Annotated in this window: 54 protein-coding genes, 1 other RNA gene, 1 pseudogene and 1 other annotated feature (2 of these 57 running past the window's edge); of the genes and pseudogenes, 17 read left to right on the forward strand and 39 right to left on the reverse strand. The window is 56.0% G+C overall.

Translation table 11 applies throughout. The features are described from left to right. The 9 genes from HBA26_RS04580 to HBA26_RS04620 form a co-directional block, all read right to left on the reverse strand. On the reverse strand, nt 1-499 hold the start of the coding sequence (locus tag HBA26_RS04580) for an inosine/guanosine kinase (protein WP_045260696.1). 806 nt of this gene lie to the left of the window's left edge; only the first 499 of its 1305 coding nucleotides appear in the window; it begins with the start codon at nt 497-499; its stop codon lies off the left edge, out of view. A 62-nt stretch (nt 500-561) separates the two neighbouring features. Then, entirely contained in the window at nt 562-1524 is a 963-nt protein-coding gene (hemH, locus tag HBA26_RS04585; protein WP_126345091.1) for a ferrochelatase, read from the reverse strand. Nucleotides 1525-1648: 124 nt separating this feature from the next. Continuing rightward, the gene (gene adk, locus HBA26_RS04590; protein WP_006809841.1) at nt 1649-2293 is read right to left on the reverse strand and encodes an adenylate kinase; all 645 of its coding nucleotides are present in this window, start codon (nt 2291-2293) and stop codon (nt 1649-1651) included. Between the two features lie 195 nt (nt 2294-2488). Next, on the reverse strand, nt 2489-4363 hold the full coding sequence (gene htpG / locus HBA26_RS04595; protein WP_063155346.1) for a molecular chaperone HtpG: 1875 nt from the start codon (nt 4361-4363) through the stop codon (nt 2489-2491). 110 nt (nt 4364-4473) lie between these two features. Beyond that, on the reverse strand, nt 4474-5079 hold the full coding sequence (gene recR / locus HBA26_RS04600) for a recombination mediator RecR (RefSeq protein WP_006809843.1): 606 nt from the start codon (nt 5077-5079) through the stop codon (nt 4474-4476). Next, a complete protein-coding gene (locus tag HBA26_RS04605; RefSeq protein WP_003858972.1) occupies nt 5079-5411 on the reverse strand; it encodes a YbaB/EbfC family nucleoid-associated protein in 333 nt (110 codons plus the stop codon). Before HBA26_RS04605 ends, recR begins: the two co-directional genes overlap by 1 nt. Before the next feature lie 54 nt (nt 5412-5465). Beyond that, nucleotides 5466-7394, reverse strand: coding sequence for a DNA polymerase III subunit gamma/tau (dnaX, locus tag HBA26_RS04610; protein ID WP_047367624.1), 1929 nt, complete (start codon nt 7392-7394; stop codon nt 5466-5468). Further along, nucleotides 6072-6136, reverse strand: a sequence feature (DnaX frameshifting element). Its footprint overlaps the gene before it by 65 nt. 88 nt (nt 7395-7482) lie before the next feature. Then, the gene (gene apt, locus HBA26_RS04615) at nt 7483-8034 is read right to left on the reverse strand and encodes an adenine phosphoribosyltransferase (protein ID WP_000127359.1); all 552 of its coding nucleotides are present in this window, start codon (nt 8032-8034) and stop codon (nt 7483-7485) included. 151 nt (nt 8035-8185) lie between these two features. Continuing rightward, a complete protein-coding gene (locus tag HBA26_RS04620; protein WP_126345092.1) occupies nt 8186-8563 on the reverse strand; it encodes a DUF454 family protein in 378 nt (125 codons plus the stop codon). Nucleotides 8564-8613: 50 nt separating this feature from the next. Here HBA26_RS04620 and priC point away from each other — a divergent pair, with 50 nt between their 5' ends. Both priC and rsmS read left to right on the forward strand, forming a co-directional pair. Further along, nucleotides 8614-9141, forward strand: a complete 528-nt coding sequence (gene priC / locus HBA26_RS04625; protein ID WP_063438293.1) for a primosomal replication protein N'' — start codon at nt 8614-8616, stop codon at nt 9139-9141. A gap of 14 nt (nt 9142-9155) precedes the next feature. Then, nucleotides 9156-9332: a pleiotropic regulatory protein RsmS gene (gene rsmS / locus HBA26_RS04630; RefSeq protein ID WP_045631461.1), complete on the forward strand. Its 177-nt coding sequence runs from the start codon at nt 9156-9158 to the stop codon at nt 9330-9332. Between the two features lies 1 nt (nt 9333). On the opposite strand, the gene mscK is transcribed toward rsmS, so the two are convergent. After that, nucleotides 9334-12681 (reverse strand): mechanosensitive channel MscK, encoded by a 3348-nt coding sequence (gene mscK / locus HBA26_RS04635; RefSeq protein WP_126345094.1) that lies wholly within the window; start codon nt 12679-12681, stop codon nt 9334-9336. Between the two features lie 112 nt (nt 12682-12793). Next, nucleotides 12794-13447, reverse strand: a complete 654-nt coding sequence (acrR, locus tag HBA26_RS04640) for a multidrug efflux transporter transcriptional repressor AcrR (RefSeq protein ID WP_023310602.1) — start codon at nt 13445-13447, stop codon at nt 12794-12796. 141 nt (nt 13448-13588) lie between these two features. Between acrR and acrA the strand changes: the two genes are divergently transcribed. The 6 genes from acrA to HBA26_RS04670 all read left to right on the forward strand — a co-directional run bounded on the left by acrA (nt 13589) and on the right by HBA26_RS04670 (nt 20426). Beyond that, nucleotides 13589-14782, forward strand: coding sequence for a multidrug efflux RND transporter periplasmic adaptor subunit AcrA (gene acrA, locus HBA26_RS04645; RefSeq protein WP_028012190.1), 1194 nt, complete (start codon nt 13589-13591; stop codon nt 14780-14782). Nucleotides 14783-14804: 22 nt separating this feature from the next. Then, nucleotides 14805-17951, forward strand: coding sequence for a multidrug efflux RND transporter permease subunit AcrB (gene acrB, locus HBA26_RS04650; protein WP_126345095.1), 3147 nt, complete (start codon nt 14805-14807; stop codon nt 17949-17951). Nucleotides 17952-18460: 509 nt separating this feature from the next. After that, nucleotides 18461-18835 carry an Hha toxicity modulator TomB gene (gene tomB, locus HBA26_RS04655; protein WP_028012188.1) on the forward strand — a complete coding sequence of 125 codons (375 nt, stop codon included), beginning with the start codon at nt 18461-18463 and terminating at the stop codon, nt 18833-18835. A 27-nt stretch (nt 18836-18862) separates the two neighbouring features. Beyond that, nucleotides 18863-19081 (forward strand): HHA domain-containing protein, encoded by a 219-nt coding sequence (locus HBA26_RS04660; RefSeq protein WP_008499287.1) that lies wholly within the window; start codon nt 18863-18865, stop codon nt 19079-19081. 209 nt (nt 19082-19290) lie between these two features. Continuing rightward, nucleotides 19291-19842, forward strand: coding sequence for a maltose O-acetyltransferase (gene maa, locus HBA26_RS04665; protein WP_028012187.1), 552 nt, complete (start codon nt 19291-19293; stop codon nt 19840-19842). A gap of 116 nt (nt 19843-19958) precedes the next feature. Beyond that, nucleotides 19959-20426 carry a YlaC family protein gene (locus HBA26_RS04670; RefSeq protein WP_028012186.1) on the forward strand — a complete coding sequence of 156 codons (468 nt, stop codon included), beginning with the start codon at nt 19959-19961 and terminating at the stop codon, nt 20424-20426. Here the strand turns inward: HBA26_RS04670 and HBA26_RS04675 are convergent. Further along, on the reverse strand, nt 20398-21858 hold the full coding sequence (locus tag HBA26_RS04675) for a PLP-dependent aminotransferase family protein (RefSeq protein ID WP_126345097.1): 1461 nt from the start codon (nt 21856-21858) through the stop codon (nt 20398-20400). The genes HBA26_RS04670 and HBA26_RS04675 overlap by 29 nt on opposite strands. A gap of 101 nt (nt 21859-21959) precedes the next feature. Between HBA26_RS04675 and HBA26_RS04680 the strand changes: the two genes are divergently transcribed. Next, on the forward strand, nt 21960-22670 hold the full coding sequence (locus tag HBA26_RS04680; protein ID WP_063155351.1) for a GNAT family protein: 711 nt from the start codon (nt 21960-21962) through the stop codon (nt 22668-22670). Here HBA26_RS04680 and ykgO read toward each other — a convergent pair. Both ykgO and HBA26_RS04690 read right to left on the reverse strand, forming a co-directional pair. Beyond that, a complete protein-coding gene (gene ykgO, locus HBA26_RS04685; RefSeq protein WP_003859006.1) occupies nt 22667-22807 on the reverse strand; it encodes a type B 50S ribosomal protein L36 in 141 nt (46 codons plus the stop codon). The two genes, HBA26_RS04680 and ykgO, sit on opposite strands and share 4 nt — an antisense overlap. A 2-nt stretch (nt 22808-22809) precedes the next feature. Beyond that, complete coding sequence (locus HBA26_RS04690; protein WP_006176933.1) at nt 22810-23070, reverse strand: type B 50S ribosomal protein L31; 261 nt, start codon at nt 23068-23070, stop codon at nt 22810-22812. Between the two features lie 219 nt (nt 23071-23289). Here HBA26_RS04690 and HBA26_RS04695 point away from each other — a divergent pair, with 219 nt between their 5' ends. Beyond that, nucleotides 23290-24855 carry an EAL domain-containing protein gene (locus HBA26_RS04695; protein WP_045259911.1) on the forward strand — a complete coding sequence of 522 codons (1566 nt, stop codon included), beginning with the start codon at nt 23290-23292 and terminating at the stop codon, nt 24853-24855. Here the strand turns inward: HBA26_RS04695 and HBA26_RS04700 are convergent. Beyond that, the gene (locus HBA26_RS04700; RefSeq protein WP_028012182.1) at nt 24848-25120 is read right to left on the reverse strand and encodes a metal/formaldehyde-sensitive transcriptional repressor; all 273 of its coding nucleotides are present in this window, start codon (nt 25118-25120) and stop codon (nt 24848-24850) included. The genes HBA26_RS04695 and HBA26_RS04700 overlap by 8 nt on opposite strands. Nucleotides 25121-25253: 133 nt before the next feature. On the opposite strand from HBA26_RS04700, the gene HBA26_RS04705 reads away from it, so the two are divergent. Further along, on the forward strand, nt 25254-26090 hold the full coding sequence (locus tag HBA26_RS04705; RefSeq protein ID WP_166720815.1) for a nickel/cobalt efflux protein RcnA: 837 nt from the start codon (nt 25254-25256) through the stop codon (nt 26088-26090). A gap of 33 nt (nt 26091-26123) precedes the next feature. Here HBA26_RS04705 and HBA26_RS04710 read toward each other — a convergent pair whose 3' ends face one another. The 3 genes from HBA26_RS04710 to HBA26_RS04720 form a co-directional block, all read right to left on the reverse strand. Next, nucleotides 26124-29216 (reverse strand): beta-galactosidase, encoded by a 3093-nt coding sequence (locus HBA26_RS04710; RefSeq protein WP_063155353.1) that lies wholly within the window; start codon nt 29214-29216, stop codon nt 26124-26126. Between the two features lie 102 nt (nt 29217-29318). After that, nucleotides 29319-30389 carry a LacI family DNA-binding transcriptional regulator gene (locus HBA26_RS04715; protein WP_063155418.1) on the reverse strand — a complete coding sequence of 357 codons (1071 nt, stop codon included), beginning with the start codon at nt 30387-30389 and terminating at the stop codon, nt 29319-29321. 76 nt (nt 30390-30465) lie between these two features. After that, the gene (locus HBA26_RS04720) at nt 30466-31077 is read right to left on the reverse strand and encodes a membrane protein (RefSeq protein WP_028012178.1); all 612 of its coding nucleotides are present in this window, start codon (nt 31075-31077) and stop codon (nt 30466-30468) included. A gap of 86 nt (nt 31078-31163) precedes the next feature. On the opposite strand from HBA26_RS04720, the gene HBA26_RS04725 reads away from it, so the two are divergent. After that, entirely contained in the window at nt 31164-32585 is a 1422-nt protein-coding gene (locus HBA26_RS04725; protein WP_100170677.1) for a PLP-dependent aminotransferase family protein, read from the forward strand. A gap of 81 nt (nt 32586-32666) precedes the next feature. On the opposite strand, the gene HBA26_RS04730 is transcribed toward HBA26_RS04725, so the two are convergent. The 3 genes from HBA26_RS04730 to ffs form a co-directional block, all read right to left on the reverse strand. Next, a complete protein-coding gene (locus HBA26_RS04730) occupies nt 32667-32882 on the reverse strand; it encodes a hypothetical protein (protein WP_028012176.1) in 216 nt (71 codons plus the stop codon). Continuing rightward, nucleotides 32879-33130 (reverse strand): hypothetical protein, encoded by a 252-nt coding sequence (locus tag HBA26_RS04735; protein WP_048961231.1) that lies wholly within the window; start codon nt 33128-33130, stop codon nt 32879-32881. The genes HBA26_RS04730 and HBA26_RS04735 overlap by 4 nt, the downstream gene beginning before the upstream one ends. Nucleotides 33131-33388: 258 nt before the next feature. After that, nucleotides 33389-33485, reverse strand: an RNA gene (ffs, locus tag HBA26_RS04740) — signal recognition particle sRNA small type. Between the two features lie 84 nt (nt 33486-33569). Here ffs and HBA26_RS04745 point away from each other — a divergent pair. Further along, a pseudogene (locus tag HBA26_RS04745) lies at nt 33570-33966 on the forward strand (MGMT family protein). Between the two features lie 33 nt (nt 33967-33999). Here HBA26_RS04745 and HBA26_RS04750 read toward each other — a convergent pair. Next, nucleotides 34000-34527 (reverse strand): YbaY family lipoprotein, encoded by a 528-nt coding sequence (locus HBA26_RS04750; RefSeq protein ID WP_028012173.1) that lies wholly within the window; start codon nt 34525-34527, stop codon nt 34000-34002. Between the two features lie 203 nt (nt 34528-34730). On the opposite strand from HBA26_RS04750, the gene tesB reads away from it, so the two are divergent. Next, complete coding sequence (gene tesB / locus HBA26_RS04755) at nt 34731-35591, forward strand: acyl-CoA thioesterase II (RefSeq protein WP_028012172.1); 861 nt, start codon at nt 34731-34733, stop codon at nt 35589-35591. Nucleotides 35592-35685: 94 nt separating this feature from the next. Here the strand turns inward: tesB and amtB are convergent, their stop codons facing one another. The 5 genes from amtB to HBA26_RS04780 all read right to left on the reverse strand — a co-directional run bounded on the left by amtB (nt 35686) and on the right by HBA26_RS04780 (nt 41602). Beyond that, on the reverse strand, nt 35686-36972 hold the full coding sequence (amtB, locus tag HBA26_RS04760) for an ammonium transporter AmtB (protein WP_126345101.1): 1287 nt from the start codon (nt 36970-36972) through the stop codon (nt 35686-35688). Nucleotides 36973-37007: 35 nt separating this feature from the next. Further along, a complete protein-coding gene (gene glnK, locus HBA26_RS04765; protein ID WP_008503304.1) occupies nt 37008-37346 on the reverse strand; it encodes a P-II family nitrogen regulator in 339 nt (112 codons plus the stop codon). A gap of 220 nt (nt 37347-37566) precedes the next feature. Continuing rightward, nucleotides 37567-39348, reverse strand: a complete 1782-nt coding sequence (locus HBA26_RS04770) for a SmdB family multidrug efflux ABC transporter permease/ATP-binding protein (RefSeq protein ID WP_126345103.1) — start codon at nt 39346-39348, stop codon at nt 37567-37569. Continuing rightward, the gene (locus HBA26_RS04775; RefSeq protein WP_045259904.1) at nt 39341-41113 is read right to left on the reverse strand and encodes a SmdA family multidrug ABC transporter permease/ATP-binding protein; all 1773 of its coding nucleotides are present in this window, start codon (nt 41111-41113) and stop codon (nt 39341-39343) included. The genes HBA26_RS04770 and HBA26_RS04775 overlap by 8 nt, the downstream gene beginning before the upstream one ends. A 30-nt stretch (nt 41114-41143) precedes the next feature. Next, nucleotides 41144-41602, reverse strand: coding sequence for an Lrp/AsnC family transcriptional regulator (locus tag HBA26_RS04780; RefSeq protein WP_008503307.1), 459 nt, complete (start codon nt 41600-41602; stop codon nt 41144-41146). A gap of 115 nt (nt 41603-41717) precedes the next feature. Here HBA26_RS04780 and HBA26_RS04785 point away from each other — a divergent pair, with 115 nt between their 5' ends. Continuing rightward, entirely contained in the window at nt 41718-42764 is a 1047-nt protein-coding gene (locus HBA26_RS04785; RefSeq protein WP_049137517.1) for a PLP-dependent cysteine synthase family protein, read from the forward strand. A 39-nt stretch (nt 42765-42803) separates the two neighbouring features. Here HBA26_RS04785 and cof read toward each other — a convergent pair whose 3' ends face one another. After that, a complete protein-coding gene (gene cof / locus HBA26_RS04790) occupies nt 42804-43625 on the reverse strand; it encodes an HMP-PP phosphatase (protein ID WP_048961227.1) in 822 nt (273 codons plus the stop codon). A 101-nt stretch (nt 43626-43726) separates the two neighbouring features. Here cof and HBA26_RS04795 point away from each other — a divergent pair, with 101 nt between their 5' ends. Together HBA26_RS04795 and queC are read left to right on the forward strand one after the other, a co-directional pair. Next, nucleotides 43727-45427, forward strand: a complete 1701-nt coding sequence (locus HBA26_RS04795) for an SgrR family transcriptional regulator (protein WP_047367610.1) — start codon at nt 43727-43729, stop codon at nt 45425-45427. Nucleotides 45428-45493: 66 nt separating this feature from the next. Next, a complete protein-coding gene (gene queC, locus HBA26_RS04800) occupies nt 45494-46189 on the forward strand; it encodes a 7-cyano-7-deazaguanine synthase QueC (RefSeq protein ID WP_008503311.1) in 696 nt (231 codons plus the stop codon). A 2-nt stretch (nt 46190-46191) separates the two neighbouring features. On the opposite strand, the gene HBA26_RS04805 is transcribed toward queC, so the two are convergent. From HBA26_RS04805 to bolA, 11 genes are all read right to left on the reverse strand, one after another. Then, nucleotides 46192-46521, reverse strand: coding sequence for an addiction module antidote protein (locus HBA26_RS04805; RefSeq protein WP_028012165.1), 330 nt, complete (start codon nt 46519-46521; stop codon nt 46192-46194). Then, nucleotides 46508-46861, reverse strand: a complete 354-nt coding sequence (locus HBA26_RS04810) for a type II toxin-antitoxin system RelE/ParE family toxin (RefSeq protein WP_028012164.1) — start codon at nt 46859-46861, stop codon at nt 46508-46510. Before HBA26_RS04810 ends, HBA26_RS04805 begins: the two co-directional genes overlap by 14 nt. 47 nt (nt 46862-46908) lie before the next feature. After that, the gene (locus tag HBA26_RS04815) at nt 46909-47307 is read right to left on the reverse strand and encodes a YbgC/FadM family acyl-CoA thioesterase (RefSeq protein WP_025756175.1); all 399 of its coding nucleotides are present in this window, start codon (nt 47305-47307) and stop codon (nt 46909-46911) included. A gap of 97 nt (nt 47308-47404) precedes the next feature. Next, nucleotides 47405-47785 (reverse strand): helix-hairpin-helix domain-containing protein, encoded by a 381-nt coding sequence (locus HBA26_RS04820; protein ID WP_126345104.1) that lies wholly within the window; start codon nt 47783-47785, stop codon nt 47405-47407. A 148-nt stretch (nt 47786-47933) separates the two neighbouring features. Then, on the reverse strand, nt 47934-49805 hold the full coding sequence (gene ppiD / locus HBA26_RS04825) for a peptidylprolyl isomerase (RefSeq protein ID WP_126345106.1): 1872 nt from the start codon (nt 49803-49805) through the stop codon (nt 47934-47936). 212 nt (nt 49806-50017) lie between these two features. Then, nucleotides 50018-50290 (reverse strand): nucleoid-associated protein HU-beta, encoded by a 273-nt coding sequence (hupB, locus tag HBA26_RS04830; protein WP_002444653.1) that lies wholly within the window; start codon nt 50288-50290, stop codon nt 50018-50020. A 210-nt stretch (nt 50291-50500) separates the two neighbouring features. After that, complete coding sequence (lon, locus tag HBA26_RS04835; protein WP_023334706.1) at nt 50501-52855, reverse strand: endopeptidase La; 2355 nt, start codon at nt 52853-52855, stop codon at nt 50501-50503. A 183-nt stretch (nt 52856-53038) separates the two neighbouring features. Beyond that, nucleotides 53039-54313, reverse strand: a complete 1275-nt coding sequence (clpX, locus tag HBA26_RS04840; protein WP_028012161.1) for an ATP-dependent protease ATP-binding subunit ClpX — start codon at nt 54311-54313, stop codon at nt 53039-53041. A 125-nt stretch (nt 54314-54438) separates the two neighbouring features. Beyond that, a complete protein-coding gene (gene clpP, locus HBA26_RS04845; RefSeq protein ID WP_010428105.1) occupies nt 54439-55062 on the reverse strand; it encodes an ATP-dependent Clp endopeptidase proteolytic subunit ClpP in 624 nt (207 codons plus the stop codon). Nucleotides 55063-55322: 260 nt separating this feature from the next. After that, complete coding sequence (tig, locus tag HBA26_RS04850; RefSeq protein ID WP_008503318.1) at nt 55323-56621, reverse strand: trigger factor; 1299 nt, start codon at nt 56619-56621, stop codon at nt 55323-55325. A gap of 330 nt (nt 56622-56951) precedes the next feature. Further along, on the reverse strand, nt 56952-56972 hold the 3' end of the coding sequence (gene bolA, locus HBA26_RS04855; protein ID WP_003859051.1) for a transcriptional regulator BolA. The gene runs 297 nt beyond the window's last position; only the last 21 of its 318 coding nucleotides appear in the window; the start codon falls outside the window, past its right edge; its stop codon occupies nt 56952-56954.

Below are 56972 nucleotides of genomic sequence, written 5' to 3' on the forward strand. Positions count from 1 at the left end.
TGATGGCAAAGGTACGCTCGCCGGATTCGCCGATCAGCGTAAAGCAGCGGCCAATCGGCCCGTCTACGCCCTGGAGATAGTTAAGATCGGTGCGGCTGGAGGTGTTGCACAGGTAGCGGTAGGCGTAGCCACCGATTTCGATATTGCTGCACATCACGCCGAGCAGCACCGAGCGGTCATCTGCCAGCACCGAGTAATTATGCATGGTGTTGCCGATGGTGCCGCCAGCGAACTGATGGGTAATCAGATTTTCGCGCACCAGCTCCTGATACAGCGCTTCGGCAACGTCGTCCTCAATCACCAGCGAGTGACCGGCGCTCAGACCGTAACGGGCGACAAACTCATCATCCACTTTCGCTTCAATGTCCACCAGCGTCTGGTCGATACCGACAACCCAGGCCGCGCTGGTTTCATTTTCAGGCTGGATTTGCTGCAGGAGCGGATCGCGGGCATCGACGGGAAAGTAGTGTTTGGATTTGCGTTTACCGGGAAATTTCATGGTCTGAACTGTACGAAGAATATGGGCCGGGAATGGTAGCACAAACCCGGCCCGGAGTGCGATCAGCGGCTGTTCGTCACCAGCGAGACCATCATGTCGATATGCTCAGGTGAGTCGTTAAGCGCCGGAATGTACTCATACTTTTCGCCGCCGGCCTCAAGGAAAAATTCCCGGTTTTGCACCGCGATCTCCTCCAGCGTTTCAAGGCAGTCCGCCGAGAAGCCCGGCGACATCACCTGAATGTGCTTCACGCCCTTCTCGCCGAGCATTTTGAGGGTTTCATCGGTGTACGGCGTCAGCCACGGCTCGCGGCCAAAGCGCGACTGGAAGGTCATCATCACCTTCTCCGGCGGCAGGCCAAGGGCGGAGACCAGCTCGCGGGTGGTATCGCGGCAGCGCTGGGGGTAATCATCCCCTTCGTTGGCGAAACGCTGCGGAATACCGTGATAGGAGAGCAGCAGCAGATCCGGTTCGCCGTGCTTTTCAAACGACGCACGAGCGCTGTTGGCAAGCGCCTTAATGTAGAGCTCGTTATCCGCATAATCGCGAATAAAGGTCACGCCCGGAATGCGGCGGCGCGTCTTCAGAATACGCGCCAGCTCGTCCCAGACGGCGGCCACCGTCGAGCAGGAGTACTGCGGATACAAGGCCAGCACGACGATATGCTCCACGCCCTGTGCCATCAGCGCATCGACGGCGCTTTCCAGAGAAGGTTTACCGTAGCTCATGCCGAGTGCGACGGGCATATCCGGCAGACGGGCGGCCAGCGCTTTTTCCTGGCGACGGCTGTACACCATCAGTGGCGAGCCCTCTTCCATCCAGACGGACTGATAAAGTTTGGCGACGCGCGGAGAGCGAATCGGCAGAATGACGCCACGCAGCAGCGGCCACCACAGCAGTCTCGGAAAATCCACGACGCGGGTGTCGCTTAAAAATTGTCGCAGGTAGCGTTTTACCGCCGCTGGAGTGGGTGCTTCTGGGGTGCCCAGATTGGCAAGCAGGATGCCGGTTTTCGCCTGACTCATTCACGCCTCTTAACCATTTGATAGGTTGTCAATTGTAGCGGAAATGCGTTTAAACGAAACCCATTGCTGTAATAGGTAAGATGAGAATATTTCTCACCCGGAAACCCGGGTGAGAGGCGCGTGATTAGCCGAGGATTTTTTCCAGCTCTGCACGTACGTCAGCCACGGCTTTGGTGCCATCAACTTTGGCGTATTTGGTGTTACCCGCCTGCGCTTCTTTGGTGTAGTAGCCAATCAGCGGTGCGGTCATCTGATGGTATTCCACCAGGCGTTTACGCACGGTCTCTTCCTGATCGTCTTTACGGGTGGTCAGCTCTTCGCCGGTCACGTCGTCTTTGCCTTCAACCTTAGGCGGGTTGAATTTGATGTGGTAAACGCGGCCAGAGGCAGCGTGCACGCGACGGCCAACGATACGGTCAACGATCAGCTCGTCCGGTACGTCGAACTCCAGAACGTAGTCCACGTTGATGCCCGCTTCTTTCATGGCGTCAGCCTGAGGAATGGTGCGCGGGAAGCCGTCCAGCAGGAAACCGTTGCGGCAGTCTTCCTGCGCAATGCGCTCTTTAACCAGCGCGATAACCAGCTCGTCGGTTACCAGCTTGCCTGCGTCCATGATGTCTTTCGCTTGTTTACCCAGCTCGGAGCCAGATTTTACAGCGGCGCGCAGCATGTCACCGGTGGAGATTTGCGGAATACCGTATTTCTCCATGATGAACTGAGCCTGAGTTCCTTTACCCGCGCCCGGAGCGCCAAGCAGAATAATACGCATTGCGAAAATCCCCTCAAATGTCGTTTCAATTTTTCAAAAGCGCTAAACAATACCACCAGAACGGGCGTGGCTCAAGGAAGGCGGGAAGGCTGAAACGGTTAATGGGGGGAGATAATTTGGGAGAGTGCGGTCTGGTGCCCTCACCCCGGCCCTCTCCCACGGTGGGAGGGAGAAGACCAGGGGAGACGTGGTCAGTTACGCCAGCAGCAGCGCATTCACACGTTTAATGAACAGGTTAGGATCTTCCAGGGTGCCGCGCTCGGCCAGCAGGGACTGATCCAGCAGGAGTTCAACCCACTCGGCAAAGCGAGCTTCATCCTGGGTATCCGCCGCGCGTTTCACCAGCGGATGATCCGGATTAAGCTCAAAGATATATTTCACTTCCGGCACAGCCTGGCCCGCCGCGGCGAACAGCTTCGCCATCTGGGTGCTCATTTCGTCCGCATCGGTGGTGACAATCGCCGGAGTATCGGTCAGACGGTGCGTGAAGCGCACCTCTTTCACGCGGTCGCCCAGCAGGGTTTTGACACGCTCAACGAACGGCTCCAGCGCCTTCTCGGCTTCTTTCGCGTTTTCGTCCACTTCATCCGCCAGCTTGTCGATGGACTCGTCGGCTTTGGCAACAGACTGGAACGCCTTACCGTCGAACTCGGTCAGGTAGTTCATCATCCACTCGTCGATGCGGTCAGACAGCAGCAGCACTTCGATGCCTTTCTTACGCAGCAGCTCCAGGTGCGGGCTGCTCTTCGCTGCCGCATAGCTGTCGGCGGTGATGTAGTAGATCTTCTCCTGCCCTTCCTTCATGCGGGAGACGTACTCTTCCAGCGACACGGTCTGGGCGGAGGAGTCAGTGTGCGTAGAGGCGAAGCGCAGCAGTTTGGCGATGGTTTCAACGTTCGCCATGTCTTCCGCCGGGCCTTCTTTCAACACCAGGCCGAACTGTTTCCAGAAGGTCTGGTATTTTTCCGCGTCGTCTTTCGCCAGTTTTTCCAGCATCTGCAACGCACGTTTGGTCAGGGCGTTACGCAGATTACGGGTGACGGTGCTATCCTGGAGGATTTCGCGGGAGACGTTCAGCGGCAGATCGTTGGAGTCTATCAGGCCACGAACAAAGCGCAGGTAGTTCGGCATGAACTGCTCGGCGTCGTCCATGATGAAGACGCGCTGCACGTACAGCTTCAGGCCGTGCTTGTGATCGCGGTTCCACATGTCCCACGGCGCCTGCGCCGGAATGTACAGCAGGCTGGTGTACTCCTGCTTCCCTTCCACACGGTTGTGGCTCCAGGTCAGCGGGTCGGTAAAGTCGTGGGCGATATGCTTGTAGAATTCGTTGTACTCGTCGTCTTTGATTTCAGCCTTGTTACGCGTCCACAGCGCCTGCGCCTTGTTGATTTTCTCCCAGGAAACCACGGTTTCACCGTCTTTCTCTTCCTGTTTTTCAATCTCTACCGGCAGCGCGATGTGGTCGGAATATTTGCTGATGATGGAGCGTACGCGCCAGTCGTTCAGGAAATCATCTTCGCCTTCGCGCAGGTGGAGGGTGATTTCGGTGCCGCGATCCGCTTTGGTGATGTCATCAACGGTGTATTCGCCTTCCCCTTTGGATTCCCACAGCACGCCGTTCTCGGCGCTGTCGCCCGCGGCACGGGTGCGCACGGTGACTTTGTCCGCCACGATGAACGCCGAGTAGAAGCCTACGCCGAACTGGCCAATCAGCTGGCTGTCTTTCGCCTGGTCAGAGCCCATGGACTCCAGGAACGCTTTGGTGCCGGATTTAGCGATGGTGCCAAGGTGGTCGATCACCTCGTCGCGGTTCATCCCGATGCCGTTATCAGCGATGGTCAGGGTGCGGTTCTCTTTGTTGAAAGAGACGCGCACGCGCAGTTCGCCGTCGCCTTCATACAGATCCGGGTTGGACAGCGCGCGGAAGCGCAGCTTGTCCGCCGCATCGGAGGCGTTGGAAATCAGCTCACGCAGGAAAATTTCTTTGTTGGAATACAGGGAATGGATCATCAGGTGCAGAAGCTGTTTTACTTCTGACTGGAAACCACGGGTTTCTTGTCCTTTCATCTAAGTCGACCTCAACAATGCCATTTAATGGGGTTGTAAAACGTTGAGTGAGAGATGGGGATAAGGGGGGAAATTTTCAAGCGGAGGCCGCGCGCGCAGCCTCCGTTTGGTCAGAAAATAATCTTGTGTCGTCCGGCCAGCGAGTGCGACAGCGTGGTGCCGTCGACCATCTCCAGCTCGCCGCCGACCGGCACGCCGTGGGCGATGCGGCTGGCGTCAACACCGTACTGCGCGCACAGCTCGGCGATATAGTTGGCGGTTGCCTCCCCTTCCACCGTCGGGTTGGTGGCGAGGATCACCTCTTTGATGGTTTCGGACTCAAGACGCTGTTCAAGGCGATCGAGACCGATATCGTCCGGGCCAATGCCGTCCAGCGGGGAGAGATGCCCCATCAGCACAAAGTAGCGGCCGGAAAACTGCCCGGTTTGTTCGATGGCGTAGATGTCCGCCGGACTCTCCACCACGCAAATCTGACCGTTTTCCTGACGACGCGGGTTCGTACAGATGTTACACACGTCCTGCTCGGTAAAGGTCCGGCAATCCGCACAGTGACCAATTTCTGACATGGCGCGGGTTAAAGCCTGCGCCAGGCGCATCCCGCCGCTGCGGTCGCGCTGCAATAGCGTAAACGCCATGCGCTGCGCCGACTTCGGGCCAACGCCCGGCAGGCAGCGCAGTGCTTCCATTAACTGCGTGAGCAGCGGACTGGTTTGCATCAGAACGGCATCTTAAAGCCCGGCGGCAGCTGCATACCGCTGGAAACAGAGGCCATTTTCTCTTTCTGGGTTTCGTCGATACGGCGAGCGGCATCGTTAAACGCGGCTGCAACCAGATCTTCCAGCATTTCTTTGTCGTCTTCGAGCAGGCTCGGGTCGATTTCAACGCGACGGCAGTTGTGCGCACCGTTGATGGTCACCTTGACCAGACCGGCACCAGACTCACCCGTGACTTCCAGCTGAGCGATCTCTTCCTGCATTTTCTGCATTTTTTCCTGCATCTGCTGAGCCTGCTTCATCAGGCCACCCAGACCGCCTTTTCCACCAAACATAGGCTTCTCTCTTCTTTCACGTTTAAGGATTACAACCGTAAGTCAGACTCACGATCAAATGGGGCGAATACTCTCTTCATCCAGATCGGCGTCGAAGAACCGGCGCAGGGTCTGGATGTTGTTATCCGCAATAATTGCCTCGCGCGCCTGCGCGAGCTTCTCTTCATAAATGGCCTGGCGCCACTCGAGCGGCGTTTTCACTGCCGGATTATCATCTTCAATGATAGTCAATTCAACCGGTGAACCCTGTAAAGCAGCAAGCGCCTCGGCCAGCGCCTTTTGCGCGCCAGGGGAATTGAGGTGCCGCTGGCCCGGACGCAGGTGCAGACGCACCTGATTGCCGTCCTGCTCTTTCCAGGCGTTCAGCGCGACCTGCTCCACCAGCTTCGGCAGCTGGAGTTGGCTGACCTCAGCGGCCCAGGCGTCGCGCGCGATGGACTCTTCGGCGAGCTTAGCGGAAAGCTCCGGCGTTTTTTCATGCTCCAGCGCCTTTTTCAGCGCTTTCGGCGTGGCGACCACTTCCTTGACCGTTTCAACAACGGTGGTCGCCTTCCAGCGGTAAGCCTCTTCTTTCACCGGGGCTTTCTGCTCGAGCGCGGACGGTGCCGGACGCGACTGTACGCGCTCCGTTACCGAGGCCAGTCGTTCAAGCGCGGCGTTGTTCACCGGCCGCGCTCTTCCTGGCGCTGCCGGTTCACTCTTTTTTGGTTTGGTTACTCCCTGCGCACGCTGCAGCTGGCTGCGTGCGGCAAGCACCGAACTGGTGGCATCCGACAGCGGCACGTTTTGCTGTGGCGGCGGCGTCGGCTGCGGTGGCACCTGCTGCGGTGACATTACCGCCGTAGGGGCGACCGGGGCAAAAGACTGCCGCGGCGCTTCCGGTTCCGGCAACGGCATGCGCGGATGGAACGCCAGCGCGCGCAGCAGCGTCATTTCGACGCCCATCCTGGGGTCCGGCGCGAACGGTAACTCTTTGCGGCCAATCAGCAGCGTCTGGTAATACAGCTGCACGTCGGCAGGCGGCACGGTGCGGGCAAGTTCACGCATCCGCTGTTCAATAGCGGCCATATCCGCACCGATGGCCGACGGAGACAGCTGCAGCATCGCCACGCGGTGCAGCAGGCTGAGCATCTCAACCAGCAGCGCTTCCCACTCAATACCGCGGGCAGCGGCCGCGTTCACCAGCGACATCACGCGCTCGCCGTTGGCGGCAATCATCGCTTCGATGAGCGACAGCGCCTGATCGTCATCCAGCGTGCCGAGCATGGTGCTGACCGCTTCGGTCGAGAGCTTGCCGTCACCGCTGGCAATCGCCTGGTCGGTCAGGCTTAGCGCATCACGCAGGCTGCCGTCAGCCGCGCGGGCCAGCAGCTGCAGGGCGCGCGGCTCGTGAACGATCTTCTCTTCATCAAGGATGTGCTCAAGCTGAGCGCGGATCTGCTCAACGTCCAGCGCCTTCAGGTGGAACTGCAGGCAGCGCGACAGGATGGTGACCGGCAGCTTTTGCGGATCGGTGGTCGCCAGCAGGAATTTAACGTGCGCGGGCGGCTCTTCCAGCGTTTTCAGCAGGGCGTTAAAGCTGTGGCGCGACAGCATGTGCACTTCATCGATCAGGTAGACCTTGAAGCGGCCGCGCGCCGGGGCGTACTGCACGTTGTCGAGCAGATCGCGGGTGTCTTCCACCTTGGTACGCGAGGCGGCGTCGATCTCGATCAGATCGACAAAACGCCCCTGCTCGATCTCGCGACAATTGTCACACACGCCGCACGGGGTGGCGGTGATCCCGGTTTCGCAGTTCAGACCTTTCGCCAGCAGACGGGCAATAGAAGTCTTACCGACGCCGCGGGTGCCGGAAAAAAGATAAGCGTGATGGATGCGACCTAGCGACAAGCCGTTCGCCAGGGCCGTCAGCACATGTTCCTGACCGACAACGTCAGCAAAGGTTTGTGGTCGCCATTTACGGGCTAACACCTGATAACTCATGGGCAGGCTCTGCAACGCTGGAAGGTGAATTTATGGAGGGGAATGCTATCACAACCTCACCCATTGAGCGAGGTTGTGAAAACCGGGATTAATGACCCGGGAAAGGCACCAGGCTGTAGCTGGTAATGCCCTGTTTTTCCAGGCGCTGTTCACCGCCAAGATCGAACAGGTTGATGATGAAGGCCGCGTCGGTCACTTCACCACCCAGACGGCGGATCAGCTTCACGGTCGCTTCGATAGTGCCGCCGGTTGCCAGCAGATCGTCCACCACCAGCACTTTGTCGCCAGGCTTGATCGCGTCAACGTGGATCTCCAGCTGATCGGTGCCGTACTCCAGCTCGTAGCTCTCCGCGATGGTTTCACGCGGCAGTTTGCGCGGCTTACGCACCGGCACAAAACCCACGCCCATCGCCAGCGCAACCGGTGCGCCAAACAGGAAGCCGCGGGCTTCGGTACCTACTACTTTGGTGATCCCGGCGTTTTTATAACGCTCCACCAGCAGTTCAATGCTGAGCGCGTACGCTTTCGGGTCTTCCAGCAAGCTGGTGACATCACGGAAAAGAATGCCAGGCTTTGGATAGTCCTGGATGCTTTTGATGCTATTTTTCAGATATTCAAGCTGCTGTGCAGTTGCGGTCATCGGTTTGTGCCTAAATGAAACAGTGTTACTCACGGCGCGCGACGAGTCGGTCAAAGTAACAGTTGTTTAACCTTTGACCAGGCGCACCTGTGCTCGAAAACGGTCGAATTTACTGGCTGCGCGCCATAATTGCAACCGCCATGATGAGGCTTCAGTGCTTTTGTTGCTTTTCATCAACCACGGGGATCCGCCACATGAAGATCAGCAGGCAGGCCAGGATCGCCAGCAGCAGAATACGCACCCACATCATGTTCACCAGCCATAACGAAACGGCGAAGGTGATCAGGATAAAGGCAATGGCGCGCGGCTTGGCCCCGGGCGGCATGGCCCGGTGTTTTTGCCAGTACCGCAGGTAGCCGCCAAACCACGAGCGGTACAGGAGCCAGTGGTGAAAACGCGGCGACGAGCGGGCGAAGCACCAGGCGGCCAGCAGGATAAACGGGGTGGTCGGCAGCAAGGGCAAAACCACACCTAGCGTACCCAGCACTACCGCGAGCCAGCCAATGATGATTAAAATAGTACGCTGCATAATGCGAATCGTTATCAAACTGAACGGCTACTTTACCACTGGAGAGCGCATTGAAAACAGCACTGCTTCTTGAGAAGCTGCAAAATCAGCTGATCGCTCTGCGGGCGCAGGCCACGCCGCTGATGGGACACGCCACGCTGAAACCGCGCTTTGACCGGCAGCTTTTCCGCACCCGCAGCACCGTCATTCAGGATTACCTTGCTGAGATGCAGACCAACCTCGATGAGCTTCGCCACGCGGTTGAGAGTGAACAACAGGAACAGGTGGTGTGGCTTGCGGAGCATCTTACCGAGCAGATCACTGCCCTGCACCGCGAAATCGCCGCCTGGCCGCTACGGGCGTGGGACAGCGCCTCGCCTGGTCTGGGCAAATGGCAGCGCAAGCGGCTGGAGAACCAGGAGTTTGAGCGGCGTCTGTTTGAGATGAAGCGCGAGCGCGAAACCCGCCTGAACAACAGCGAAACGCTGGAAGAGCAGCAGCTATTGATGCGCGAGATTAGCGCGCTGGAAGGCCGCATCGTCCGCTGCCGTCAGGCGCTGGATGAGATTGAACGCGTGATTGAACGCCTGACCCGTTAACTGGAGCCACATCTATGTCACTGGAAAATGCACCCGACGAGGTCAAGCTGGCCGTCGATTTGATTATGCTGCTGGAGAATCATGAGATCCCGGCCGAGACGGTGCTTAAAGCGCTGGAGATTGTGCGGCGGGATTTTGAGGGGAAACTTCCCCCTCACCCTAACCCTCTCCCTGTGGGAGAGGGAAAATAGATTAAGCCGGAGTCGGGTCGTCGCCCTTAATGTCGCGCTTCACTTCCGTGTGCTCGTCACCTTTCTCATTATGCAGGTGAACCTCAAGCTGGTTGAAGGCGATGTTAATGTTGTTTTCACGGCACAGGCGGTCGATCGCGCGGTTCAGTTCATCAACGGTGTAGCTGCGATCGCGCAGTTCACGCACGTATAAACGCAGCTCGTGATCCAGCGTGCTTGGCCCGAAGGTGGTGAAGAAGACATCTGGCGCAGGATCGTGCATGACTTTTGGATGCGATTTAGCGGCTTTAAGCAATACCTCTTTCACTTTATCCAGATCGGAACCGTAGGCCACGCCGAGGCGAATCACCACGCGCGTGGTGGTATCCGAGAGCGACCAGTTGATCAGACGCTCGGTCACGAACGCTTTGTTCGGGATGATCACCTCTTTACGATCGAAGTCAGTGATGGTGGTCGCACGAATTCGGATCTTGCTGACCGTACCGGAGAACGTACCGATGGTGACGGTATCGCCGATACGCACCGGACGTTCGAAGAGGATAATCAGGCCGGAGACAAAGTTACCGAAGATCTCCTGCAGGCCAAAACCAAGACCGACCGAGAGGGCCGCCGCCAGCCACTGCAGTTTATCCCACGAGACGCCCAGCGAGCCGAATACCGTCATCGCCCCGACGATAATGATGACGTAATTCAGGATGGTGGTGATGGCGTAAGACGCCCCCTGGCGCAGGTTCAGCCTTGAGAGCACCAGCACTTCCAGCAGACCCGGCAGGTTACGAATCAGCGCCCAGGCCACCACCGACGACACCAGCGCAAACAGCAGGCTGCCCATGGTGACGCTTTTCATCACCGCCGCGCCGGCTTCGGTACCGTTGTACTGCCAGAGGGTAATACTGTCGAGATAGGCGAAGACGGTAATTAAATCAGACCAGATCGCCCAGAACATCACCGCAAACAGCGCGATCATCACCAGCATGGTGATACGCAGCGTCTGCTGGTTAACCTGCTCCAGCGCGATGGTCGGCTCTTCCTGCGGCTCCGCGCCTTCAGCCCCCTCTTTCACCTGATGCTGACGACGCGCAATGGCACGACGGTAAGCAATGCGGCGGGCCGCGACGCTTAAGCCGCGCAGCACGGTCTGATAGAGCAGGTTCCAGACGATCACCAGATAGACCGTCTCGATCCAGCGCCCGGACAGGCGCAGCGTGGTGTAGAAGTAGCCCGTTGCCGTAAGCACCATCAGCGCCAGCGGAATGATCGCCAACACCGTCACGGTGGCCAGACGGATATTGTGGGACTCTTTATCACGCCAGCTGTCGCGGCACATCGGCCACATCAGGATCCCAATCAGCAGCAGGTTGAGCAGAATGACCAGTTGACCCAGCACATCATCCATCAGATGCAGCGGGGAAAGCTCGGAGACTACCGACCAGAAGTGCAGCGGCAGGAGCGCCAGGCTGACGCGCACAATCTGGCGACGCCAGTGGCTGGTCAGCTGAGCCGGCATGTTGAAGTGACGCACCGCCACGCCGTCTTTTTCGAGCACCTTCCAGCACACGCCAAATACCAGCCAGAACAGCGCCAGTTTTTTACTGAACGCCCAGAGCAGATCGCTGACGTTAAGCTGCATCGTGAGCAGGATCAGACCCACGGCCAGAATAATCAGGCACACCGGCAGCGCGCGAATGAGATCGATCAGAATCGCTTTTGGCGTATGGAGCTGGCTGTCGTTACGCAGTTGCCCCACTTCCGAGGCCAGCTTCGCCTGGTACTGTTTCAGCCATTTCAAACGCCAGCGGATCAGACCGGCAATCAGCAGCAGCGGTAAGCCCGCCAGGAAAGCAATCATTACCGCAGGCCAGGCTTTCTCCCAGTTCACGGTGATTTTCATGCTCTTAATCTGCGTTTTCAGCGTCTCCGGGAAGGACTTAATCCAGTCCCAGTCCATCGGCTTGTTGCTGTTCACCCAGAAAATCTGCTGCGTCAAAATCTCCTGCAGGCTTTTTGACACGCTGACCAGCTGCTGCTGGTTGATCTGCAGGTTAATTGCCATCATCAACTGGTTGCCCAGCTGTTTATTGAGCTGGTCCAGCAGTTCACGGCGCATATCCACCACCTGGAGCAGCGCGTCATGCACTTCCGGGTTTACGTCACTGGAGTGCCCCTCTTCAATTTTGGCGACGAAAGCATCACTCTGGAAAAGGGCATCGCGCTGCTGGTTGACGTCAAACTGCTCCAGACGTAAATCCGCAATGCGGTTGGTCATGTCCTCCAGCTCGTCGGCAGACGGCAGCGTCTGCTGCTGCTGGTAGAGAATACGCGACAGCAGGAGGCTGCCCTTCAAGACCGCGATCTGCTCTTTGATGTTGCGTTCCGCCTGCAGCGCGCGATCCAGCCAGTTCTTCACTTTGATATTTTGCTGAACCAGCGAGTTGCCGCTTTCCGTCGCAAGTATCAGGCGCTGGCTGAGCTGGTGGTTAGCCTCAAGCTCCTGCTTCACCAGCGGGTTGGCCTGAATGCGGGCAGTTTCGTCCGGCGATACGGCTTCCTGAGCGGTTTTTTCCGTCAGGGTCAGGCGTTTGCTGTTTACCGCCTCCTGCAACAGCTGAAGCTGATGCTCCAGACGATTAATATTCGCCGTCACGTAATCACGCTGTTTCTGGAGCGTGTCCTGCAGCACCGTATTCCCTTCCAGGCTTTTACGCTGCTGTTCGATTTGCGCATTGAGCAGCGACTGCTGAACCAGCAGCAGGGTTTGCTGGGTCGGGCGCAGCGTGCCCTCCCCTACCGTCGTGCCGTTCAGGCGGTTGCGGATCTGCTGCAGCTGCTGAGACGCGGCGTACATCGCGTTTTGCACGCGCTCGGGCTGGGTTTGCAGGGAGACGAGCTGACTGTTGTAAGTCGCGAGGTCAGACTGTGCGGTTTGCAGATCGTCGAGCAATTGCGCGACGCGCGATTCCAGCTGGCGTAAGGAGAGCGTGGAGAGCGTTTTGCGCGTTTCATCGTCGTTATCGACGTCGCTCAGCGCGCTCAGTGCTTCCGTGGCCTTACGCATGTTCTCAGGCGCCTGCGCCACCTTCTGACGAAGCTGGGTGGTTTCAGCTTTAACGCGCTCAATCTTATCAATGTTTTCCAGCGTTTCCGTCAGATCCTGCTGGGTGAGTTTCTCCTGAGGAGAGAGCTCTTTTTGTTTGTTCAGGGTGTCGAGCTGCGACTGAATTTCACTGCGCGAGGGAATATCAGTGCTGTTGTCTGCGCGGGCCCAGGAAAGCGGCGCGGTGGAGAAGAAAAACAGCATAGCAAAGAGCAATGCAAATACAGGATGTTGCGAGCGATTGATGGGCAGCATAGTTGTGAATGATGTCAGCAGATGACCGAAAATAGTCCGGCGTGAAGAATATCACGCTCGTCGGAAGCAGAATAGCGAGAACGTAAGCCTCTGAGATAAATCCTGGAAGGGCTCAGGCCGTGAGCGAAGGCGCGTCGCTGCGCAGCGTCGGGCAGAGCTGTAGCATTTCCAGTAAAATCGCCACGTAGCTGCGGGCTTCCTCTTTGAGGTCAAAGGATTGCGGCGCAAAAAGCCAGTTTTCCATCAGACCTGAAATGTAGCTGCGCATCAGGATGGCCGCCCGGCGGGTGAGTAAATTGGCCGGTAACAGCTTTGCCTGCATACACAGGTTCAGGTTCTGTTCGATACGATCGTAGCTCTCGAGGCTGAGGCTGCGCTGCGCCTGTTGCACCACCGCCATTTCGCCCACGAACTCACATTTATGAAAGATAATTTCCATCATTAATCTGCGACGCTCTTCAACTACCGTTGCTTCAAGGATATATACTAATATTTCTCTTAATACTGAGAGTGGATCGTCAGGGAATTTTGCCCGATACTCACTCTCGAGATCGCTAATGCTGGACTCTGAAAGCTCCCATATTTCACTGAACAGATCTGACTTGTCTTTAAAATGCCAGTAAATAGCTCCCCGCGTCACACCGGCAGCCTGAGCAATTTGCGCCAGCGAGGTAGAAGAAACACCCTGCTGAGAGAACAAACGTATTGCCACATCCAGAATGTGTTGTCGGGTTTCCAGCGCTTGTTGTTTAGTTTTTCGTGCCATAGGTGGGTGAATTTACAGGAGTCAGATTTACATACATTTGTGAATGTATGTACCATAGCATGACGATAATATAAACGCAGCAATGGGTTTTTAGACTCAGGACCCTTGATCAATTTGAAATCGGACACTCGAGGTTTACATATGAACAAAAACAGAGGGTTAACGCCTCTGGCGGTCGTTCTGATGCTCTCAGGCAGCTTAGCGCTTACAGGATGTGACGACAAACCGGCTCAACAAGGAGCTCAGCAGGCGCCAGAAGTCGGCGTTGTGACACTCAAATCTGAACCTCTGCAGATCACCACAGAATTACCAGGCCGTACAAACGCTTACCGCATTGCGGAAGTGCGTCCTCAGGTTAGCGGCATTATCCTGAAACGTAACTTTACCGAAGGCGGCGATGTGAAGGCCGGTGAGTCTCTGTATCAGATTGATCCCGCAACCTATCAGGCTTCTTATGAAAGCGCGAAAGGTGACCTGGCTAAAGCACAAGCGGCGGCAAAAATCGCTCAGCTGACGCTGAACCGCTATCAGAAACTGCTCGGCACGAAGTACATCAGCCAACAGGATTACGATACCGCGCTGGCAGATGCCCAGCAGGCTAACGCGGCCGTGGTAGCAGCCAAAGCGGCTGTCGAAACTGCACGCATTAACCTGGCCTATACCAAAGTGACCTCCCCTATCAGCGGTCGTATTGGTAAATCTGCCGTGACGGAAGGGGCGCTGGTGCAGAACGGGCAGACCACTGCGCTGGCTACCGTGCAGCAGCTTGATCCGATCTACGTTGACGTGACGCAGTCCAGCAACGATTTCCTGCGCCTGAAACAGGAGCTGGCTAACGGCACCCTGAAACAGGAAAACGGCAAAGCCAAAGTGGAGCTGGTTACCAACGACGGTATCAAGTTCCCGCAGGAAGGTACTCTGGAATTCTCTGATGTGACGGTCGACCAGACCACCGGTTCCATCACCTTACGTGCGATTTTCCCGAACCCTGACAAAAATCTGCTGCCAGGTATGTTCGTTCGCGCGCGTCTGGAAGAAGGAACGAATCCAACCGCACTTCTTGTTCCACAGCAGGGTGTGACCCGTACGCCACGCGGCGATGCGAGCGCACTGGTTGTTGGGGCAGATAACAAAGTCGAAACGCGCAATATCACCGCCACGCAGGCGATTGGCGATAAATGGCTGGTGACGGAAGGTCTGAAAGATGGCGATCGCGTGATTGTTACTGGTTTGCAAAAAGTACGTCCTGGCGCGCAGGTAAAAGCACAGGAAGTGACATCTGACGATAAACAACAAGCTTCGGCCGCTGGCCAGTCAGAACAAACCAAGTCTTAACTTAAACAGGAGCCGTTAAGACATGCCTAATTTCTTTATCGATCGCCCCATATTTGCGTGGGTGATCGCCATTATCATCATGCTGGCCGGGGGACTTGCGATCCTGAAGCTGCCTGTTGCGCAATATCCAACGATTGCGCCACCGGCGGTAACGATCTCCGCAACCTACCCGGGGGCTGATGCGAAAACGGTGCAGGATACCGTGACTCAGGTTATCGAACAGAACATGAATGGTATCGATAACCTGATGTACATGTCCTCAAACAGTGACTCCACCGGTACGGTTCAGATCACCCTGACCTTTGAATCCGGTACGGATGCGGACATTGCGCAGGTTCAGGTGCAGAACAAACTGCAGCTGGCAATGCCTCTTCTGCCGCAGGAAGTGCAACAGCAGGGTGTGAGCGTCGAGAAATCGTCCAGCAGCTTCCTGATGGTTGTCGGCGTTATTAACACCAACGGCACCATGACGCAGGAGGATATTTCCGACTACGTGGGCGCCAACATGAAGGACGCCATCAGCCGTACGTCCGGTGTGGGTGACGTCCAGCTGTTCGGTTCCCAGTACGCGATGCGTATCTGGATGGATCCGAACAAACTGAACAACTTCCAGCTGACGCCGGTTGACGTGATTAACGCGATTAAAGCGCAGAACGCCCAGGTGGCAGCCGGTCAGTTAGGCGGTACGCCGCCGGTGAAAGGCCAGCAGCTTAACGCGTCCATTATCGCGCAAACCCGTCTGACCTCCGCCGATGAGTTCAGCAAAATTCTGCTGAAGGTGAACCAGGACGGTTCGCAGGTTCGTCTGCGCGACGTGGCCAGGGTTGAGCTGGGTGGTGAGAACTACGACATCATCGCGAAGTTTAACGGTAAACCGGCGTCCGGTCTGGGTATCAAACTGGCGACAGGCGCGAACGCCCTGGACACCGCGACGGCGATCCGTGCGGAACTGAAGAAGATGGAACCATTCTTCCCGTCAGGCCTGAAAATCGTTTATCCGTATGACACTACGCCGTTCGTTAAAATTTCGATTCACGAAGTGGTTAAAACGCTGGTAGAAGCGATCATCCTGGTGTTCCTGGTGATGTATCTGTTCCTGCAAAACTTCCGCGCGACGCTGATCCCAACCATCGCCGTGCCGGTCGTTCTGCTGGGGACCTTTGCCATCCTTGCAGCCTTTGGGTTCTCGATAAACACCCTGACGATGTTCGGGATGGTGCTCGCCATCGGCCTGCTGGTGGATGACGCCATCGTGGTAGTAGAGAACGTCGAGCGCGTGATGGCGGAAGAAGGTTTACCGCCGAAGGAAGCCACCCGTAAATCTATGGGCCAGATCCAGGGCGCGCTGGTCGGTATTGCGATGGTGCTGTCCGCGGTATTTATCCCGATGGCCTTCTTCGGGGGCTCTACGGGTGCGATTTACCGCCAGTTCTCCATTACCATCGTCTCCGCGATGGCGCTGTCGGTACTGGTAGCGTTAATCCTGACGCCAGCGCTGTGTGCCAGCATGCTGAAGCCGGTTCAGAAAGGCGGTCACGGCGAGCATAAAGGGTTCTTCGGCTGGTTTAACCGCATGTTTGATAAGAGCGCGCACCACTACACCGACAGCGTGGGCAATATCCTGCGCAGCACCGGTCGTTATCTGCTGCTCTATATCATCATCGTAGTGGGGATGGCGTTCCTGTTCGTTCGTCTGCCAAGCTCGTTCCTGCCAGATGAAGACCAGGGCGTGTTCCTGACGATGGCACAGCTTCCGGCAGGGGCGTCGCAAGAGCGTACCCAGAAGGTGCTGGACGAAGTGACGGACTACTATCTCACCAAAGAGAAAGCGAACGTTGAATCCGTGTTTGCGGTTAACGGCTTTGGCTTTGCGGGTCGTGGTCAGAACACCGGTATCGCCTTCGTTTCTCTGAAAGACTGGGCGGATCGTCCGGGCGATGAGAATAAAGTTGAAGCGATCACGGGCCGTGCCATGGGCACCTTCTCGCAGATTAAAGATGCGATGGTCTTCGCCTTTAACCTGCCAGCGATTGTTGAACTGGGTACGGCGACCGGCTTCGACTTCCAGCTGATCGACCAGGGCGGTCTGGGTCACGAGAAACTGACGCAGGCGCGTAACCAGCTGTTCGGCGAAGTGGCTAAACACCCTGACCTGCTGGTCGGCGTACGTCCAAACGGACTGGAAGATACGCCGCAGTATAAGATCAACATCGATCAGGAAAAAGCGCAGGCGCTGGGCGTGTCCATCAGCGACATCAATACCACGCTGGGCGCGGCCTGGGGCGGTAGCTACGTCAACGACTTCATCGACCGTGGTCGCGTGAAGAAAGTGTACGTCATGTCCGAAGCGCAGTACCGTATGTTGCCGAACGATATTAACAACTGGTACGTTCGCGGCAGCAACGGTCAGATGGTGCCGTTCTCATCCTTCTCAACGTCACACTGGGAATACGGCTCTCCGCGTCTGGAACGTTACAACGGTCTGCCGTCGATGGAAATCCTGGGTCAGGCCGCACCGGGCCGAAGCACCGGTGAAGCCATGAACCTGATGGAAGAGCTGGCCAGCAAACTGCCTGCGGGTATCGGCTATGACTGGACTGGTATGTCCTATCAGGAACGTCTGTCCGGTAACCAGGCCCCTGCCCTGTACGCCATTTCACTGATTGTGGTCTTCCTGTGTCTGGCGGCGCTGTACGAGAGCTGGTCAATTCCGTTCTCCGTTATGCTGGTGGTTCCACTCGGGGTTATTGGTGCGCTGCTTGCGGCAACGTTCCGTGGATTGACCAACGACGTGTACTTCCAGGTAGGCCTGTTGACAACCATTGGCTTGTCGGCGAAGAACGCGATACTTATCGTTGAATTCGCCAAAGATCTGATGGAGAAAGAGGGTAAAGGCCTTATTGAGGCGACGCTGGAAGCGGTGCGTATGCGTCTGCGTCCAATCCTGATGACCTCTCTGGCGTTCATCCTCGGCGTAATGCCGCTGGTTATTAGCTCCGGTGCAGGCTCCGGTGCGCAGAACGCGGTCGGTACAGGTGTAATGGGCGGTATGATCACCGCGACCGTACTGGCTATCTTCTTCGTCCCGGTGTTCTTCGTGGTGGTGCGCCGCCGCTTCAGCCGGAAGAATGAAGATGTTGAGCACAGTCATTCGGTAGAACCTCACTGATACCGGTTTCATATAATAAAAAGGCCGCATTTGCGGCCTTTTTCATTTTCAGAAAAAATCATAAAATAAGCTTATTGAGGTCCTATTTATTTTCTGTCATCTTAAACAGACATATCATATTTAACTGATAACTTAATAGGTGAACTCAGGATTTTTTTAAATCTATTTCCCTGCTTAAGTTGTTAGGAATATTCCTAATTAAAAGTTAAGACAAACGGAACTCCGGATGTGAACTTTTCTTATGGCTGTAAGCTAAGCCAATGAAATGTAAGGAAGCGAAAAAACTATCGTTAATCCTGATAAAAAAGTTCAGTTTCGGATGAACATTTGCGTAGACGCTCGCAGCCTGCGGTTTTATTTGTAATTTTTCGTAATAGCGCGGTGAAATCCAGGAAGGAGTGGCTTATAGTTAGGTTATCAGGAACACAGCGCTCATGTAGCTAAGTCAGATGTATCCATCCCGACAATGATGTTCGGTGAGTAAGAAATCACTCAGAAGGGGATGCGCTATGGACGAGTACTCGCCAAAAAGGCATGATATCGCGCAGTTGAAATTTCTCTGCGAATCCTTGTACCATGACTGCCTTGCCAATCTTGATGAAAGCAACCATGGCTGGGTAAATGACCCAACGTCTGCCATCAATTTACAGTTGAATGAGCTGATAGAGCATATCGCTACCTTCGCACTTAATTATAAAATTAAGTACAATGAAGATAATAAGCTCATTGAGCAAATTGATGAATACCTGGACGACACCTTTATGTTGTTCAGCAGTTACGGCATTAACACACAGGATTTGCAAAAATGGCGTAAATCGGGAAACCGGCTATTCCGCTGTTTCGTCAACGTGAGCAGAGCTAACCCGGTTAGTCTTTCCTGTTAAAATTATTACAATTACTAAGGTGAATTTATGTCTGATAAACCACTCACAAAAATCGATTATTTGATGCGCTTACGACGTTGTCAGTCAATTGACACCCTTGAACGCGTCATTGAAAAGAATAAATACGAGCTTTCTGATAATGAACTGGCGGTATTTTATTCAGCCGCTGACCATCGCCTTGCAGAGCTAACGATGAATAAGCTGTATGACAAAATCCCTACTTCTGTATGGAAATTTGTCCGTTAATCTTTGAAGTGTGTCTGTAGAGGTTCTACGCCACGTTATAAGCTGTATTCACCTGTCCCGTTATGCTCCCTGCGCGAAAGCCAGGTCTCCGTGTTAAACGCGCTCATCAGCAACAATGTTGTGACTGTGGTCACATCGGCCTTCCGGGAACGTTCCCCTTAACGCCTGTTGCGATTACCCTTCAGGAATAACATCCAGAGAGGTTTCCGATGAGCATAGAAAAACAGAAGATGATTTCAGGTGAACATTACCGCCCTGGTGATGAGACGTTACGCGCCGACCGGCTGCGGGCGCGCCATCTGCTTCACCGCTATAACCACACCGCGCCTGACGAAAAAACAGAACGCCAGAACATTCTGGCGGAACTGCTGGGACAAAGCGAAGGGGCGTATATTGAGCCGAGCTTCCGCTGTGACTATGGATATAACATTTATCTGGGCAAAGACTTTTACGCCAACTTCGATTGCGTAATGCTGGATGTCTGCCCTGTACATATTGGCGACAACTGCATGCTCGCGCCGGGCGTTCATATTTATACGGCCACCCATCCGCTGGATGCGCAAGAACGTAACAGCGGAGTGGAGTTTGGTAAGCCCGTCACCATTGGCAATAATGTCTGGATTGGTGGACGTGCGGTCATTAACCCAGGCGTCACCATCGGGGATAATGTGGTTGTGGCTTCCGGTGCCGTCGTGACGAAAGACGTGCCGGCTAACGTCGTCGTGGGCGGCAACCCGGCGAAAATCATCAAAACGCTGTAACGCTCCGGGGAGCCAACTGTTATGGTCTTTTAGCGCCCGACTGTTACTTTTTTCAGCCGGATGGCTCCCCTAAAATTGGCAGATACCCTGTATTGTCAACTCTCAAAAGGCCAAAAATGACCGAGATACAGCGCCTGCTTACCGCCACCATCGACGATCTTAACCACCGCGAAAAGCGAGACAATCGCCCGCGCTTTAGCATTAGCTTTATCCGCAAACATCCCGGGCTGTTTGTTGCCATGTATGCCGCCTGGCTGGCGACGCTGATTGTCATGCTGAAGTCCGAAACGCTGGTGGACTCCGTCTGGCTGCTGGTGGTGCTGTTTGTCGTGTTTAACGCCTTTTTCTTTTTCGACGTGAATCCCCGCTACCGTTACGAAGATATCGACGTCCTCGATTTCCGGGTCTGCTACAACGGCGAATGGTACAACACGCGTTTTGTGCCAAATGAGCTTATCGACAGCATCCTGCACTCTCCGGCTGTCGAAACCGTGCACAAAGAGAAGCTGCAGAAAATGGTCGCAACGAAAGGCCAGCTCTCTTTTTATGATGTTTTTACCCTTTCCCGCCCTGCTGCTGCGTAATTAACGCCTGCAGGCGTCGGATACCCGGCGCAAACTGCGAAGCAGAGGTGTTGCCGTAACCTAAAACCAGGCCGGTTTGCCCCTGCTTCGTCTCCAGGTAATAGCCGCTCAGCGCAGCGGGTGCCAGCTGAAATGCCCTCGCTTTCTCCACCAGCCGCTGGTCGTCAATACCGTCAATCGCCAATGTCAGGTGCATTCCCCCTTCACCGGCAAGAACACGGTGCGGAGTATAAAGCTCTGCGCTCAGCACCTCCCGTAGCTGGCGGTAACGCTTACGATACAGGCGACGCATGGCGGCAAGATGACGGGCATAGTGCCCCTCCTCGATAAACAGCGCCAGGGTGCACTGTTCTGCGCGATGCCCGCCGCGCAGCAGCGAGCCGATGGCCGGACGCGCTGCTTTCGCCAGCGCTGGCGGTAACACCATGAACCCCATTCGGAGCGACGGAAACAGCGTTTTACTGAACGTCCCCAGATACACAACGGGCGCGTTGTTGACCATGCCCAGCATCGCCGGTACGGGCTCGCCGACATAGCGGAATTCGCTGTCGTAATCGTCCTCAATGATCCACGCCTTGTGCTGGCGGGCCAGTTCCAGCAGCGCCAGACGCCGCCGCGCACTGAGCACGCTCCCGTAAGGAAACTGATGCGACGGCGAAGTGAAAACGAGCGCAGGTGAAGGCGCATGCAGCCCTTCCCAGCACATTCCCTCGTCATCCACCGGTATGCCGATCATCGCAAGGCCGGTTTTGACGAAGGCGCTTTTGGCCCCGCTGTAGCCGGGATTTTCCACCCAGGCGACATCCCCCGGCTCGCTTAACAGCATCGTGCACAGATTGACGCCCTCCAGCGCCCCTTCGGTTATCACAATCTGGCTGGCGTCGCAGTCAATGCCGCGAGAAAGCGCAAGGTGACGGGCGATGGCTGCCCGCAGCGACGGCTCACCGGCCGGGTCGCCATAGCCCAGCAGAGCGCTCCCCTCCTCCCGCAGGACGCGATCGTACAATCGCCGCCACAGCGGCAAGGGGAAATAGTTGATGGCGGGCGTTCCCGGCGTAAAGGCCATCACCGGGGTGTCGCGCGGCACAGGCGCAGGCAGCTGGACGACACGTTTTGCCAGCCTGACCTCAGGATCGGTCAGAACCCGCGGGCTGGCACGATGGGCGAATTGCGCCACCCGCGTCCCCTGACGGTTACGCAGCAAATAGCCTTCGAGCGTGAGCTGGTCCAGCGCCGCATTGACGGTGTTCCGTGAAACGGAAAGCTGCTGCGCCAGCGTTCGCGAGCCGGACAGCTGGCTGCCGGACCGAAGCCTTCCGCCCAGTATGGCCTCCCGCAAAGCGAGATAGAGCGCGCGCTGGAGCGTCTCTTCCCCACGCGTTTTAAGCGCAGCATGGAGCAAGGTATAAAGTTCATCGCCCGGTATGTTCATCTCATCTCCTTGTGGTACCACCAAAACATAGCTGAGTGGTTCTTTTTAAGGAACCAGTAATTTTCTAATCTGAAACTCTTCTCAACGTCACGGAAATAAAGATGAAGATATTCAATGAGTTTGGACAACCTGTGGGCGAAGCCCTTACCGACTGGCAGCCTCGCCCTCATCCGTCCCGGGTAGTACTGCAGGGGCATTATTGTCGGCTTGAACCGCTGCGCGTGGAGCATGCCGGGGCGCTGTTCTCCGCCTATGCTCTGGCCGGAGATACCCGGAGCTGGACGTGGCTACTGCGTGAACCCGATGCCACGGCCGCTGAGTTTGCCGAATGGGTGGCAAGCGTGTGTGAGTTATCTGACCCGATGCACTTTACCGTTATAGATAATCAGACCCAGGCCCCGGTCGGGACGCTGGCCCTGATGCGGATCGATCCTAAAAACGGCGTTGTGGAAGTGGGACACGTTCACTTCTCCGTGCTGTTAAGCCGCACGCCCATGTCAACAGAAGCGCAATATCTGTTGATGCGGTACGCGTTCGATACCCTGGGCTACCGGCGATATGAATGGAAGTGCAACAGCCTGAACGAACCATCACGCAAAGCGGCACTGCGTCTGGGCTTTCAGTTTGAAGGCCGTTTTCGCCAGGCGCTGGTCATAAAAGGCCGTAACCGGGATACCGACTGGTTTTCGATTCTCGACAAAGAGTGGCCGGCGCTGGCGAGCGCCTTTGAAAGCTGGCTTGCCACCGACAATTTTACTGCCGATGGCAAACAGAAAAGATCCCTGGAAAGCTGGCGAGAAACGCGCGTCTAGCGTCTTTTTTTACGTCCCTGCACCGCCTTAAAACGCGGATTGGATTTGCAAATCACGTATAAGCGTCCCTTGCGTTTGACTATCTGGCAATCCGGGTGACGCTGTTTTGCGCTGCGCAATGAGTTAAGCACCTGCATGGTTAGCCCCGCTTCGCATTAAGAAAACCGCCAAAACGCTTGCGGAAGCGCGCTGCGCTGCCATCCGTGGAAAACGTTTTTTGCTTACCGGTATAAAACGGATGCGATTTTGAAGAAACCTCGATAGTGATGTACGGATACGTTTCACCGTCGAGCTCAATTTCGCGGTCGGTTTTAATGGTTGAACCCACTTTAAAGTATTCATTGGCACTGGTGTCGTGGAATACCACGGTGCGATACGCTGGATGGATGTTTGGTTTCATCATAAACCCTTTGTGTTTTGTTATAACATAACAAAATAATATCCAGGCAAGGTTGAAAAAACAACCCTCTCTCTCCTGAGGATATTTTCTAATTTGCTTTAGATAACATGAAAACCCTGCCCCCACGTGCTATAACTATTTCATTTCGCGGTAAAATCTTTCTCTTCAGGCAGGAAACTCAGCGTCCGGATTCGGGCATATGAGAAAGGAAACGACAGCATGAAAACCCGACATCTGGTCAGTCTGGTGACTGGCGTACTTATCTTTTCCGTGCTGGTTCCCATTTGCCTCAGCATCTGGCTTGCCCATCGCCAGGCAGAAGAGAAATTTGTTGATGCGCTGGATAGCTATGCTTCTCGGGTGCTGATGCGCACCGACAGAGTCGTGGATCAGGCTAAAGAAGCGTTAAATCACCTGCAGGGATTTAAGGGCGTTCCCTGTAGTCCGCTGCATTTGAGGGAAATACGTCGGGTCGCGTTCTCGTGGCGCTATATCCAGGAGGTGATCTATATCGACAACCTCAAACCCCTCTGCTCTTCGCTTGAGCAGGCCAGTAAATCCGCCGCTTATCCTCCCCCCATGCGTATCACCGAAGATGGCTACAGCGCGTGGCTTACCGCACAGAACGATCTTGGCTTTCACCGCTATATGGCCGTGCTCGGGAAGGGCCATTACCTTGTTCTGGTCGATCCTGCCTCGCTTGTGGATGTGATCCCTTTCGGGGCGATTGCCATTGATGCCGCTCTGGTGGGAAGCGCAACGCATCTTATTTTCGCCAGCAGTAACACGCTTGATCCGCATATCCGCGATCGGATCAACGATCGAGGCGTCTCCAGCGTTCAGTACAAGGGCTCCATGTACGTCATGAAGCCAGTCCCTGAGCTTGGATTTACTGTCGTCACGTGGGCAGCGCTCACCCCTCTGGCTGAAAGCTGGCACCGACAGCTGCTTTTCTGGCTGCCGTTTGGCGTCCTGATAAGCCTGCTGGCGGCACTGTTTGTCCTGCGGATCCTGCGACGTATTCAGTCGCCGCGCAATCGCCTGCTGGACGCCATTAACAGCCGCGATTTTGTGGTTCACTATCAGCCCATCGTGGCGCTGTGCAGTGGAAAAATCGTGGGTGCGGAAGCGCTTGCGCGCTGGCCCCAGCCAGACGGAAGCAGTCTCTCGCCTGATATATTTGTGCCGCTTGCCGAGCAAACCGGCCTCATCTCGCAGCTGACGCAGTTAGTTATGGAAAAAGTGTTTGAAGATATGGGCCACTGGCTGCAGCTCCACCCCGATCAGCATATCTCCATCAACCTCGCCCCGGCCGATTTGACCTCCGGTAATCTGCCGCCTTTACTGAGCCAACTCCTGAATAAGTGGCAGATTCATCCCCGACAAATCGCCCTTGAGTTAACCGAGCGTGGCTTTGCCGACCCCAAAATCAGCGCGCCGGCTATCGCCGCGTTTCGCCGTTCGGGCCACCCTGTCTACATTGATGATTTTGGCACGGGCTATTCCAGCCTCAGCTATCTGCAGCATCTCGATGTCGACACGCTAAAAATTGACAAATCGTTCGTGGATGCACTGGAGTACAAAAACGTAACGCCGCACATTATCGAAATGGCGAAGTCGCTGCAGCTGGCAATGGTGGCGGAAGGCGTGGAGACCGAAGGGCAGCTTACCTGGCTGCACCGCCACGGCGTGCAGTATGGGCAGGGGTGGTTCTACAGTAAGGCGCTGCCAAAGACGGAATTTATCCTTTGGGCAGAGAACAACCTCGCCACGCGCTCTACTTAAGATAGGATTTGATCACCTGCAGCACGACGCCAAGATCGGCTTCACGCTGCGCCTCTTCGGGCTCTTTCACGACATGATCGGTAAGATGCCCTTCAATCACCTGCATCATCATGCCATTGACCGCGCCACGGATCGCCGCCAGCTGCTGTAACACCTCGGCACATTCGTGATCGCTGTTGAGCATTTTCTCCAGCGCGGTGCTCTGCCCCTGAATTTTCTTCAGGCGAGTCAATAACATCTTCTTATCGCGAACGGTATGTGACATCTCTGTCTCCCTCAGTTTTGGCTTTTAAAGCATATCACGCTCTACTCCCCCTGAGTATTTTTCTACTGGGGGGTAGTATTAACCTACTGGGGGGGAGTACTATTTGCGCACGCTTTCCATACTGGAAATTTCAATGAACGATTTTGCTTCACTCCTGCAGCAGGGTAATGCCTGGCTGTTTGTTCCCAGCGCTATCCTGCTCGGTGCGCTGCATGGCCTGGAGCCGGGCCACTCAAAAACAATGATGGCTGCCTTTATCGTGGCTATCCGCGGCACGCTGAAGCAGGCGGTGCTGCTCGGTCTGGCGGCTACGCTTTCCCATACGGCGGTAGTCTGGATCATTGCCATGGCAGGACTATGGTTTGGCCGTGGCTGGGACGCACATACGTCCGAACCCTGGTTCCAGCTGATCTCCGGGGTGTTGATCGTTGCAATCGCCCTGTGGATGGCGTGGCGAACCTGGAAAGAGAGCCGGCCACACGATCATCATCACGATTGCCACCACCATCATGACCATGACCATGACCATGACCATGACCATGACCACCACCATGATCATCACCATGAACACCCGCTGGTTGAAGAGGAGTGGCAGGACGCCCACCAGCGCGCGCACGCGCAGGATATCAACCGGCGTTTCAACGGACAAAACGTGACGACAGGACAGATCGCGATGTTTGGCCTGACCGGCGGGCTTATCCCTTGCCCAGCGTCCATCACCGTTCTGCTGATCTGCCTGCAGCTGAAGCATTTTGCGCTCGGCGCGACGCTGGTTTTCAGCTTCAGCATCGGTCTGGCATTAACGCTGGTCGCTTCCGGCGCGATTGCCGCCTTAAGCCTTAAGCACGCGACAAAACGCTGGCCCGGATTTAGCGAACTTTCCCGCAAAGCGCCGTGGATCTCCGCTGCGCTGATTATCGTGGTAGGGATTTACATGAGCCTGCATGGCCTGAGCGGCATTCTGGCGTAAGCAGGCGGCCACGCCCGGTGGCCGCCTCTCTGGTCAGGTAAGAGTCTGCTGCCAGCTAAAGGTATAACGAAGCTGGCGCGTCTGCAGGATAAATTCCGGCGAAACGCTGGGGCTCCAGGAGTCATCGCCGCCCACCCCCATATGAAACGCATCGAGGTTGAGCCAGCACCCCGGCTCTTCCCGCAGCAGATGATGATGGGTTGTCTCACGCAGCTGCTGCTGGCTATAGCGGCCCACTGAGAAATGGAACGCGCCATTCAGCTGATGCGCACCCAGCACAAGTTTGCGGGTATCGCAGCGCAAACCATTTTCCGTCGGGAAGATATACGGCGTGTGCATGTCTGTCAGGGGTAGTGTCCAGCGCCCCTGCTGCGCCGCCAGCTTTCTGTCCGGGTAGTTTTCATGCGGACCCAGCCCCAGCCAGTCAACCTTTTCTGGCGTTTCAGCGAGATGAACGCTCAGGCCAATGCGCGCGGGCTCCGGGATATCAGACGCAATATCGACCTGAATGTCGCCATGCAGAACACCCTGCTCGTCCACCCGCCAGATTTTACGGCTCAGGAACAGCGCCCTGCCGCGATGCTCCAGGACATTAAGCGTGGTAACCACCACCTCACGCGCATGCTGCTCTGCCTCACAGTGCAGCATGCGCGAGGTGAGATCGTACATGCCCGCCGCTTTCCAGCGTTCAACCCACGCGTTTGGATCGATGCGCGTCGCTTCGCTCACCCCAATGTCGTTGTCCAGCGGCGCGCGGCTGACGTTATCCGTCACGGGTGAAAGCAGCGTTTCAACGCCATTTCGCCACCATTGAGTCAGGTATCCGGATGCGCGATCGAACTGCCATCGCTGTTGACGATGCGTGACCACCAGGATGCGATCGTTTTGCGTTAAAACCGGCGGCTCGCCCGCAGAGGCTGGCGGTGCGACAAACAGCGGAGACGGAAGCAGCCACTGTTCCCACGCGCAGCGATGGCCTGCGGGTGACCACGGCGTTGCCCGCGGCTGGCGCACTTCAACATTCAGCCAGACTTCCCCCGGCTCGGCTTTCAATTCCGGCAGAGCGATCTCCAGACGCTGAACGCCTTCAGGGGCTATCGCCAGCGTCACCTCGCCCGAAGCCAGTACCTTCCCATCCCGGGCAACCGTCCAGCTCAGCACTTCGTTATCGGTAGGGCGGAACAGGTAGCCGCTTTGCACCTCAATCACCAGCGGAGAGGTACTGACCAGCGTAAAGGTAAAGAACTGCTGGGCGCGCTGCGCCTCGTACAGCGCCGGATGCGGCGTGCGATCGGGGAATACCAGTCCGTTAAGGCAGAACTGGCGATCGTTCGGCGTATCGCCAAAATCCCCGCCGTAGGCCCAGAACGCGTTGCCCTTTTCGTCTTTCTTCGTCAACGCCTGATCGACCCAGTCCCAGACAAACCCACCCTGCAGGCGAGGATGGCTGCGAAACGCCTGCCAGTATTTCGCAAACCCGCCGAAGCTGTTTCCCATCGCGTGGGCGTATTCACAGAGGATCAGCGGACGCGTTTCGTCGGGCATACCGATCCATTTTTTGATTGACCATTTAGGCACCGCCGGGAAAGGCTGATCCCAATCGACCCGGGCGTACATCGGACAAACAATATCGGTCGCCGCCGTATTCGCCCCGCCGCCTTCGTACTGCACCGGGCGCGTGGGATCGGTGGTTTTCAGCCAGCGGTACAGCGCATCATGATTCGCGCCGTGGCCGGACTCGTTACCCAGCGACCAGATGATAATTGAGGGATGATTGCGATCGCGCTGCACCATGCGGGTTACGCGCTCACTCATGGCGTGCAGCCAGCGTGGATCGTCAGCGAGGCGGCTCATCGGCACCATGCCGTGGGTTTCAATATTGGCTTCGTCAACAACGTACAGCCCGTAGCGATCGCAAAGCCGGTACCACAGCGGATGGTTCGGGTAGTGCGAGCAACGAACGGCGTTGAAGTTATGCTGCTTCATGATTTCGATGTCGCGACGCATGGTCGCCTCGTCCATCACCTGACCGTTTTCCGGGTGATGCTCGTGACGGTTAACCCCGCGGATCAGCAGCGGCTTACCGTTAAGCTTCAGCAGGCCGTTGCTGATGTCAACGCGGCGGAAGCCCACATCGCACGCCTCAACCTCCAGCACCTTACCCTGCGGGCTGAGAAGCGCCATCGTCAGGCGATACAGTTCCGGCGTTTCAGCACTCCAGAGCGCGGGACGGTCAATGGGGATCGCCACCGTTAAGCGTTCGTCCCAGCTGCCGCGCTCGTCCACAACGGCAGACCCCGGACGCCGGGAAACGCTGGCGCATTTTTCACCCTTGCGCCACAGGGTAAAGACCACCTCGCAGTCTGCAAAGCCCGCCCCTGCCAGCGCGACATCTGCCTTAAGCACCGCGCGGTCCAGTTCCGCATTCAGGTCCGTCACCACGCGATAATCGGCAATCTGCGTTTCGGGTTTATGCAGCAGCGTCACATCGCGGAAAATACCACTCATGCGCCACATGTCCTGATCTTCCAGATAGCTGCCGTCGCACCAGCGCAACACCATGACCGCCAGGCGGTTCTCACCTGGCCGCAGGACCGTCGAGAGATCGAATTCGGCAGGCAGCCTGCTGTCCTGGGAATAGCCCATCCACCGCCCGTTGCACCACAGATGAAACGCAGAGTTCACGCCGTCAAAGATGATGCGGGTCTGCCCGCTCTGAAGCCACGCGTCATCCACATTAAATGTGAGCGAGTAACAGCCGGTTGGGTTTTCCTGCGGCACAAAAGGCGGATTAACGGGGATAGGATAGGTGACGTTGGTGTAGATGGGCGTGTCAAACCCCTGCATCTGCCAGTTCGACGGCACGGGCATCGCAACGGCATCCGCACAGTCTTCGGTTACCCACGCCTCCGGGATTTGCTCGGGTGCAGGAAAGTAGTTAAATCGCCACACCCCATTGAGGGAGCGTCTGCTGGCGGATGCAGCATCATCCAGGGCAGGCTGTTCAAGACGCCAGCTGTGTAACGGCGCATGTGCCTCCAGACGGTTCCACTGGGTGACACCCGGGTTTTCCCAGTCCCGTCGGGCCAGAATGGCGCTGAGAGTCAGCGATAAAGTGTTGGGCATATTAACCTCTTTGCGAAGCGCTCACAATTTTGGTTAACATGCCCTGGCACCCGGCGACGGTAAAGCACCCAATCGCGGGGTAGCGAGTCCGATCACAAAGTTTTATTTGCGGGCAAGCTGCCCGGCAAGGAGGGCCAGGCTTCTGAGCTGCTGCGCCAGATCCTCGCGTTCGGCCTGCTGCGGGGTGCGGCGCGCGCTGGAATGGCGGGTCACCAGCGTTACCGGCAGCTGAACCTGCCAGCATTCCTCCCCCCCGCTGGGGGACAGAAGCCACTCCACGCTGCGCTCGCCCGCCTCGCGAAACGCCTGACGAATGGTCGTCAGCGGCGGAGAAAACCAGGCGCTGTCGGCCGTATCGTCAAACCCGACCACCGATATCTGGCCAGGAACAGCTATCCCTTTTTCCGCACAGGCGCGCATTACCCCAAGCGCCATCTGATCGTTCGCCACCAGAATGGCATCCGGCAGTACCGCCCCCGAGAGCAGCACATGTCCCTTCTCATAGCCGCTGGCCGCGCTCCAGTCGCCGTAGGCCACCGCAGCCGCGTCAAGACCCGCCTGCGCCAGCGTCGCTTTCCATCCCGCCAGACGCGCGCGCGCAGAGACAGAGCTTTCCGGCCCGCTCAACAGGGCAATATGCTGATGCCCCAGCGAAAGCAGATGCTCAACGCCCAGGCGTGCCCCCTCTTCGGCGTTAAACACGAGGCTATTTACCTGCGCTGACGGTGACACGTCGAGGAACAGCACCGGGACGGGCGTCGCCAGCGACCTGAGCGCTTCGGCGTGCGGATCGTCAAGCGGCACATTGACCAGCAGCGCGTCTACCCGCTGCCCCAGCAGCGCCTGAAGCGCCGCCTGACACTGCTGCGGCTGCTCCACCATGGAAATCAGGACGCTCGCCCCCTGCCCTGCAGCCCGGGATTTTACCGCCGAGACAATTTGCGAAGGCGCGTGCAGCGCCAGATCGGTGGTGATGAGCCCCAGCGTACGGGTGCGTTTCCCCGCCAGCTGCTGCGCCCGCAGGTTGGGAACGTAATGCAGCTCAGCCATTGCCTGCTGCACCTTTTCCCGCGTGCGGGCAGAGACGTGCTCCGCGTCGTTAATCACGCGGGAAACGGTCTGATAAGAAACCCCCGCAAGGAGGGCGACATCATAAAGAGTGATTGCTTTCATGCGTTCTGGCATCGCGATTTTCGAAGCGTCTATTCTGGCACAGCGACGCCGTTAAAACATGTGAGCGCTTCGCAAATTAAACAACCCGCTCCGGCTGCGTCATTTTCTCACCGCGCGGCTTCTGGCGGAACCAGGGCAAACAGAGCTGAATAAGCGGACCAATGGTCAGAGCATACGCCACGGTTCCCACCCCAAACGAGCCACCCAGCACGCACCCAATCAGCAGGACGGACACTTCGATGGAGGTACGCACGCTGCGAATGGACCACCCCAGCCGGGCGTGAATGCCGGTCATCAGGCCGTCGCGCGGACCAGGCCCGAAACCGGCCCCGATGTACATGCTGGTGGCGATCGCGTTCATCACGATGCCCGACACCAGGAAAGCGATGCGCACGGATAACGAACTCAGTTCGGGGATAAGCGCCATGCTGGCGTCCGCCGCCAGACCGATACAAATCACGTTGCTGATCGTGCCAAGACCGGGCATCTGACGCAGTGGGATCCACAGTAAGAGCACCGCAGCACCGGTCAAAATGATCACCGTCCCGATGCTCATCCCCAGCTGTATTCCCACGCCAAGGTGAAACACATCCCACGGATCGACCCCCAGATCCGCACGAATAAACATCGCGGTGGAAAGCCCATACAGCCCTAAACCGACATAAAGTTGTAGCAGACGACGTACCATTTTTATCTTCTCCAGTGAACCCGACTTTCATCCTGACCTAAAATGGCACTAAGATTAATGTCCAGTTTTTAAATAGTGGACTGCTTATGTCATCACGCCGCTTCGGAAGCCAGTCTGTGGTACGCCTTTTAGGGCACTGGCAGCAAACTTCATCCCGCACTCCGCTCTGGCGCCAGCTGGCCGATGCGCTGCGCTTATTAATCCTTGATGGCCGGCTGGCGCTGCATACGCGCCTGCCGGGTGAGCGTGAGCTGGCGACGGCGCTGAACGTGAGCCGGACCACCGTCAGCAGCGCCCTCGCCCACCTGCGTGAAGAGGGTTATCTTGAAAGCCGCCACGGCAGCGGGTCGCGCGTCATCCTCCCGGATGCACGCGCCGTTCCCACCCTTTCCGCAGCGAGCGTCGCCCTGGATCTTTCCACTGCCGCCCTCAGCGCCGGGCCGGAGATCCACCAGGCTTACACCCATGCACTTACGGCTATTACTCAACACCTCTCGCTGACGGGCTACGAGCAGCTTGGGCTGCCGGCGCTACGGGAGGCCATCGCTGCGCGCTATACCGCGCGAGGTCTTCCAACCCGGGCAGACGAGGTGATGGTGGTCAACGGTGCCGTCAGCGGGTTCGCGCTGGTGCTGCGGATGATGGCCGGACCGGGGGATCGCGTCGTGGTCGATCACCCCACCTATCCGCTGGCGATTGCCGCTATTCAGGGAGCACAGTGTCGGCCAGTAGGAGTGTCGTTGCCGGAAACGGGCTGGGATACGGATGGCTTTGCGGCTACGCTTGCCCAGACCGCGCCGCGCCTGGCCTACCTGATGCCCGATTTTCACAACCCAACCGGTCGATGCATGGATATCGCCACCCGTCAGGCAATCGCTGATATAGCAGCCCAGACCCGCACGGCGCTGGTCGTGGATGAAACGATGGTCGATCTCTGGTTTGATTCGCCACCGCCGCCACCGCTGGCATCGTTTAACCCACAGGCCAGCGTGATTACGCTAGGCTCTGCCGGAAAAAGCTTCTGGGGCGGGCTGCGTCTCGGCTGGATCCGCGCCTCCTCGCGTACTATCGCCACGCTCGCCCAGACGCGCGATACGCTGGATTTAGGCTCGCCGCTGCTTGAGCAGCTGGCAACGCTGTGGCTTATCGACAATAGCGAGCGTTTTCTGCCCGCTCGCCGCAAGATGCTGGCGGAACGGCGCGATCGATGCAGTAACCTGCTGCGAGAACATTTCCCGGAGTGGACGTTTCATGAGGCGGAGGGCGGACTCTCTTACTGGATCGAACTTCCTGGCATGCTGGCGACACAGCTTGCCGCACGGGCAGAAATCATCGGGATTAACCTGGGCACCGGGACGCGGTTTGGCTTATCGGGGGCGTTTGACCGCTTTTTACGTATGCCCTTTTCGCTGGAGCCAGCGGAGCTGGAAGCGGCATTGCTGCGGATTAAACCGTTATGGCTCGCTCTAAATTCAAATACGCCAGCAGTCAAACGCCGCCTGGTTTAATATTAAAATTTTGAACTGGATCATAAAATAAAAACTGCTGACTGTAATATATGCAGTCAGCAGTTTTCACTGGTCAGTGATTTAGTGCTGAGGAGGAATGGGGAAACCTTTCAGGGAAATAACGAAATTATCACCGTCTTTCTTTATTTTTGCACCGGTATCACACCAGTCAGACGCAATACGAAAGAACTCATCGCTTCCAACATTCCAGCCAAGACGTACATGCTTCACGTAGCCTGAACGCAACAGAGCGCAGGCCTCGTTGTAGTCACTGGCAGTTGACAGTTGTTGTTTCATTTTCTCTTCTTCAGAAGTTTACGTAGAGCCTTGATTTCTTTAGGAGTAAAAGGAGAAACACTCTCTTCTTCCGTATGCTGATTATCAATATCCTCTTCCGATACTCCCACCTCTTCTACTGCTTCAAACGCCAGCAGCAGCAGTTTCTCTGTGGTCACGCTTAAATTTTCGTTATTTACTTCCGCATAGTGGCGGAGTCTTTCTTTTAGCGCTTCGTCAATTTTAACATTTAAAACTGCAGTAGCCATGTTTGTCACTTCCCTTCGGAATAAGTACTTTATTTAATACACGAAGTTATCACTGTTATCCAGATCTATATTTTTTTGAATTTTGACGAAAATAGACGTCCAATTATAAAATGCCAGTCTATTATTACAGGTTTATGACAGTAATATTTCAGAGCGATGAAATATATATTACACGGTATAGGCATTATATTATTGTGGAATAAAGGCTAAAAAGAGATGGGAACAGGAAAGATGGATGAGGCCACAAATGGGTGGGGGCCCTGCCAGCTACATCCCGGCACCCACGTCGTCTGCCCTGGCTGCTTCCTTCCGGACCTGACCTGGTGAACAGAGTAGCGTTGCGGGAGAACCAACAGAGCCCCCATTGAGAGCGTTGATAACCAACGCGCTGGCGCATTATCCCTGTGCGAAGAGCCAATTGCAAGCGACCAGGAACCGGATGCTGGTTTCTTGCGCAAACAGGCGCAGCAATCAGGGCGATCTTCGTTTACCATGACGGTCCAAACATCCCCACAGGTGAAGGTATGGACGAAAACGACTCCTTTCCCCAGCGCGTATGGCAAATCGTGGCCTCGATTCCGGAAGGCTACGTCACCACCTATGGTGATGTGGCAAGGCTGGCAGGCTCTCCGCGCGCGGCGCGACAGGTCGGTGGCGTCCTGAAGCGGCTGCCGGAAGGCAGTACGCTGCCCTGGCATCGTGTGGTGAACCGTCATGGCGCTATCTCGCTGACCGGGCCGGATCTCCAGCGTCAGCGTCAGGCATTACTTTCTGAGGGTGTGCAGGTGTCGGGCGCGGGACAGATTGATTTGCAGAAATACCGCTGGGTGTACTAAACCCTCCCCCGAAGGAGAGGGTAAGAGCAACAGTTACATCTGGGTCGGTGGGGTTGGCAGGGACGGCTGATTGGTCTGTGGAGCAACCGGGACTTCGGTTTGCTGCACCGGCACCAGATTCAGGTCGATTTTGGTTCCACCGTGGTTAATCGCTTCCTGGACCGTATCGGTGATAAAGACCAGCTTGCCGTTGATGGTTACCGCTGCGCTCAGCAGAATACGGGCATTCGGCTGCACGTCTGAAGGGTTATACGGCAACACGAAGCTAAACGGAGCCTGCTTACCTTCAGTACGGACCGCGCGCTGAGCAAGCACTTTCGACGGCGCGTCCGCCAGGGAAGCATCAGACAGCGTGACCGTTAATACCGCATCCGGCGGCAGAGCGACTCTCTGTTTAATCCAGATTGTACCGGAAACGTTAGGCTGCTGAATGGATTGCTGTGAAAGGGTATTAATCCCGTTCGGATCTGCAGCTGGTACCGGCACCTGGGCGCTCTTACCGGCACAGGCGGACAACGCCACCGCAATAGCTACACCACTTAGCATGGGCACGAGTTTCATTGAAGTCTCCTTATCATCAATGCACCAGCGGGATCGATCCCATCCGATGTCGTTTCAATCACATAACGTTTTTAAGTGTGGCACAGATCACCGATTAATGCCTAAAAACGTGCCGACATTCAGATTATTCTACCCATCGGACCACTTTCATTTCTGCGTTATACTCTGCCTATCTTTCGCTACGGCGTTTATTGAGGACAATTATGAGTCAGGCACTGAACAATCTGCTGACATTACTGAATCTGGAAAAAATTGAGGAAGGACTCTATCGCGGGCAGAGCGAAGACCTCGGCTTACGTCAGGTTTTCGGCGGCCAGGTCGTTGGACAAGCGCTCTACGCTGCAAAGGAGACCGTCCCTGCAGACCGCCTGGTGCACTCATTCCACAGCTATTTCTTACGCCCTGGCGACAGCGCAAAACCGATTGTGTATGACGTTGAAGTCCTGAGAGACGGCAACAGCTTCAGCGCACGCCGCGTGGCGGCCGTTCAGAACGGTAAGCCTATCTTTTATATGACCGCCTCTTTCCAGGCGCCGGAACCGGGGTATGAACATCAGAAAGTGATGCCGCCAGCACCGTCGCCGGACGAACTCAAATCAGAGACCGATATCGCCCGCGCGCTGGCGCATCTGCTTCCGCCGCAGGTCAAAGAGAAGTTTCTCTGCGATAAACCGCTGGAGATCCGCCCGGTTGAGTTCCACAACCCCATGAAAGGCCACACCGCCGAGCCGAAGCGTCAGGTCTGGATCCGCGCCAATGGCACCGTGCCGGAAGATTTCCGCGTGCATCAGTATCTGCTGGGCTACGCGTCTGACTTTAACTTTCTGCCGGTTGCGCTACAGCCGCACGGCGTTGGTTTCCTTGAAAAAGGGATGCAGGTCGCAACCATCGATCACTCCATGTGGTTCCACCGTCCGTTCAATATGAATGAGTGGCTGCTTTACAGCGTGGAGAGTACGTCAGCGTCGAGCGCTCGCGGTTTTGTGCGTGGAGAGTTTTATACCCAGGACGGCGTGCTGGTCGCTTCTACGGTGCAGGAAGGGGTAATGCGTAATCGCGGGTAATGGTGTGCGGCCTGATGCCCTCCCCCTGACCCTCTCCCATGGGAGAGGGAATAAACATTAAAAACGGCAACCGAAGTTGCCGTTTTGCTTTTTATTAGGCGTTATACGCATTCTCGCCGTGGCTGTTGACGTCCAGACCTTCGCGCTCCTGCTCTTCCGGTACGCGCAGCCCAACGGTCATATCCGCCAGCTTATAGCCGATGAAGGCCACAATGGCAGACCACACCACGGTGATAGCGATACTTTCCAGCTGCACCAGCACCTGATGAACCATGGTGACACCTTCTGCGTAGCCCACGCCACCCAGTGATTTCGCGGCGAAGATGCCGGTCATGATACAGCCGACGATGCCGCACACGCCGTGGACGCCGAACACATCGCAAGGGTCATCCACGCGCAGCACGCGTTTCAGTGCGGTGACGCCCCACAGACCTGCCAGACCCGCGACCAGTCCCACCAGCAGCGCACCACCGACACCCACATAGCCACACGCCGGGGTGATACCGACCAGACCGGCAATCGCCCCTGAACAGGCACCCAGCAGGGAAGGTTTACCGCGTACCGCCCACTCGCCGAATACCCAGGAGAGAATTGCACCCGCCGTCGCCACAACGGTGTTCACGAAGGCCAGCGCGGCGATTTCGTTCGCGGCACTTGCGGAGCCGGCGTTGAAGCCGAACCAGCCAAAGTAGAGGATAGCCGTACCGGTAAACACCATCGGCAGGTTATGCGGTTTGAACGCCTCTTTACCGAAGCCCACGCGTTTGCCAATCAGGTATGCGCCCACCAGGCCCGCTACCGCGGCGTTGATATGGACAACGGTACCGCCCGCAAAGTCCAGCGCGCCGTGCGTTGCCAGCAGACCACCGCCCCAGACCATGTGCGCAATCGGCACATAGGAGAGGGTCAGCCAGACCACCACGAAGATCAGAACGGCAGAGAAACGGATGCGCTCCGCCAGCGCGCCCACGATCAGCCCGACGGTAATGCAAGCGAACGAGCCCTGGAACGCGACGTGGATGTACTGGTAGAAGCTGCCCATCAGCGCGGTCAGCTCAATATTTTTCAGCATTACCCAGTCGAAGTTACCAAAGAAGGCGTTGCCGGTACCGAAGGCCAGCGAGTAACCGTAAACCACCCACAGCACGCAGACCAGCGCGAACGTCACGGCAACCTGCGTCAGCATGGAGAGAACGTTTTTGCCGCGGATCAGGCCGCCGTAGAACAGCGCAATGCCCGGGATAGACATGAACAGCACCAGCGCGGTGCTGATCATCATAAAGGCGTTATCGGCTTTGTCTGCCACGGCAGGAGCAGCCAGCGCCAGGCCCGGCAGCAGTGCCAGCGAACCCAGACCCGTTTTAAGTGTTGCTATCTTCATTTTCTCGATCCCTATCACTGTGTGCCAGGCGTTATTTACAGTGCCGCTTCGTCAGATTCGCCGGTACGAATGCGAATGACGCGCTGCAGTTCGGCAACGAAAATTTTGCCGTCGCCAATTTTGCCGGTATAGGCCGCTTTGCTAATCACATCAATCACTTCATCAAGCTGATCGTCAGCAATCGCGACATCAATTTTTACTTTTGGCAGAAAGTTAACGCTGTATTCCGCCCCGCGATAAAGCTCGGCATGACCCTTCTGACGACCAAAGCCTTTCACTTCGGTGACAGTCAGTCCCTGAATACCCATTGAGGACAATGCTTCACGCACGTCTTCCAGTTTGAATGGTTTGATTACCACCGTAACCAGCTTCATAGATCCCCTCCAGTCAGAATTCGGTAATGGCCGCAGCTCACGCAGAAGGTATTGCAAGGGATGTGCCAGAAATGAAATGGAGGGAGAAAAGCGGTGCGACGAGCGTTATGCCGTCTTCCTTAATGAACCGGCGAAAAAAAACGCACCATGTCGGTGCACGGTGCGTTTCAGTATTGCACCAACAGGAATGACTGTTAGCGCGTTGCTTTGTTTTGGTGCATCAGGCGCTGAGCGACTCTTCCTCGCGCACGCTGGCGGCCAGTTCTTCGCCCGCCAGCTGAAGCTGATACATCTGCCAGTAGCGCCCTTTGGCTTCCAGCAGTTCACGGTGCGTCCCGCGCTCCACGGCTTGTCCGCGATGCAGCACCAGAATGGTATCGGCATCGACAATGGTGGAAAGGCGATGGGCAATCACCACCAGCGTAGTATGGTCGCGTACCGCAGTCAGCGCCTGCTGGATGGCCTGCTCGGTGCCGGAGTCAATGCTGGCCGTCGCTTCATCCAGAATCAGCACCTGCGGGGTTTCAATCAGCACCCGCGCCAGCGCAAGAAGCTGCTTTTGCCCAACGGAGAGGTTGTTTCCCTGCTCGCCCAGCCGGGTATTAATCCCGTCGCTAAACCCGCGCGCCAGGTCTGCCAGCTGCACTTTTTCCAGCACCTCCCATACCTGCTCCTGAGAGTAGTCTCGCCCCAGGGTCACGTTGGCGTAGAAGGTATCGGCCAGGACGACCGGATCCTGCTGCACCATCGCGACGCCTTTACGCAACACGTTGTGGCTGAGAGACGCGAGCGGGCGTCCGTCGAGGCGGATTTCGCCTTGCGTGACCGGGTAGTAGCCCATCAACAGGCTGGCGAGCGTGCTCTTGCCGCTGCCCGTATGTCCCACCAGCGCCACGAAACCGCGCGACGGAACATCCAGCGTAATGTCCTGCAACACCAGCCGGTCATCGCGATAGGCAAACGAGACGTTATCAAAGGCAATGGCGCCGCTTTGCAGAGGTCGCTCGTCATGACCGTAGGCCTGGCGCGGTCTGTCCATCAGCTCAAACACGCGCTCGCCGGCGACGACCGCCTGCTGCAGCATCGATTGCTGGGTCGTGAGCTCGATCAGCGGCTCGTTAAGGCGCCCCAGATAGCTAATAAAAGCGTACAGCACGCCCACTTCAATCGTACCGCTTGAGCTCAGGCCAAAGAGCATCAGTAAACCGCAAAGCACCAGCGCAGAGAAAAGGCTGAGCAGCGGACGCAGCAGGAAGCCGTCGAGGCGCAGCGTCTGCATACGCGCCATATAGTGCGATCGGCTGGCTTCGCCCATCCGCTCGCCAAAGCGCGCCTGCTGGCGGAACTGCTGGATGACGCTCATGCCGTTAATCACTTCGTTGAAGCCATCGTTAATGTCGGCCAGATAGGCGCGCACCCGACGCACGATTGGCGTGCTGTAGCGCTGGTAGATGATCATCACGATCAGCACCGCCGGGAAGATGGTAATCGCCACCAGCGCCATGCGCCAGTCGAGGCTGAACATCGCCACCAGCATCGCGCCGATCAGCGCCGCACTGCGTAACACCGTCGCGACCACGGTGACGTACAGGTCGCGGATCACTTCGGTATCGTTGGTCACGCGCGAAATCACCTGCCCGACCGGCTGGATATCAAACTCGCTGAGCGGCTGGCGAAGCGCCGCGTCCATTACATCCGTGCGCAGCTGCTGAACCACACCCACGGCGGCACGGTTAAACAGCAGCGACTGCGCATAGTGCAGCCCTGCCGCCGCCAGCTGCAACCCAACGTAGGCCACGCCTAAGCCCGCCACCAGCCTCAGCGGCAGGTAGCTTTTGGCGACCATATTGTCGATGAAGTAGCTGATGAGCAGCGGTCCGCTTACCTCAGCAATCGCCGCTACCCAGAGTAAAAGCACGGCCACGGAGAGCGGTTTGCGCCACGGCGAGCCGTAGGCCAGCAGACGTTTGAGCGTCGGCCACATCGTTCCGAGCTTACGCATTGGTGGCCTCCTGATCCTGTTCCGGCGCATCGTCCAGCGCCGCCTCAAGCTGTTGATAGCGGTACATATCGCGATACCAGCCCGGCTGCTCGGCAAGCGTTTCATGCTGCCCGCGCTGGGCAATGTGTCCGTGCTGTAAGACCAGAATTTCGCTGGCCTCGGTGAGCGCTGACAAACGGTGGGCGCTGATAATCACCGTGCGTCCGTCGCCCCACTGGCGCAGGTTATGCAGAATCTGATGCTCGGTACGACCATCCACGGCGGAGAGCGCATCATCCAGAATGAGGATTTCAGCATTCAGCAGCAGCGCGCGGGCAATCGAGATTCGCTGTTTCTGCCCGCCGGACAGCATGACGCCACGTTCCCCGACTTCTGTTTCGTAGCCCTGCGGCAGACGCAAAATATCGTCATGTACGCTGGCTAAGCGCGCCACGTGTTCGATCTCTTCCTGCGTCGCCGACGGGTGACCAAGCGCAATGTTATTCGCCACGGTGTCCGAAAATAAAAACGGCGTCTGGCTGACTACCGCCAGACGGCCACGCCACTCGTCCAGCAGCAGGTTCGCCAGGGGGATATCATGGAAACGGATATCCCCCTCGGTGACGTCAAAGTGGCGCTGAAGCAGAGAGAGCACGGTACTTTTTCCGGACCCCGTCGGGCCGCAGATGCCCAGCATCTGGCCCGGCCGCAGCGTAAAGCTAACGTTCTCCAGCACCGGATGTTCCGTTTGCGGATAGACAAATTTGCGAACGTCGACGTTCATAACGCCGCGCCCTTCCGGCACCGCTTCGCTGCCGTCATTGACCACCGGCGCTTCGGCCAGCATGGCGCGGATGCGGCTGTAGGCGGCGCTGCCGCGCTCTACGATATTAAACATCCAGGCCAGCGCCAGCATCGGCCAGATCATCAGCCCCAGATACATCGCAAAGCTGGTCAATTGCCCCAGGGTCAATGTGCCCTGCACCACCATCCAGCTCCCGCCGCCAATCGCAAGCAGGTTTGCCATGCCGATTGCGACATAAATCGTTGGATCAAATCGCGCATCAATACGCGCGACGCGCATGTTTTTCGCCCCCGTATCTGCCGCATCGGCCGCAAACAGCGCGGACTGCCGATCTTCCAGGCCAAACGCTTTGATCATGCGGATGCTGGTCATGCTCTCCTGGGTGCGATCGTTCAAAGAAGAAAACGCCGCCTGCGCCAGCTTGAAGCGCTCGTGCAGCTGTTCGCCGTAGCGATTGATCGCCAGCGCCATGATCGGCATCGGCAGCAGGGCGAGCAGGGTTAATTGCCAGCTGATCTGCGTGGACATGACGATCAGCACCGCACAGCCCATCACCAGCGAGTCCACCAGCGTCAGCACCCCTTCCCCGGCGGCAAAGACCACGCGATCGACGTCGTTCGTCGCGCGGGCAATGAGATCCCCGGTGCGATGACGCAGATAAAATTCGGGATGCTGTCGGCTCAGCTGGCGGTAAAAATCTTCACGCAGCTCAACGGCCAGCTGATAGGACGCACCAAACAGCAGCACGCGCCAGACGTAGCGCAGGAGATAAACAATGACCGCCGTCAGCACCAGCGTGCCGACCCACATCAACACCCGTGCGGTGGTGTAATGCTGTTCAGTGACGCCATCCACGACGTAGCCCACCACCTTCGGCGGGATCAGCTGCAAAATGGCAATGATAATAAGCAGGGCGACTGCACCGAGGTAGCGTTGCCACTCCCGACGAAAGTACCAGCTTAATTGGGCAAATAATCGCACGCGGTTTGTTCCTGAAGGTATTTTACGAAGTTATTCAATAGGTAAGGCTGTGGTGTACTTAATCTGTTCCATGGCGAAGCTTGAGGTGACGTCCGACAAGCCCGGGACGCTGTTCACCAGCCGCTTGTAGAAATCATCATAGCGCTTCATGTCAGCCACCTGGACGCGCATCAGGTAGTCGTACTCGCCGGCCATACGCCAGAAGCCGAGCACCTCGGGCATCTCAGACACCTGAGTGACGAAGCGGCAATACCACTCGCTGCTGTGGTGTTGGGTTTTTATCAGCACAAATGCCGTCAGCCCAAGCCCCAGTTTTTCGGGATCGAGTAATGCGACGCGCCCCAGAAGAATGCCGTCATCTTCCAGCTTTTTTAGGCGCTTCCAGCACGGTGTGGTGGTCAGATTAACGGCATCTGCCAGCGCCTGCAAAGAGAGGGTACAGTCACTTTGCAGCAATGAAAGGAGCTTGCGGTCAATTTTATCTAGCATACCCACCTCATAGAGAAAATTTTTCTCCCTTCATTCTATTTTAAAGGCCAGATAGCAACAATTTTTTCTGTGCTTTTCGCTATGCTGGGCACAAAATGACAAACGGATAACTACGATGAATAGCACCTGGGTTAAACATGCCATCAGCGAAATCAATGCCGACTACCAGCGCTCGGCGGATACCCACCTGATTCGCCTCCCCCTGCCGGGATTTGACGGTATTCAGCTCTACCTGAAGGATGAAAGCACCCATCCTACCGGTAGCCTGAAGCATCGCCTGGCGCGCTCTCTGTTTTTATACGGTTTGTGCAACGGCTGGATCAAAGAAGGCACGACCATTATTGAATCCTCATCCGGTTCAACGGCGGTGTCTGAAGCCTATTTCGCTCGTCTGCTGGGCCTGCCGTTTATCGCCGTGATGCCCTCCTGCACCGCAAAACGAAAAATCGAGCAGATCGAATTTTATGGCGGACGCTGTCATTTTGTGGAAAGCGCCTGCGAAATCTATGCCGCCTCTGAAATGCTCGCCCGCGAGCTAAACGGCCACTATATGGACCAGTTCACCTTTGCCGAGCGCGCAACGGACTGGCGCGGCAATAACAACATTGCCGACAGTATTTTCCGCCAGATGACCCACGAGCCGCATCCGGTTCCGTCGTACATTGTGATGAGCGCCGGTACGGGCGGCACGTCAGCCACTATCGGACGATACATTCGCTGTCAGGGCTACGATACCCAGCTGATGGTAGTTGACCCCCAGAACTCCGTGTTCCTCGACTACTGGCAAAGCCGCGATGCCGGCCTGCGCAGTCCGGTGGGCAGTAAAATTGAAGGAATTGGCCGCCCGCGCGTGGAACCGTCGTTCATTCCTGACGTTGTCGACGAAATGCTCCGCGTGCCGGACGCCGCCAGCGTCGCCACCGCGCACTGGCTGGAAACGCAGCTTGGCCGCAAGGTGGGCGCATCAACGGGCACCAACATGTGGGGCGCACTGCAGCTTGCGGCACGCATGCGCGAGGAAGGGCGTACCGGCTCAATCGTCACGCTGCTGTGCGACAGCGGCGAGCGCTACCTTGAGACCTACTACAATGCGGAGTGGGTACAGGCCAACATCGGCGACATCACCCCGTGGAAAGCGCAAATTGCGCAGCTGCTGAAATAAAAAAAAAGCCAGACCGAAGTCTGGCTTGCTGGAAGGGTCTCACAATTCGGGGGAATATGGGAGGTTGTTGTTGTCCAGCCAATGCGTCAAAAAATGGGACACCGCTTCGTTGCCGCAGTGTCCGATAACCGGCAGATGAGGAAGCTCTGCGATCAGCTGCGGCATCGCATTCCCCATAATCAGGCCGCGCCCAACGCTGCCCAGCATTTCGCGGTCATTCATGGCGTCGCCAAACGCCATACACTCCTGCAGCGTTAAGCCCAGGTGGTCGCTGAGCACCGCCAGGGCTGAACCTTTGTTACAGCCCACCGGCAGGACTTCAAGACAATCAACCGCCGAGAAGGTCAGGTGCGCCCGGTCGCCCAGCGCCTCATTTAACTGAATGCGTAAGCGGCAAAGATCGTCGTGATCGCCACAGAAGCAAATCTTGGTCACCGCGTGGGCGGGGATCCGGCGCAGATCCATAAGCTGGTATTTGAAGCCGCTATAAACATGCGCGTGCAACAATTCGGGGATTTCGCTTCCGGTAAACCAGCCTTGATCGTTGAATACGTGGATACTGGCCTGCGTGTCCCACGTGCTGTGCAGAACAATATCCGCCACTTCCGGGTTGAGATCCTGGCGGTGCAGCACCTCTCCTTCAATGGTGTGAATGCGCGTTCCGTTACCCGTGATTAAAAACGCATCCAGGGAAAACGTGCCCAGCAGATGACGCATCTCCAGCACGTGGCGGCCAGTGGCAAACGTCAGGGTGACATCACGCTCGCGCAGACGCTTCAGGGTACTCAGCGTTTTCTCCCCCAGACGGTGATCCGGCATTAACAACGTACCGTCCATATCAAATGCAGCGAGGCGGGCCATGATTACTCCTGAAATGTGATGCGATTAACTTGTGCATCAGTATCGTGTGATATATACGGAAGTAATAGTGAATAGATGAAAATTATTGTTCCGGGTTTCTTATGCGCCAGCTTAACCGTCTTAACCAGTATCAACGCCTGTGGCAACCTTCCGCTGGCGCTCCACAGCAGGTCACCATAAGTGAGCTTGCCAGCCGCTGTTTTTGTAGCGAGCGACATGTCCGCACCCTGCTGCGTCAGGCTCAGGAGGCGGGCTGGCTCAGCTGGCACGCGCGGTCTGGTCGCGGCAAGCGCGGTGAGCTGACGTTCCATGCCAGCCCGGAGTCACTGCGCAATGCGATGATGGAAGAGGCGCTGAAGAGCGGGCAGCAGCATAACGCGCTGGAGCTGGCCCAGCTTGCTCCTGAAGCGCTGAGATCGTTGTTGCATCCATTTTTAGGCGGGCAGTGGCAAAACGACACGCCGACGCTGCGCATCCCCTACTATCGCTCGCTGGAGCCGCTTCAGCCGGGCTTTTTGCCTGGCCGGGCGGAGCAGCATCTGGCGGGACAGGTATTTTCTGGCTTGACGCGTTTTAACGGTAACAGCAGTGAACCCACGGGCGATCTCGCGCATCACTGGGAGGTCTCTGCTGACGGGCTGCGCTGGCATTTCTACATTCGCTCCACCCTGCACTGGCATAACGGCGATAAAATAGAAACGGCGCAGCTCCAGCGAAGCCTGACGGCACTGTTGACGCTTCCCGCCCTGCGCACCCTGTTCAGGAGCGTTTTACGTATCGAAACAACGCATCCACAGTGTCTGACATTTGTGCTGCATCAACCGGACTATTGGCTGGCGCACAGGCTGGCAACCTACTGCAGCCGTCTGGCGCATCCCGACTACCCTGAACTTGGCTGCGGCCCCTTCCGGCTGGCCGCCTTTGAGCCCGACCTGGTTCGTCTGGAAAGCCATGAGCAATACCACCTGAGCCATCCTCTGCTCAAAGCCATCGAATACTGGATCACTCCCCAGCTGTTTGATTACAGGCTGGGCACCAGCTGTCGTCACCCGGTGCAAATCGCGATTGGCGAGGCCGATGAGCTTGAAACCCTGAGGCTGGTCAGCAGCAGCACCAGCCTGGGCTTCTGTTACCTCACGCTGAAACAGAGCGCGCGTGTGAGTGAGATCCAGGCGAAGCGGCTTATCAATATCATCCATCTCTCCAGGCTTCTGCACACGCTTCCGCTCAACGAAGGACTCATTACGCCCACCGGGGAACTGCTTCCCGGCTGGACAATCCCCGAATGGCCTGACTTAACGGAAGTTGCCCTGCCTGAGGCGCTGACGCTGGTTTACCATCTTCCCGTTGAGCTTCACACCATGGCCAGCCAGTTAAAGGCGTACCTGGCGCGACAGGGTTGTGACCTGACCGTCATCTTCCACGACGCCAAGACGTGGGACGGATGCCAGCAGCTTGCCGATGCAGACATCATGATGGGGGACAGGCTGATAGGCGAAGCGCCAGCGTATACGCTTGAGCAGTGGCTGCGCTGCGATGCCCTGTGGCCGCACGTGTTAAGCGCACCGGCCTACGCCCATCTGCAAGCCACGCTGGATGCGGTGCAGTCTCAGGCCGAAGCTCGGGACCGACACGCCGGTCTGCAAGCCATTTTCAACCGCCTGATGGAGAATGCGGTGCTGACGCCGCTTTTTAACTATCAATATCAAATCAGCGCCCCGCCGGGAGTCAACGGCATACGCCTCAACACCCGCGGCTGGTTTGATTTTACCGAAGCCTGGCTTCCCGCCCCCAAATCGTGAAGAAGCTGGTCGCCGCCGTAGCCAGACGGTAACATAACGTTTTTACCGTAACAGTCGAGATGATTTATGAAACGTGCCGTCGTCGTGTTCAGCGGAGGACAAGACTCTACAACCTGCCTGGTTCAGGCCCTTCATCAGTATGATGAAGTTCACTGTGTGACTTTCGATTATGGCCAGCGTCACCGCGCTGAAATCGACGTTGCCCGTGAACTGGCCCTTAAACTGGGGGCACGCGCGCACAAGGTGCTGGACGTTACGCTGTTAAATGAACTGGCCGTCAGCAGCCTCACCCGGGACAGTATTCCTGTACCGGACTACGAACCCGATGCCAGCGGCATTCCGAACACGTTTGTGCCGGGGCGTAATATTCTGTTCCTGACCCTGACGGCGATTTATGCCTATCAGGTAAAAGCCGAAGCGGTAATTACGGGCGTATGCGAGACCGACTTCTCAGGATACCCGGACTGCCGCGATGAGTTTGTCAAAGCGCTCAACCACGCCGTCAATCTGGGGATGGCGAAAGAGACGCGCTTTGAAACCCCGCTCATGTGGCTGGATAAAGCCGAAACCTGGGCGCTGGCCGACTACTGGGGCAAGCTGGATTTGGTTCGCAGCGAAACCCTCACCTGCTATAACGGTATCAAAGGCGACGGTTGCGGCCAGTGCGCCGCCTGTAATCTGCGCGCTAACGGGCTTAACCACTATCTTGCCGATAAAGCCGGCGTGATGGCCGCGATGCAGAAAAAGACCGGGCTTAAATAGGGCTACTTAACCGTGCTGTCGAACAGTTTCACACCGGCAGCACGGGTGACTTTCATCAGCGTTGTCAGCGTTGGGTTGCCGTTGTCTGATAAGGTTCGGTATAGCTGCTGACGAGAGAGGCCTGATTTAGCAGAAATTTCTCCGATGCCACCGCGTGCTTCGATAACCTGGCGGAGTGCAATGAGATAGGCAGGGATCCCCTGGTCTTCATAGATTTCTTCCAGGGCTGTTTGCAAATAACGCTGAGCGTAGGAAGGATTCTCTCGTAGCATTTTCACAACAGCATCATGATGGCTAACAGAACTCGAATATTTTCGTTCAGTGGCGCTCATTCGATTGTCCTTTAATTTGATGATCTTTCCAGTAATCTATTGCCAGTTTGATATCCGCTTTTTGGCTCTTTTTGTCACCACCGATAAGTAACAATAAAACCTGCCGATTCTTTACTGCAAAATAGATTCTGTAGCCGGGGCCACTGTCGACTCGCATCTCCCAAACACCTTCCCTGAGGTATCTGTAATCGCCAAAATTACGTTTTATTGCGCGGTTGATCCGCATAAGGATCCGGAAAACCGTATCCGGATCCCTTCGATTCATTCTGGCTACCCACTCCTCAAACGGCACTTTCCCGTCACGGGTCCGGTAACGTTCAACAACGTAGTCCCTGTCCATTATTCTATCCCTGAAAAATCCTTTTGTCTTTTATAAAAGACAAAATCCTACGCGATCATCAACTCCAGCTTTTCCCGCAGCTCCCCTTCCAGCGGCAGCGCTTTCTGAGTTTTCAGATCGATACAGACAAAGGTGATCAGTGCATCAGCCACCACCTGCCCTTCTGGATCGAGCGTCACCACCTGGCTTAACACGCCGCTCTTGCCGTTTAGCTGTTGTACCTGGCTGGTCACGGTGAGCACATCGCCCAGCACGGCCGGACGGCGATAGTTGATGTTGATATTGACGACCACGAACGCGATGTTGTGCGCGGTCAGCCACTGAAAGCTTTCGCTGTTTTCCAGCCCGTCCCAGCGCGCTTCTTCAAGAAACTCGAGATAGCGAGCGTTATTGACGTGCTGATAAACATCAAGATGGAAACCGCGTACTTTGATTTTTGTCTGCATAGCGCAATAGCCTTTCATTGTTATAGGATCAGAGGTCATAACTGGTATGACCTCTTTATCCTGGCAAACTTTTGCCGCAGTGCAAGAAATTGCGTTATTACAGTGTCAGGTGTGAGAGGTTGCGCTCAACCAACGCGCTGCCCATGCCCGGAACCTGTTTGAGATCGTCGACCGTTTTGAATGGGCCGTACTCTTCACGATAGCTGACGATAGCCTGCGCTTTTTTCAGGCCCACGCCATTCATTGCGCGGGCGAGATCCTCTGCCGAGGCCGAGTTAATGCTGACCCGCGTACCGTCATCATCCGCATTTTTACCGGCGTCAGCCGCTTTGATCTGCCCTTGTACCGGCGCGGCCGCGTCAGACTTGCTCTGCGTAGCCTGTGGTTTGGCGGCGGGCGTCGCCGCCTGCGCGCCCGCGCTCATCCCGGTGGTGGCAATAGCCAGCGTAATTAACAGGGCTTTGATTCCACATTTCATGCTGTTATCTCCTTGTTTGTTGACAGCCACGCAACGATAGCCGCCTGTGAAAACAGGCACAAACAGCAGATTGCAGAAATGGAAAAGGCCGCGAAAGCGGCCTTTAGTTTTTGCAGAGCGTTACGAAAATCTGCGAGCAGACACGTAATTACTGCTGCTGAGTCATGACATCGCCCAGCTTGATTTTGGCGTCTTTACGCAGGTTGCTCATCATGGCTTCGAAAGCAATCTGAGCATTGTTCTGAGTAATGCCCTGAATCATCGCCTTCTTCTGCGCTTCTGGCAGAGTGCCGGCTTTCACGTCGTCCAGCGCCAGCAGAACAACGTTACCCTGCATATCGGTGGTGGTACCGAAGCTTGGCTTGTCTTTTGCCGGCAGCGTCAGGCTAAACGCGGCCTGACTGATTGGGTCCTGACCGGTACGGCTCAGCGTTTTCGCCTCACCGAAGCTCAGACCTGCCGCTTTAAGCGCGTCCTGTTTACCCGCTTTCAGATCGGCCAGAATCTTCTCAGCGTCCAGTTTAGCCTGCTGTTCTGCTTTGTTGTGCTTAACCTGAGCGACGACCTGATCCTTCACTTCCGCCAGCGGTTTGACCGCTTCTGGCTTGTGCTCGCTGACGCGCAGAACAAAGGCGCGATCGCCGTCAACGGTAATGATGTCAGAGTTGCTGCCCGGCGTGCCGTTCTCGCCCACCAGACCACCGTTAAAGATGGCATCAGAAACCGGTTTGAAGTTCAGCTCTTCCGGCAGGTTGTCGCGACCAAACCAGCCGGTCTCAACCGCTTTTACACCCGCCGCCTGCTCTGCACCTGCCAGAGATTCGTTGTCGTTGCTGGCAGCATCGCTCACCTTCTGCTGCAGCGCGTAGTAGGCATCCAGGGCTTTTTCCTGTTTCACTTTCGCGGCAATATCATCACGAACTTCAGCCAGCGGCTTGGTTTTCGCCGGGGTGATGTCGTCCAGACGCACGACCAGGAAACCAACGGATGATTTAATCACACCAGACAGCTGGCCTTTCTCTTTCAGGCCGGCATTTTTCAGCTCGTCGGGCGTGGTTGCGTCTTCCAGCCAGCCCATATCACCGCCGTTTTTCGCAGAGATAATGTCGGTGGATTTCGCTTTCGCAAGGGTGGCGAAATCAGCGCCTTTGTTCAGCTCATCCAGTACCGCCTTAGCATCTGCTTCAGTTTTGGTCTGAATCACGCTGTAGCGGTTACGCTGCGGCTGAGTGAATTGATCCTGATGCTGGTCGTAGTAAGACTGGATCTCGGCATCAGACGCGCTTTCCTGCAGCGCAGCTGCATCCAGCTTGATGTAGCTGACGCGGAACTGCTCCGGAGAAACAAAGGCGTTTTTATTCTGCTCGTAGTAAGCATTAACGTCTGCGTCGCTCACCTGCTGTTTCGCCGCCAGGGCGTTCACATCAATGGTCGCTTCACGGACCACGCGCTGCTGGGCCACCAGCGCGGCCAGTTCGTCGGTTTCACCTTTAAGCATGAAATCGGTACCCACGACAGCGTTAATGAGCTGCTGGGTTGTCAGCTGGTTACGCAGCGCCTGCGCGTACTGATCCGCCGTCATGCCCATCTGGTTAACGATACTGTTGTAACGCGCGTTGTCGAATTTACCGTTAGACTGGAATGCCTGAGTGGCGAAGATCGCTTTTTTGACCTGTTCGTCGCTGATGCCAAGGCCCAGCTTTTTGGCATACTGATCCAGCAGCGCTTCGTCGATAAGACGGTTCAGTGTCTGTTGGCGCAGGGTTTTCATGTACCCTTCATTCGCCGCCAGTTCAGAGAATTGGTCGCCCAGCTGTTGCTGCATACGGTTACGCTCACCGGCAAAAGCATTCTCGAACTGACCACGGCTGATTTCCTGGCCATTCACTTTTGCGGCATAGTTCGCGCCACCGCCAATAAGGTAACTGCTCACGCCGGTCAATATGAACGACACGATAATGATACCGAAAATAATCTTGAGCACGAGACTGTTAGCAGCCGTGCGTAAGCTGTCCATCATGGTGTAACAACACTCCGCTGTAGGTGACTGGTTACCTGACGCTGACGGAAAATCCTGCCCGTCGCGCGTGAAGGCGTATTGTGACAAGAAAACGGGGCGATTGTCAGCCCACAACTCGCATAAACTCGCACAAATCAGGTCTGGACAAACAAAAAAGGCACATCAAACGATGCGCCCTTGTACTATCCGGCTTCCCTGAAACGGGAAAGCAATCAGTTTACTGCGTCTTTCAGCGCTTTACCTGCACGGAAACCCGGCACTTTAGCAGCAGCAATGGTGATCTCTTTACCGGTCTGAGGGTTGCGGCCAGTACGGGCAGCACGCTCTTTAACAGCAAAAGTACCGAAGCCTACCAGTGCAACGTCGTCCCCAGCCTGCAGAGATTCAGTAACAGAAGCAATTAATGCATCTAACGCACGTCCAGCTGCAGCTTTAGAAATATCAGCACCAGCAGCAATTTTGTCAATCAGTTGAGATTTATTCACTGTTCTCTTCCTCTCTTTATAATTTATATCGCGCCTGAGTCCTTCACAACGCGACCGCGCAGCAGTTATATCAGGCCTGCCATGACCTTACAACACCCGTTGTTGATGGCTGACCTAATCAGCAATCTAAATTAGCTATACAAAAAAAGGCTGGCAAGTGCGAAATGACTTACCAGCCTTGTTTTTATTGACGCTCTTTGCGCGAGGTCACTATTTTGCAGTTACAACCTGCATTCCGGAGGGTTCATTCTGCAGTGCGAGACTGAGAACTTCCTCAATTCGCTTAACAGGATGGATCTGCAGATCGGCAATCACGTTGTCCGGAATCTCTTCCAGATCGCGTTTATTTTCGTAAGGGATCAATACGGTTTTGATCCCACCGCGGTGTGCCGCCAGCAGTTTTTCTTTTAATCCGCCGATTGGCAGGACCTGACCGCGCAGCGTAATTTCACCAGTCATTGCCACATCGGCACGTACCGGGTTGCCCGTCAGACAGGAAACCAGAGCGGTACACATGGCAATACCCGCGCTTGGGCCATCTTTCGGCGTCGCCCCTTCAGGAACGTGAACGTGAATGTCGCGTTTTTCGTAGAAATCCGGGTTGATACCCAGTTTTTCCGCGCGCGCGCGCACCACGGTCAGCGCTGCCTGGATGGACTCCTGCATCACTTCACCCAGCGAGCCGGTGTAGGTCAGCTTGCCTTTGCCCGGCACACAGGCGGTTTCGATGGTCAGCAGATCGCCGCCCACTTCCGTCCATGCCAGACCGGTCACCTGACCCACGCGGTTTTCGTTATCCGCGCGGCCGTAGTCGAAGCGCTGAACGCCCAGGTAGGCATGCAGATTGTCACCGTTAATCACGATGTGCTTCAGACTCTTATCCAGCAGCAGCTGTTTTACCGCCTTACGGCACAGCTTAGATATTTCGCGCTCAAGGCTACGCACGCCCGCTTCACGGGTGTAGTAACGAATGATGCCGATAATCGCGCTGTCCTCGACGGTCAGCTCGTTGGCTTTCAGCGCGTTACGCTCAATCTGCTTCGGCAGCAGGTGCTGTTTAGCAATGTTCAGCTTTTCGTCTTCGGTATAACCGGAGAGGCGGATCACTTCCATACGGTCCAGCAGCGGTGCCGGTATGTTCATGGAGTTGGATGTCGCCACGAACATTACATCGCTGAGGTCGTAGTCCACTTCCAGGTAGTGATCGCTGAACGCCACGTTCTGTTCTGGATCAAGCACTTCCAGCAGAGCAGACGCCGGGTCGCCGCGCATGTCCGACGACATTTTGTCGATCTCATCAAGCAGGAACAGCGGGTTTTTAACGCCCACTTTCGCCATTTTCTGGATCAGTTTACCCGGCATAGAACCGATGTAGGTACGGCGGTGACCGCGGATTTCCGCTTCATCACGCACGCCGCCCAGCGCCATACGGATGTACTTACGTCCGGTCGCTTTGGCGATGGACTGGCCCAGAGAGGTTTTACCCACCCCCGGCGGTCCTACCAGGCACAGAATTGGGCCTTTAATTTTGTTTACTCGGCTTTGTACCGCGAGGTACTCAAGGATGCGGTCTTTCACGCGTTCCAGGCCGTAGTGGTCAGTATCGAGGATCTCCTGGGCCTGACGCAGGTCTTTCTTGACCTTACTGCGGGCGTTCCACGGAACCTGCACCATCCACTCAATGTAGCCGCGCACGACGGTTGCTTCAGCCGACATCGGAGACATCATTTTCAGCTTCTGCAGTTCTGCTTCGGCTTTCTCTTTCGCCTCTTTCGGCATCTTCGCCGCGTCGATTTTACGCTTCAGCGCTTCGTTTTCGTCCGGTGCGTCGTCCATCTCGCCCAGCTCTTTCTGAATGGCCTTCATTTGCTCATTCAGATAGTACTCACGCTGAGATTTTTCCATCTGCTTTTTCACGCGGTTACGAATGCGCTTCTCAACCTGCAGCAGATCGATTTCAGACTCCATCATCGCCATCAGATATTCCAGACGTTCGTTAACGTCGGACATCTCCAGCACGGACTGTTTGTCAGCCAGCTTCAGCGGCATGTGTGCAGCGATGGTGTCCGCCAGACGCGCAGGATCGTCGATGCTGTTCAGTGACGTCAGCACTTCTGGTGGGATTTTCTTGTTCAGCTTGATATAGCCTTCGAACTGGCTAATCGCGGTACGTACCAGCACTTCCTGCTCGCGCTCATCAAGTTCAGGCGAATCAAGGTACTCTGCCTTGGCAGAGAAGTGTTCGCCATCATCTGACAGCGTGGTAATACGCGCACGCTGTAAGCCTTCGACCAGCACCTTCACGGTGCCGTCCGGCAGCTTCAGCATTTGTAAAATAGAGGCCACGGTCCCGACGGTGAAAAGATCGTTTACACCCGGCTCATCCGTTGATGCTTCTTTCTGGGCCACCAGCATGATTTTTTTATCATGATCCATGGCGGCTTCGAGGCAACGGATAGATTTTTCCCGCCCTACAAATAAGGGTATGACCATGTGCGGATAAACCACCACATCGCGCAACGGCAATACGGGGATTTCAATGCGTTCAGAACGCTCAGGATTCATAGAGCTCTCTCTTAGTTTAGTGTCCGCCAGGTAAGCTGGTCATGTCACAGTGCTTCACATAACCATTAACATGTATCCAGTATATGGGGATGTTTCCCACACATTCAACGCTATGAATACGGAAAAAGTAAAGGGGAGATAAAATCCCCCCTTTTTGATTAACTGCTTGTATGATTTGGTGAATTATTCGCCAGATGCCTGCTGGGCTTCCGGTTTACCGTAAATCAGCAGCGGCTTGGATTGGCCGCCGATCACGGACTCGTCGATAACCACTTTTTCGACGTCTTCCATCGACGGCAGATCGTACATGGTGTCGAGCAATGCCGCTTCAACGATAGAGCGCAAACCACGCGCACCGGTTTTACGGGCCATCGCTTTCTTGGCAATCGCATCCAGCGCTTCGTCACGGAATTCCAGTTCAACGCCTTCCAGATTGAACAGCGCCTGATACTGCTTGGTCAGCGCATTTTTCGGCTCTTTCAGGATCTGAATCAGCGCGTCTTCGCTCAACTCATTCAGCGTTGCCACAACCGGCAGACGGCCAATGAATTCAGGGATCAGACCAAATTTGATCAGATCTTCAGGCTCAACCTGCGAAAGCAGTTCACCTTCGTTGGCTTTCTCGGACTTCGCCTTCACCGTTGCGCCAAAACCGATGCCGGAGCCGGTTTCAACACGGTGGGAAATGACTTTATCCAGACCAGCAAACGCGCCGCCGCAAATGAACAGGATCTTGGAGGTATCGACCTGCAGGAACTCCTGCTGCGGATGTTTGCGTCCACCCTGCGGCGGAACGGCCGCAACCGTACCTTCGATCAGCTTCAGCAGGGCCTGCTGCACGCCTTCACCCGACACGTCACGGGTGATGGACGGGTTGTCTGATTTACGGGAGATCTTGTCGATCTCATCAATATAAACAATCCCGCGCTGTGCTTTCTGAACGTCGTAATCGCACTTCTGCAGCAGCTTCTGAATGATGTTCTCAACGTCTTCACCCACATAACCGGCTTCGGTCAGGGTGGTGGCATCCGCCATGGTAAACGGAACATCCAGCAGGCGCGCCAGGGTTTCCGCCAGCAGCGTTTTACCGGAGCCGGTTGGCCCGATCAGCAGAATGTTACTTTTGCCCAGTTCTACGCCATTGCTGGTGTCGCCGTTACGCAGACGTTTGTAGTGGTTATATACCGCCACCGCCAGCACTTTCTTGGCCTGCTCCTGACCGATGACATAGTCGTCAAGGTGATGACGAATCTCATGCGGCGTTGGCAATGCGCTACGCTCACGGTGCGGCGCAACTTCTTTAATCTCTTCGCGAATGATGTCGTTACATAAATCGACGCATTCGTCGCAGATATACACGGACGGCCCGGCAATCAGTTTACGCACTTCATGCTGGCTTTTGCCGCAAAAAGAGCAGTACAGCAGTTTGCCCGAACCATCTTTGCGTTTATCTGTCATGAGTCCAAACCTCTTTTTAAGTTCTTTGTGCCGCACATGACGACGCAAATGCCATTCTAAGACGCGTGTGCTTTAAGCAGCGTGCCGCCCTACCTTAGTATAGCGGCACACTCGCGTCGCGGGCATCAATTACGATGGGTCAATACGGAGTCGACTAAGCCGTACTCAACTGCCTCTGGAGCAGAGAGGAAGCGATCGCGCTCGGTATCGCGCTCGATCTGCTCGAGAGGTTGACCCGTATGCTGCGCCATAAGTTCATTCATGCGCGCTTTTACTTTCAGAATTTCGCGGGCGTGGATTTCGATATCCGTCGCCTGCCCTTGGTAACCCCCCAGCGGCTGGTGAATCATCACGCGGGAGTTAGGCAGGCAGAAACGCTTACCTTTCGCCCCTGCGGTTAACAGGAAGGCCCCCATGGATGCAGCCTGCCCCATACAGATAGTGCTGACATCTGGCTTGATGAACTGCATGGTGTCATAAATGGACATGCCCGCCGTAATCACACCGCCAGGCGAGTTGATGTACAGGTAAATGTCTTTTTCCGGGTTTTCCGCTTCCAGGAACAGCATCTGCGCTACGATCAGGTTAGCCATATGGTCTTCTACCTGGCCGGTCAGAAAGATAACGCGTTCCTTGAGCAGACGGGAATAGATATCGAAAGAACGCTCACCGCGTGAGGTCTGTTCAATAACCATTGGCACCAGCGCCATATGGGGTGCAAAGTTATCTCGTTCGCCACTGTATGACATTTCCGTCTCCTGGTTCAAAATTGAAAACACCTGCTGTACTGATTGTAACCTTATGGACGGATTATCAGCCAGTCTCAATCATCGTGATTACATACTTATGGGGTTCGCCACGCCCTATTTCAAGCATAACAACCTTTTGTTGTAACGCTAACACTGAAAGGGCGTTTTAGCACCCTTCCAGAACCCATGCCGCGATAAAAAAAACCCGTCGCCGGAAGGCAACGGGTTTTTTGTTCAAACTTTAAACCGTTAGAGCGAAATTACGCCTGCTGGTTCATCAGTTCGTTGAAAGAGGTCGCTTTTTCGGTCACTTTCGCTTTCGCCAGTACCGCTTCAACAGCCTGCTCTTCCAGTGCGACGTTGCGCATGTTGTCCATCAGCTCTTTGTTCTTACCGTAGAACTCGATCACCTCTGATGGATCTTCGTATGCAGACGCCATCTCTTCGATCAGGCCCTTCACACGCTCTTCGTCAGCTTTCAGCTCGTGGGTACGAATCACTTCGCCCAGCAGCAGGCCAACAACAACGCGGCGCTTCGCTTGCTCTTCGAACAGCTCGCGCGGCAGTTCCATCGCTTGCTGCTGGTTGCCACCGAAGCGCTGTGCAGCCTGACGGCGCAGTACGTCGATTTCGCTGTCGATCAGGGCAGCAGGAACGTCGATTTCGTTCGCTTTTACCAGACCTTCAATCGCCTGAGATTTCACGCGGTTACGCACAGCACCGTTCAGCTCGCGCTCCATGTTCTTACGCACTTCGGTACGCAGGCCAGCAACAGAACCATCTTCCACGCCGAAACGCTTGATGAACTCTTCAGTCAGTTCTGGCAGTTCGCGCTCTTCAACTTTCTTCAGGTTGATGACGAACTTCGCTGCTTTACCTTTCAGGTTTTCAGCGTGGTACTCTTCAGGGAAGGTCACGTCGATGGTGAACTCTTCGCCCGCTTTGTGGCCTTTGATGCCGTCTTCGAAGCCTGGGATCATACGACCCTGGCCCATTGCCAGTACGAAGTCAGACGCTTTGCCGCCTTCGAACTCTTCGCCGTCTACAGAACCGGTGAAGTCGATGGTTACGCGGTCTTCCGCGTCAACAGCGCCTTCTTTCTCTTTCCAGTTCGCCTGCTGCTTACGCAGGGTGTCCAGCATGCCGTCAACGTCTTCGTCAGTCACGGAAACGATCGGTTTTTCAACTTCGATAGATTCCAGGCCTTTCAGCTCAACTTCCGGGTACACTTCGAACTCTACGGAGTAGGTGAAGTCTTCGCCCAGTTTGTATTCGCCTGGCACGTAGTTTGGTGCGCCGGCTGGATTGATTTTTTCTTTGATGATCGCGTCGATAAAGTTGCGGCTCATCAGTTCACCCAGCACATCCTGACGCACGGAAGCGCCATAACGCTGAGCAACAACATTCATTGGTACTTTGCCCTTACGGAAGCCGTCAATACGTACTTTTTTTGCTACGTTGACCAGCTCGCTTTTCACAGCAGTTTCGATGCTGTCAGCAGCGATAGTAATCGTTACACGGCGGCCAAGGCCTTGAGTGGTTTCAACTGAAACTTGCATCTTGTTACCTCAAAAAAATCACAGTGCTCGGTCAACTCTGAATCTGTCTGTTATACCGGGATGCTCTCTTAGTGCAGATTCACATTCCCTGTCGCCAGAATCATCCCGAAGACATTCAATAAGACGCGGCATTATAGCGGCATCACTTAGGTGAGTCGAGAACGGTTGGAGCATGTTGCTGCGGCTTTTTTCACACTTTAAGGCTATTTTTAGCCTTAAAATCGCACCATCCGCTCAAAACTCAGACAAAACAAAACGGCCCGAAGGCCGTTTTGAGGAAATCTGTAAGCAACATACTGGAAAAGCTCCAGCCGTTGCAAATCCGATTTATCAGGCGATGGTGCCTGCACC

It is taken from the genome of Enterobacter sp. 725m/11 (assembly GCF_011683705.1).
GTDB classification, from domain to species: domain Bacteria; phylum Pseudomonadota; class Gammaproteobacteria; order Enterobacterales; family Enterobacteriaceae; genus Enterobacter; species Enterobacter bugandensis.

Excerpts from the sequence above, each read along its gene's own strand:
- tomB (WP_028012188.1), top strand. The coding sequence starts at position 18,461 with ATGGACGAGTACTCGCCAAAAAGGCATGATATCGCGCAGTTGAAATTT.
- HBA26_RS04795 (WP_047367610.1), top strand. The coding sequence starts at position 43,727 with ATGCGCCAGCTTAACCGTCTTAACCAGTATCAACGCCTGTGGCAACCT.
- HBA26_RS04680 (WP_063155351.1), top strand. The coding sequence starts at position 21,960 with ATGAAGATATTCAATGAGTTTGGACAACCTGTGGGCGAAGCCCTTACC.
- HBA26_RS04725 (WP_100170677.1), top strand. The coding sequence starts at position 31,164 with ATGTCATCACGCCGCTTCGGAAGCCAGTCTGTGGTACGCCTTTTAGGG.
- tig (WP_008503318.1), bottom strand. The coding sequence starts at position 56,621 with ATGCAAGTTTCAGTTGAAACCACTCAAGGCCTTGGCCGCCGTGTAACG.
- HBA26_RS04715 (WP_063155418.1), bottom strand. The coding sequence starts at position 30,389 with ATGAAAGCAATCACTCTTTATGATGTCGCCCTCCTTGCGGGGGTTTCT.
- HBA26_RS04735 (WP_048961231.1), bottom strand. The coding sequence starts at position 33,130 with ATGGCTACTGCAGTTTTAAATGTTAAAATTGACGAAGCGCTAAAAGAA.
- HBA26_RS04620 (WP_126345092.1), bottom strand. The coding sequence starts at position 8,563 with ATGCAGCGTACTATTTTAATCATCATTGGCTGGCTCGCGGTAGTGCTG.
- tesB (WP_028012172.1), top strand. The coding sequence starts at position 34,731 with ATGAGTCAGGCACTGAACAATCTGCTGACATTACTGAATCTGGAAAAA.
- queC (WP_008503311.1), top strand. The coding sequence starts at position 45,494 with ATGAAACGTGCCGTCGTCGTGTTCAGCGGAGGACAAGACTCTACAACC.
- clpX (WP_028012161.1), bottom strand. The coding sequence starts at position 54,313 with ATGACAGATAAACGCAAAGATGGTTCGGGCAAACTGCTGTACTGCTCT.
- acrA (WP_028012190.1), top strand. The coding sequence starts at position 13,589 with ATGAACAAAAACAGAGGGTTAACGCCTCTGGCGGTCGTTCTGATGCTC.
- HBA26_RS04815 (WP_025756175.1), bottom strand. The coding sequence starts at position 47,307 with ATGCAGACAAAAATCAAAGTACGCGGTTTCCATCTTGATGTTTATCAG.
- clpP (WP_010428105.1), bottom strand. The coding sequence starts at position 55,062 with ATGTCATACAGTGGCGAACGAGATAACTTTGCACCCCATATGGCGCTG.
- HBA26_RS04810 (WP_028012164.1), bottom strand. The coding sequence starts at position 46,861 with ATGGACAGGGACTACGTTGTTGAACGTTACCGGACCCGTGACGGGAAA.
- HBA26_RS04720 (WP_028012178.1), bottom strand. The coding sequence starts at position 31,077 with ATGGTACGTCGTCTGCTACAACTTTATGTCGGTTTAGGGCTGTATGGG.
- HBA26_RS04660 (WP_008499287.1), top strand. The coding sequence starts at position 18,863 with ATGTCTGATAAACCACTCACAAAAATCGATTATTTGATGCGCTTACGA.
- acrB (WP_126345095.1), top strand. The coding sequence starts at position 14,805 with ATGCCTAATTTCTTTATCGATCGCCCCATATTTGCGTGGGTGATCGCC.
- HBA26_RS04805 (WP_028012165.1), bottom strand. The coding sequence starts at position 46,521 with ATGAGCGCCACTGAACGAAAATATTCGAGTTCTGTTAGCCATCATGAT.
- recR (WP_006809843.1), bottom strand. The coding sequence starts at position 5,079 with ATGCAAACCAGTCCGCTGCTCACGCAGTTAATGGAAGCACTGCGCTGC.
- cof (WP_048961227.1), bottom strand. The coding sequence starts at position 43,625 with ATGGCCCGCCTCGCTGCATTTGATATGGACGGTACGTTGTTAATGCCG.
- HBA26_RS04695 (WP_045259911.1), top strand. The coding sequence starts at position 23,290 with ATGAAAACCCGACATCTGGTCAGTCTGGTGACTGGCGTACTTATCTTT.
- amtB (WP_126345101.1), bottom strand. The coding sequence starts at position 36,972 with ATGAAGATAGCAACACTTAAAACGGGTCTGGGTTCGCTGGCACTGCTG.
- HBA26_RS04690 (WP_006176933.1), bottom strand. The coding sequence starts at position 23,070 with ATGAAACCAAACATCCATCCAGCGTATCGCACCGTGGTATTCCACGAC.
- HBA26_RS04780 (WP_008503307.1), bottom strand. The coding sequence starts at position 41,602 with ATGCTAGATAAAATTGACCGCAAGCTCCTTTCATTGCTGCAAAGTGAC.
- lon (WP_023334706.1), bottom strand. The coding sequence starts at position 52,855 with ATGAATCCTGAGCGTTCTGAACGCATTGAAATCCCCGTATTGCCGTTG.
- HBA26_RS04750 (WP_028012173.1), bottom strand. The coding sequence starts at position 34,527 with ATGAAACTCGTGCCCATGCTAAGTGGTGTAGCTATTGCGGTGGCGTTG.
- HBA26_RS04820 (WP_126345104.1), bottom strand. The coding sequence starts at position 47,785 with ATGAAATGTGGAATCAAAGCCCTGTTAATTACGCTGGCTATTGCCACC.
- htpG (WP_063155346.1), bottom strand. The coding sequence starts at position 4,363 with ATGAAAGGACAAGAAACCCGTGGTTTCCAGTCAGAAGTAAAACAGCTT.
- HBA26_RS04705 (WP_166720815.1), top strand. The coding sequence starts at position 25,254 with ATGAACGATTTTGCTTCACTCCTGCAGCAGGGTAATGCCTGGCTGTTT.
- apt (WP_000127359.1), bottom strand. The coding sequence starts at position 8,034 with ATGACCGCAACTGCACAGCAGCTTGAATATCTGAAAAATAGCATCAAA.
- ppiD (WP_126345106.1), bottom strand. The coding sequence starts at position 49,805 with ATGATGGACAGCTTACGCACGGCTGCTAACAGTCTCGTGCTCAAGATT.
- adk (WP_006809841.1), bottom strand. The coding sequence starts at position 2,293 with ATGCGTATTATTCTGCTTGGCGCTCCGGGCGCGGGTAAAGGAACTCAG.
- HBA26_RS04700 (WP_028012182.1), bottom strand. The coding sequence starts at position 25,120 with ATGTCACATACCGTTCGCGATAAGAAGATGTTATTGACTCGCCTGAAG.
- dnaX (WP_047367624.1), bottom strand. The coding sequence starts at position 7,394 with ATGAGTTATCAGGTGTTAGCCCGTAAATGGCGACCACAAACCTTTGCT.
- HBA26_RS04730 (WP_028012176.1), bottom strand. The coding sequence starts at position 32,882 with ATGAAACAACAACTGTCAACTGCCAGTGACTACAACGAGGCCTGCGCT.
- glnK (WP_008503304.1), bottom strand. The coding sequence starts at position 37,346 with ATGAAGCTGGTTACGGTGGTAATCAAACCATTCAAACTGGAAGACGTG.
- HBA26_RS04675 (WP_126345097.1), bottom strand. The coding sequence starts at position 21,858 with ATGAACATACCGGGCGATGAACTTTATACCTTGCTCCATGCTGCGCTT.
- mscK (WP_126345094.1), bottom strand. The coding sequence starts at position 12,681 with ATGCTGCCCATCAATCGCTCGCAACATCCTGTATTTGCATTGCTCTTT.
- rsmS (WP_045631461.1), top strand. The coding sequence starts at position 9,156 with ATGTCACTGGAAAATGCACCCGACGAGGTCAAGCTGGCCGTCGATTTG.
- ykgO (WP_003859006.1), bottom strand. The coding sequence starts at position 22,807 with ATGCAGGTGCTTAACTCATTGCGCAGCGCAAAACAGCGTCACCCGGAT.
- HBA26_RS04670 (WP_028012186.1), top strand. The coding sequence starts at position 19,959 with ATGACCGAGATACAGCGCCTGCTTACCGCCACCATCGACGATCTTAAC.
- maa (WP_028012187.1), top strand. The coding sequence starts at position 19,291 with ATGAGCATAGAAAAACAGAAGATGATTTCAGGTGAACATTACCGCCCT.
- HBA26_RS04605 (WP_003858972.1), bottom strand. The coding sequence starts at position 5,411 with ATGTTTGGTGGAAAAGGCGGTCTGGGTGGCCTGATGAAGCAGGCTCAG.
- HBA26_RS04770 (WP_126345103.1), bottom strand. The coding sequence starts at position 39,348 with ATGCGTAAGCTCGGAACGATGTGGCCGACGCTCAAACGTCTGCTGGCC.
- HBA26_RS04785 (WP_049137517.1), top strand. The coding sequence starts at position 41,718 with ATGAATAGCACCTGGGTTAAACATGCCATCAGCGAAATCAATGCCGAC.
- acrR (WP_023310602.1), bottom strand. The coding sequence starts at position 13,447 with ATGGCACGAAAAACTAAACAACAAGCGCTGGAAACCCGACAACACATT.
- HBA26_RS04710 (WP_063155353.1), bottom strand. The coding sequence starts at position 29,216 with ATGCCCAACACTTTATCGCTGACTCTCAGCGCCATTCTGGCCCGACGG.
- hemH (WP_126345091.1), bottom strand. The coding sequence starts at position 1,524 with ATGAGTCAGGCGAAAACCGGCATCCTGCTTGCCAATCTGGGCACCCCA.